At 57.1% G+C, this 56062-nt stretch carries 52 protein-coding genes, 5 tRNA genes and 4 pseudogenes (2 of these 61 running past the window's edge); 30 read left to right on the top strand and 31 right to left on the bottom strand.

Features of this window, described 5'->3' with window-relative positions:
* A protein-coding gene (locus E3Z29_RS21665) for a phage baseplate assembly protein V (RefSeq protein WP_134786904.1) crosses the window boundary here: on the bottom strand, window positions 1-140 show its 5' portion. The gene continues 433 nt to the left of window position 1, outside the view; 140 of the gene's 573 nt are visible here — the first part of the coding sequence; it begins with the start codon at window positions 138-140; its stop codon lies off the left edge, out of view.
* A 93-nt stretch (window positions 141-233) separates the two neighbouring features.
* Here E3Z29_RS21665 and E3Z29_RS21660 point away from each other — a divergent pair, with 93 nt between their 5' ends.
* Window positions 234-1190, top strand: coding sequence for an FRG domain-containing protein (locus E3Z29_RS21660; protein ID WP_134786903.1), 957 nt, complete (start codon window positions 234-236; stop codon window positions 1188-1190).
* Here E3Z29_RS21660 and E3Z29_RS21655 read toward each other — a convergent pair.
* From E3Z29_RS21655 to E3Z29_RS21605, 12 genes and pseudogenes are all read right to left on the bottom strand, one after another.
* Entirely contained in the window at window positions 1152-1625 is a 474-nt protein-coding gene (locus E3Z29_RS21655; protein ID WP_134787609.1) for a phage virion morphogenesis protein, read from the bottom strand. The genes E3Z29_RS21660 and E3Z29_RS21655 overlap by 39 nt on opposite strands.
* Window positions 1622-2098 carry a phage tail protein gene (locus tag E3Z29_RS21650; protein WP_134786902.1) on the bottom strand — a complete coding sequence of 159 codons (477 nt, stop codon included), beginning with the start codon at window positions 2096-2098 and terminating at the stop codon, window positions 1622-1624. The genes E3Z29_RS21655 and E3Z29_RS21650 overlap by 4 nt, the downstream gene beginning before the upstream one ends.
* Window positions 2095-2280, bottom strand: a pseudogene (gene lysC / locus E3Z29_RS29520) (Rz1-like lysis system protein LysC); the annotation flags it as partial. The gene E3Z29_RS21650 and the pseudogene lysC, both read right to left, overlap by 4 nt.
* Window positions 2195-2638: an Rz-like lysis system protein LysB gene (gene lysB / locus E3Z29_RS29730; protein ID WP_134786901.1), complete on the bottom strand. Its 444-nt coding sequence runs from the start codon at window positions 2636-2638 to the stop codon at window positions 2195-2197. The gene lysB and the pseudogene lysC, both read right to left, overlap by 86 nt.
* Entirely contained in the window at window positions 2635-2841 is a 207-nt protein-coding gene (locus tag E3Z29_RS21640) for a hypothetical protein (protein WP_134786900.1), read from the bottom strand. The genes lysB and E3Z29_RS21640 overlap by 4 nt, the downstream gene beginning before the upstream one ends.
* On the bottom strand, window positions 2838-3680 hold the full coding sequence (locus tag E3Z29_RS21635) for an N-acetylmuramidase family protein (protein WP_134786899.1): 843 nt from the start codon (window positions 3678-3680) through the stop codon (window positions 2838-2840). Before E3Z29_RS21635 ends, E3Z29_RS21640 begins: the two co-directional genes overlap by 4 nt.
* Complete coding sequence (locus tag E3Z29_RS21630) at window positions 3677-4000, bottom strand: phage holin, lambda family (RefSeq protein WP_177416199.1); 324 nt, start codon at window positions 3998-4000, stop codon at window positions 3677-3679. The genes E3Z29_RS21635 and E3Z29_RS21630 overlap by 4 nt, the downstream gene beginning before the upstream one ends.
* A gap of 45 nt (window positions 4001-4045) precedes the next feature.
* The gene (locus E3Z29_RS21625) at window positions 4046-4258 is read right to left on the bottom strand and encodes a tail protein X (RefSeq protein WP_134786897.1); all 213 of its coding nucleotides are present in this window, start codon (window positions 4256-4258) and stop codon (window positions 4046-4048) included.
* Window positions 4258-4728: a head completion/stabilization protein gene (locus tag E3Z29_RS21620; RefSeq protein ID WP_134786896.1), complete on the bottom strand. Its 471-nt coding sequence runs from the start codon at window positions 4726-4728 to the stop codon at window positions 4258-4260. The genes E3Z29_RS21625 and E3Z29_RS21620 overlap by 1 nt, the downstream gene beginning before the upstream one ends.
* A gap of 104 nt (window positions 4729-4832) precedes the next feature.
* Window positions 4833-5534, bottom strand: a complete 702-nt coding sequence (locus E3Z29_RS21615; protein WP_134786895.1) for a terminase endonuclease subunit — start codon at window positions 5532-5534, stop codon at window positions 4833-4835.
* Between the two features lie 3 nt (window positions 5535-5537).
* Window positions 5538-6557 (bottom strand): phage major capsid protein, P2 family, encoded by a 1020-nt coding sequence (locus E3Z29_RS21610; protein ID WP_134786894.1) that lies wholly within the window; start codon window positions 6555-6557, stop codon window positions 5538-5540.
* Window positions 6558-6600: 43 nt separating this feature from the next.
* The gene (locus tag E3Z29_RS21605) at window positions 6601-7428 is read right to left on the bottom strand and encodes a GPO family capsid scaffolding protein (RefSeq protein WP_134786893.1); all 828 of its coding nucleotides are present in this window, start codon (window positions 7426-7428) and stop codon (window positions 6601-6603) included.
* A gap of 154 nt (window positions 7429-7582) precedes the next feature.
* On the opposite strand from E3Z29_RS21605, the gene E3Z29_RS21600 reads away from it, so the two are divergent.
* Entirely contained in the window at window positions 7583-9340 is a 1758-nt protein-coding gene (locus tag E3Z29_RS21600) for a terminase ATPase subunit family protein (RefSeq protein ID WP_134786892.1), read from the top strand.
* Window positions 9340-10362 (top strand): phage portal protein, encoded by a 1023-nt coding sequence (locus E3Z29_RS21595; protein ID WP_134786891.1) that lies wholly within the window; start codon window positions 9340-9342, stop codon window positions 10360-10362. The genes E3Z29_RS21600 and E3Z29_RS21595 overlap by 1 nt, the downstream gene beginning before the upstream one ends.
* Window positions 10363-10395: 33 nt before the next feature.
* Here E3Z29_RS21595 and E3Z29_RS21590 read toward each other — a convergent pair whose 3' ends face one another.
* Complete coding sequence (locus E3Z29_RS21590; RefSeq protein ID WP_134786890.1) at window positions 10396-13653, bottom strand: VPA1262 family protein; 3258 nt, start codon at window positions 13651-13653, stop codon at window positions 10396-10398.
* A gap of 1196 nt (window positions 13654-14849) precedes the next feature.
* On the opposite strand from E3Z29_RS21590, the pseudogene E3Z29_RS29725 reads away from it, so the two are divergent.
* Window positions 14850-15087, top strand: a pseudogene (locus E3Z29_RS29725) (tyrosine-type recombinase/integrase); the annotation flags it as partial.
* 181 nt (window positions 15088-15268) lie between these two features.
* On the opposite strand, the gene E3Z29_RS21580 reads toward E3Z29_RS29725, so the two are convergent.
* Entirely contained in the window at window positions 15269-16528 is a 1260-nt protein-coding gene (locus E3Z29_RS21580; RefSeq protein ID WP_134785609.1) for an IS256 family transposase, read from the bottom strand.
* A 198-nt stretch (window positions 16529-16726) separates the two neighbouring features.
* Here E3Z29_RS21580 and E3Z29_RS21575 point away from each other — a divergent pair, with 198 nt between their 5' ends.
* Entirely contained in the window at window positions 16727-17068 is a 342-nt protein-coding gene (locus tag E3Z29_RS21575; protein ID WP_097088609.1) for a hypothetical protein, read from the top strand.
* Between the two features lie 216 nt (window positions 17069-17284).
* Here the strand turns inward: E3Z29_RS21575 and E3Z29_RS21570 are convergent, their stop codons facing one another.
* Window positions 17285-17623 (bottom strand): hypothetical protein, encoded by a 339-nt coding sequence (locus E3Z29_RS21570; protein ID WP_134786889.1) that lies wholly within the window; start codon window positions 17621-17623, stop codon window positions 17285-17287.
* A 455-nt stretch (window positions 17624-18078) separates the two neighbouring features.
* Window positions 18079-18969 carry a hypothetical protein gene (locus E3Z29_RS21565; protein WP_097088610.1) on the bottom strand — a complete coding sequence of 297 codons (891 nt, stop codon included), beginning with the start codon at window positions 18967-18969 and terminating at the stop codon, window positions 18079-18081.
* Between the two features lie 720 nt (window positions 18970-19689).
* Between E3Z29_RS21565 and E3Z29_RS21560 the strand changes: the two genes are divergently transcribed.
* The 4 genes and pseudogenes from E3Z29_RS21560 (at window position 19690) to E3Z29_RS21550 (ending at window position 23350) form a co-directional block, all read left to right on the top strand.
* Entirely contained in the window at window positions 19690-20052 is a 363-nt protein-coding gene (locus E3Z29_RS21560) for a DUF6124 family protein (RefSeq protein WP_134786888.1), read from the top strand.
* 447 nt (window positions 20053-20499) lie between these two features.
* A pseudogene (locus E3Z29_RS29980) lies at window positions 20500-21528 on the top strand (methyl-accepting chemotaxis protein); the annotation flags it as partial.
* A 33-nt stretch (window positions 21529-21561) separates the two neighbouring features.
* Complete coding sequence (locus tag E3Z29_RS29975) at window positions 21562-22434, top strand: methyl-accepting chemotaxis protein (protein ID WP_372241226.1); 873 nt, start codon at window positions 21562-21564, stop codon at window positions 22432-22434.
* A 136-nt stretch (window positions 22435-22570) separates the two neighbouring features.
* Complete coding sequence (locus tag E3Z29_RS21550) at window positions 22571-23350, top strand: EAL domain-containing protein (protein ID WP_134786886.1); 780 nt, start codon at window positions 22571-22573, stop codon at window positions 23348-23350.
* Window positions 23351-23409: 59 nt separating this feature from the next.
* On the opposite strand, the gene E3Z29_RS21545 is transcribed toward E3Z29_RS21550, so the two are convergent.
* From E3Z29_RS21545 to E3Z29_RS21535, 3 genes and pseudogenes are all read right to left on the bottom strand, one after another.
* Window positions 23410-24825, bottom strand: a complete 1416-nt coding sequence (locus E3Z29_RS21545; protein ID WP_027611499.1) for an amino acid permease — start codon at window positions 24823-24825, stop codon at window positions 23410-23412.
* Window positions 24826-24970: 145 nt separating this feature from the next.
* Window positions 24971-26023 carry an ornithine cyclodeaminase gene (locus tag E3Z29_RS21540; protein WP_134786885.1) on the bottom strand — a complete coding sequence of 351 codons (1053 nt, stop codon included), beginning with the start codon at window positions 26021-26023 and terminating at the stop codon, window positions 24971-24973.
* A gap of 49 nt (window positions 26024-26072) precedes the next feature.
* A pseudogene (locus tag E3Z29_RS21535) lies at window positions 26073-27109 on the bottom strand (histone deacetylase family protein).
* A 119-nt stretch (window positions 27110-27228) separates the two neighbouring features.
* On the opposite strand from E3Z29_RS21535, the gene E3Z29_RS21530 reads away from it, so the two are divergent.
* Entirely contained in the window at window positions 27229-27729 is a 501-nt protein-coding gene (locus E3Z29_RS21530) for an Lrp/AsnC family transcriptional regulator (RefSeq protein ID WP_045122550.1), read from the top strand.
* A 180-nt stretch (window positions 27730-27909) separates the two neighbouring features.
* Window positions 27910-28125 carry a hypothetical protein gene (locus E3Z29_RS21525; RefSeq protein WP_098968434.1) on the top strand — a complete coding sequence of 72 codons (216 nt, stop codon included), beginning with the start codon at window positions 27910-27912 and terminating at the stop codon, window positions 28123-28125.
* Window positions 28126-28263: 138 nt separating this feature from the next.
* On the opposite strand, the gene E3Z29_RS21520 is transcribed toward E3Z29_RS21525, so the two are convergent.
* Window positions 28264-29049, bottom strand: a complete 786-nt coding sequence (locus E3Z29_RS21520; RefSeq protein WP_098964678.1) for a transporter substrate-binding domain-containing protein — start codon at window positions 29047-29049, stop codon at window positions 28264-28266.
* 76 nt (window positions 29050-29125) lie between these two features.
* Complete coding sequence (locus tag E3Z29_RS21515; protein WP_098964677.1) at window positions 29126-29596, bottom strand: hypothetical protein; 471 nt, start codon at window positions 29594-29596, stop codon at window positions 29126-29128.
* A 165-nt stretch (window positions 29597-29761) separates the two neighbouring features.
* Here E3Z29_RS21515 and E3Z29_RS21510 point away from each other — a divergent pair, with 165 nt between their 5' ends.
* The 5 genes from E3Z29_RS21510 (at window position 29762) to E3Z29_RS21490 (ending at window position 34118) form a co-directional block, all read left to right on the top strand.
* Window positions 29762-30427: a ribonuclease T2 gene (locus tag E3Z29_RS21510; protein WP_027611510.1), complete on the top strand. Its 666-nt coding sequence runs from the start codon at window positions 29762-29764 to the stop codon at window positions 30425-30427.
* Window positions 30428-30562: 135 nt separating this feature from the next.
* Window positions 30563-31060, top strand: a complete 498-nt coding sequence (locus tag E3Z29_RS21505) for a PAAR domain-containing protein (protein ID WP_098964676.1) — start codon at window positions 30563-30565, stop codon at window positions 31058-31060.
* 3 nt (window positions 31061-31063) lie between these two features.
* The gene (locus tag E3Z29_RS21500) at window positions 31064-31792 is read left to right on the top strand and encodes an alpha/beta hydrolase (RefSeq protein ID WP_134786884.1); all 729 of its coding nucleotides are present in this window, start codon (window positions 31064-31066) and stop codon (window positions 31790-31792) included.
* Window positions 31789-32313, top strand: a complete 525-nt coding sequence (locus E3Z29_RS21495; RefSeq protein WP_097088632.1) for a hypothetical protein — start codon at window positions 31789-31791, stop codon at window positions 32311-32313. Before E3Z29_RS21500 ends, E3Z29_RS21495 begins: the two co-directional genes overlap by 4 nt.
* A 236-nt stretch (window positions 32314-32549) precedes the next feature.
* Window positions 32550-34118, top strand: a complete 1569-nt coding sequence (locus E3Z29_RS21490) for a sensor domain-containing diguanylate cyclase (protein ID WP_134786883.1) — start codon at window positions 32550-32552, stop codon at window positions 34116-34118.
* Between the two features lie 92 nt (window positions 34119-34210).
* Here E3Z29_RS21490 and E3Z29_RS29495 read toward each other — a convergent pair whose 3' ends face one another.
* Together E3Z29_RS29495 and E3Z29_RS21480 are read right to left on the bottom strand one after the other, a co-directional pair.
* Window positions 34211-34510 (bottom strand): hypothetical protein, encoded by a 300-nt coding sequence (locus tag E3Z29_RS29495; RefSeq protein ID WP_096796939.1) that lies wholly within the window; start codon window positions 34508-34510, stop codon window positions 34211-34213.
* 90 nt (window positions 34511-34600) lie between these two features.
* Window positions 34601-35185: a GNAT family N-acetyltransferase gene (locus E3Z29_RS21480; RefSeq protein ID WP_134786882.1), complete on the bottom strand. Its 585-nt coding sequence runs from the start codon at window positions 35183-35185 to the stop codon at window positions 34601-34603.
* Window positions 35186-35312: 127 nt separating this feature from the next.
* On the opposite strand from E3Z29_RS21480, the gene E3Z29_RS21475 reads away from it, so the two are divergent.
* Both E3Z29_RS21475 and E3Z29_RS21470 read left to right on the top strand, forming a co-directional pair.
* Complete coding sequence (locus E3Z29_RS21475; protein ID WP_134786881.1) at window positions 35313-36107, top strand: exodeoxyribonuclease III; 795 nt, start codon at window positions 35313-35315, stop codon at window positions 36105-36107.
* A 100-nt stretch (window positions 36108-36207) separates the two neighbouring features.
* Window positions 36208-37035 carry an arylamine N-acetyltransferase gene (locus E3Z29_RS21470; protein ID WP_098964667.1) on the top strand — a complete coding sequence of 276 codons (828 nt, stop codon included), beginning with the start codon at window positions 36208-36210 and terminating at the stop codon, window positions 37033-37035.
* A gap of 2 nt (window positions 37036-37037) precedes the next feature.
* On the opposite strand, the gene E3Z29_RS21465 is transcribed toward E3Z29_RS21470, so the two are convergent.
* Both E3Z29_RS21465 and E3Z29_RS21460 read right to left on the bottom strand, forming a co-directional pair.
* Window positions 37038-37370: a BrnA antitoxin family protein gene (locus E3Z29_RS21465; RefSeq protein ID WP_098964666.1), complete on the bottom strand. Its 333-nt coding sequence runs from the start codon at window positions 37368-37370 to the stop codon at window positions 37038-37040.
* 3 nt (window positions 37371-37373) lie between these two features.
* Entirely contained in the window at window positions 37374-37658 is a 285-nt protein-coding gene (locus tag E3Z29_RS21460) for a BrnT family toxin (RefSeq protein WP_027611518.1), read from the bottom strand.
* A 253-nt stretch (window positions 37659-37911) separates the two neighbouring features.
* Between E3Z29_RS21460 and E3Z29_RS21455 the strand changes: the two genes are divergently transcribed.
* The 3 genes from E3Z29_RS21455 to E3Z29_RS21445 all read left to right on the top strand — a co-directional run bounded on the left by E3Z29_RS21455 (window position 37912) and on the right by E3Z29_RS21445 (window position 44515).
* A complete protein-coding gene (locus E3Z29_RS21455; RefSeq protein WP_134786880.1) occupies window positions 37912-39435 on the top strand; it encodes a nucleobase:cation symporter-2 family protein in 1524 nt (507 codons plus the stop codon).
* Window positions 39436-39713: 278 nt separating this feature from the next.
* Window positions 39714-40229, top strand: coding sequence for a hypothetical protein (locus E3Z29_RS21450; protein WP_098964661.1), 516 nt, complete (start codon window positions 39714-39716; stop codon window positions 40227-40229).
* 353 nt (window positions 40230-40582) lie between these two features.
* Window positions 40583-44515: a hypothetical protein gene (locus E3Z29_RS21445; protein WP_134786879.1), complete on the top strand. Its 3933-nt coding sequence runs from the start codon at window positions 40583-40585 to the stop codon at window positions 44513-44515.
* A gap of 372 nt (window positions 44516-44887) precedes the next feature.
* Here the strand turns inward: E3Z29_RS21445 and E3Z29_RS21440 are convergent.
* Window positions 44888-44963, bottom strand: a tRNA-Asn gene (locus E3Z29_RS21440).
* A gap of 228 nt (window positions 44964-45191) precedes the next feature.
* Between E3Z29_RS21440 and E3Z29_RS21435 the strand changes: the two genes are divergently transcribed.
* A complete protein-coding gene (locus tag E3Z29_RS21435; protein ID WP_003226459.1) occupies window positions 45192-45422 on the top strand; it encodes a hypothetical protein in 231 nt (76 codons plus the stop codon).
* Here the strand turns inward: E3Z29_RS21435 and E3Z29_RS21430 are convergent.
* Both E3Z29_RS21430 and E3Z29_RS21420 read right to left on the bottom strand, forming a co-directional pair.
* Window positions 45419-45619, bottom strand: coding sequence for a hypothetical protein (locus tag E3Z29_RS21430; protein ID WP_003226457.1), 201 nt, complete (start codon window positions 45617-45619; stop codon window positions 45419-45421). The two genes, E3Z29_RS21435 and E3Z29_RS21430, sit on opposite strands and share 4 nt — an antisense overlap.
* 226 nt (window positions 45620-45845) lie before the next feature.
* On the bottom strand, window positions 45846-47042 hold the full coding sequence (locus E3Z29_RS21420; protein WP_027611521.1) for an amino acid aminotransferase: 1197 nt from the start codon (window positions 47040-47042) through the stop codon (window positions 45846-45848).
* 337 nt (window positions 47043-47379) lie between these two features.
* Here E3Z29_RS21420 and uvrB point away from each other — a divergent pair, with 337 nt between their 5' ends.
* The gene (uvrB, locus tag E3Z29_RS21415; RefSeq protein ID WP_007969222.1) at window positions 47380-49395 is read left to right on the top strand and encodes an excinuclease ABC subunit UvrB; all 2016 of its coding nucleotides are present in this window, start codon (window positions 47380-47382) and stop codon (window positions 49393-49395) included.
* 230 nt (window positions 49396-49625) lie between these two features.
* Here uvrB and E3Z29_RS21410 read toward each other — a convergent pair whose 3' ends face one another.
* A complete protein-coding gene (locus E3Z29_RS21410; protein ID WP_171061914.1) occupies window positions 49626-51116 on the bottom strand; it encodes an MDR family MFS transporter in 1491 nt (496 codons plus the stop codon).
* A 49-nt stretch (window positions 51117-51165) separates the two neighbouring features.
* Complete coding sequence (locus E3Z29_RS21405) at window positions 51166-52215, bottom strand: HlyD family secretion protein (protein ID WP_134786878.1); 1050 nt, start codon at window positions 52213-52215, stop codon at window positions 51166-51168.
* A 229-nt stretch (window positions 52216-52444) separates the two neighbouring features.
* On the opposite strand from E3Z29_RS21405, the gene gltX reads away from it, so the two are divergent.
* The 7 genes from gltX to E3Z29_RS21370 form a co-directional block, all read left to right on the top strand.
* Window positions 52445-53926 carry a glutamate--tRNA ligase gene (gene gltX / locus E3Z29_RS21400; RefSeq protein ID WP_003226448.1) on the top strand — a complete coding sequence of 494 codons (1482 nt, stop codon included), beginning with the start codon at window positions 52445-52447 and terminating at the stop codon, window positions 53924-53926.
* Window positions 53927-54129: 203 nt separating this feature from the next.
* A tRNA-Ala gene (locus E3Z29_RS21395) sits at window positions 54130-54205 on the top strand.
* Window positions 54206-54284: 79 nt separating this feature from the next.
* Window positions 54285-54360, top strand: a tRNA-Glu gene (locus E3Z29_RS21390).
* A gap of 53 nt (window positions 54361-54413) precedes the next feature.
* Window positions 54414-54489 (top strand) — tRNA-Ala (locus E3Z29_RS21385).
* A gap of 81 nt (window positions 54490-54570) precedes the next feature.
* Window positions 54571-54646: transfer RNA gene (locus tag E3Z29_RS21380), tRNA-Glu, on the top strand.
* A 181-nt stretch (window positions 54647-54827) separates the two neighbouring features.
* A complete protein-coding gene (locus tag E3Z29_RS21375) occupies window positions 54828-55367 on the top strand; it encodes a TetR/AcrR family transcriptional regulator (protein WP_007969225.1) in 540 nt (179 codons plus the stop codon).
* Between the two features lie 30 nt (window positions 55368-55397).
* On the top strand, window positions 55398-56062 hold the 5' portion of the coding sequence (locus E3Z29_RS21370) for an alpha/beta fold hydrolase (protein ID WP_096796149.1). 169 nt of this gene lie beyond the right edge of the window; the window shows 665 of its 834 coding nt (coding positions 1-665); the start codon lies at window positions 55398-55400; its stop codon lies off the right edge, out of view.

Here is a 56062-nt window from a genome sequence, read left to right as displayed (position 1 = left end):
GCGGCGATCCATGGGAGCCAGCCGGTGGTAAGCGATCCGGTTTTGACCTGCACGCGCGGGGGCTTCATCTGGACGGCAGCGATGGTGCCGAGGCGGATGAGGTTTTCGATCAGGCGGGCGAGGGTGGCTAAGTCGTTCATGGCGCCGATGGTGTAAAGTCTCGGCATTACTGTAAATTACAGACCAATGTATCGAGCACGTTTACAACTAACCAAATAAAATCGGCGGAAATAATGACGACATTTATAAAAGAGCGAAGATTTGGTAGTGCTCAGGACTTTCTGAACGCGTTTATGCCTTGGGCTGAGGATGCTGGACTTGAGGGTTTTATATTTAGGGGTCATTCTAATTCAAATTATGAGCTAGTTCCGACGTCATTGAGGTGTGGGGGGGCACAGGAACTATGGAAGTCTTCGAATGCTTATTTGAAATATGATGGGAGTATTTCTGATGATGCTTATTCGTTGGCGTATGTGGAATATCAACTTATAAGGGATTTTTATCGCATGGCGGATGCGAGAGGGTTAGATGTGCCTAGTTCGGATCGGCTACGAAAAAGGCTTCATCAAAATACGGATTTACATACAATGGCGGCTTGGCTCGATGGTGATGAGTGGTTACCTTCAGATATGCTAGAGACAGCGGGGTTAGCACAGCATTATGGGATCAGTACTAGGTTGCTAGACTGGACATATAACCCGTTTGTTGCGAGTTTTTTTGCTTCCAAGTCTTGTGTTAATTCTGATGGTGACCTGTGTATATGGGCTATGAATGCTAAGGAGCTTGGGCTGATTGAACATGTTGAAAAAGATTTTCCCTTGAAAATGATTACGCCTCACTATAGTGGTAATCCTAATTTGGCCGCCCAGAATGGCTTGTTTACTCACTGGTCAGTTAAGCTCCCATCGATCGAGACTTTCACGCTGGGCCCTAATAGTGCTCCGCCTGTTGATAGGCGATCTCTTGATGTTTTGATTAATGAGTATGTAGCTGGGCTAGTAGACGGGCGGCATGAAAAACTTTTCGTGAAAATGGTTCTGCCGAGATCTGAAACAGTGTCCCTGGCTCAAAGTATTAGAAAGCTGGGTTATGGCCCGTCGAGGATTTTTCCCGGATACGATGGTGTTGCTGCAGAACTAAAGGAAAGACATCTACTTAAAAGGCATATAAAAAACCATATAATTAAGTAGTTCGTCACGAATGAGATCCAAGTCAGCGTCGGTGAAACCTAATATCTCTCTTTTATCATAACGTATGTCAGGTGCATCTCGTGCGGCCCGGTCGTTCATGCCGTACTGATGCACTCGGGCAATACGGGCTATCCTCCCGGTGAACCCGACACTTATTCCGTTACCGTCGCCTTGTACCCTCAAGAAGCTGGCCGTTCGTAGTTTCTGAAACATTCTTGCTTTCCGTTTCAGTCTGCCTTGCTTGCCCCGCAGATTCCGTTGCTTTCGCGGCGCGTACTTGCTGCCATCTGGGTTCTGCTGCTCAATGATTCGTTGCTGCTGGCTGCGACGTAATGTTTGGCCAACGCTGCGGGCCAGCTTGTTGCGCGATGCAGGCTCCAACTGCCCAAGCAATCCCGCTGCCCAATCTTCCAGCGCTTCCAGTCGGTTTGTCATTTCGGCAGCACCCATTCGCTCCCGGTACCCAGCGCACCAGGTATCCAGTTCGGATCGAGAAAGTCAGCCGCCCGTTGCGGTTCACCGGGATGGCGAATAGTGGTGTTGCCCTGGTCATCCTTGCCCACCACCACACGCTCCGTTAGCGGCAGCGTCAGGCTCATATCCACTTTGCTGTTGTCGAGAATGTCAGCCTCAAACTGAATGCCGTCAGCGGCCTTGCTTAGGTTCTCCAGCAGTTCGGACTGGTGGACGCTCAGCCAGCCGAGCAGCGGCAGCATGACGCTGTCGGGGTGGCCGGCGAAGTCCGTGAGGATGACCTGTAGATCGAAGCTGTACTCGAACGACAGCGTGTGCGCGGCGGTGCAGCGGATCTTGCCGTTGTCGATGAAGATCAGCAGCCGGTCGGGGTTGTGCTTGAGTTCGGACACCGTAGCGAGCAGGTGAGCTTTCAGGCTGTCGGGCTTGTTCATGGCTGAGCCTGTTGGTGTTGGTAAACCATATCGACCTGGCTCGCACAATCTGCCCAGGCGGCTTCGACGCGGTCCTGATCGGTCAACTGATCGCCGTTACTGCGCGGGCTGGTCGCGGGTAGCGTGCAAGGCACCACGGCCGGACAGCCACTGACGATAAGCATCGGCGCCGGTGAGGGCGGGGCGCTCGCGCAGCCGGCGAGCAGCATCAGGTAAAGGCTGGTCAGCCCAATTGCGTAGGTCGGCGTTTTCACGTTTCAGAGCCTCGATGGTGAGTTCGCGCTTTGCCAGGCCTTGGCGCAGTTGATCCTGCTGCGCGCGCAGAGTGGTCTGGGCGTTGCGCTCCTGTTGCAGGTTGGCGCGCAACGCGTTGGCATTCACGAGGTTGCGCTCGGCATCTTTCCGGGCGGTGGCTGCATCCTTCTCAGCCAGTCGGGCGTCCTTGTTCGCTCCGCTGATGCGCAGTTCCTGGCACCAGATCAGCAAGCCCAACGCCGCGAGTAGCACGACGCCCAGCAGGGCCTGGCGCAAAGTACTCACGCCCGGTACCAACCAAGTTTGTTCATGGCTCCGATATCCAGCTGCTGCACCGGGCCGCGAATGATGATGACTTTGCGCTCTGGCATCTGAACGTAGAGCGCGTCGCGCAACAGCTCCATGTCGTGGTAGTCGCTGTCCGGTGGTACCACCAGAAGGTCACCGTCCTGCACGTTCAATCGTTGCACAGCATCGAAGTCGATCATGCCGCCACCACCTGACCGCAACCGCAGTCGTCGTGCCGTTCGTAGGCGCGCTGGAGCTTGATGTCATACAGGTTCCGCTGGTAATCCGGCCCGTTGTAGAGCTTGGCGAACTCGGCCCATTTGCGGCCCTTCAGTGCCTTGTGCAGCGCCGGGTCGGTTTCGATGAAGCGGACGAAGGCGTCGAACTGCTGCGACTCGCCCGCGCTCATGGCGGCGACGAAGTCCTGAACGCTGCTGTAGCCCAGTCGCTGCCAATGAAAGCCCATGATCTGGAAGGCGCCCCAAGAGGCGGACTCAAGCGCGGCCGTGTCATCGATCAGGCGAGCGGTGGCCAGGCGCTGGTGTTCGGCGCCGCCGCCGGCGTAGCCACCGGATTTCGGATTGACGATGGCCGGGTTGCTCGCGGCCAGTTGGTCGGCGTGCTGCTTGAGCGCGGCAGCATCATCGCCCTGGTGGCGAACCTTCGACAGTTGTCGGTACATGACATGCCGCTCGAACAAGATGACCGGCTTGCTGTTTTCGAGGAAACCGGTGCCTTTCGATTCCACTTCGTTGACCGCGTAGACGCTGGCGAGCGGGACGCCGAGGCGTTCGGCTGCGCTGAACAGGTCGGCGTTCTTCAGCAGCAGCTGGCAATCGTTGCCGGCGAGCGCGCCTTGCGTCTTGCTGCCGGCCACACCATCGACGACCAGACCGACTTTGAGCTGATAGGCGCGCACGGCGGCTTCGGTGTGATCGCCGAAGTCACCGTCGATTTCCAGCTTGGCGCCGTGCTGATTGAGGTTCTTTTGCAGCATGCGTACCGCCTGCGAGCGGTCGCCGTGGCGAAGTGTGGTCATAGCTGTTCTACCTTGCGGTTGAAAATCTTCTTGGCGGCAGCGCGGGTGCCCTCGACGCCGAGCAACCCGATGACCCCGCCGAAGAACGGTGCAGTCGTGGCCGGTATCCCCAGCAGCGAGAGCCCGTGACTGGCAGACAGGGCGAGCGCGCCGCAGAGTGGGGCTTCGATCATCATGCGGCGCACGGTGCCGCCGCCGTAGATCACGCGCAGGCTTGCTATGACCAGGGCCAGCAGGCCGGAGTAGATGGCGGGCCAGTTCTGTTCGAGCCAGGCGGCGAGCCAGGCCCAGGTGTCGGGACGGTCAGGCATGCGTTTCATTCCATGATCCAGGGTGGTTGGGTTCAAGGGCTCGGTGCGCGTGGGTCAGTCCCATAGGTGCACCATCTGCCGTTGTGGGGCTGCGGCCTGGGCTTCCGGCATCTGCACCAGAAGCCCTTGCGGCAAGGTCGGGCCGTGGTTGGCCAGTCCCGGGTTGGCTTCGAGTACAGCCTCGGTCACGCCGGCGGTGCGGCCGTAGTGGCGCCAGCAAAGGGCATCGACGGTGTCGTTCTGTTGGGCGCGGATGCTGACGGTCATCAGATCAACTCCACGGTGGTGCGGCCGAGGCCGAGGAAGTCGCGCACGGCCCAGCGTTGATCGCGGCGCAGTTCGTCGATGCTTGGGGTCAGTTCTTCAGCGTTCTGGTTGCCGCTGTTGGTGCTGTCGTAAGAGCGGTAGCGCTCGCAAATCTCAGCGCCGGTCGCGGCGTAGATCGCGCGTTGGTAGAGGTGGACGCGCTCTGAAACACCCTTGATCAGTTCGGCCGGCACTTCGGCGAGGGTGGCGTGGCCGTTGGCCTGTTGAGCGCGGCGCCATTCGGCGAACTCGCGGTTGACGCTGATCGCGGCGGCGATGGTCGCAGTCTCAAGGCGAATCGGGGTGACGCTGGCATCGATGCGCAAGGTGCCGCGCACGTCGTCCAGATCGATCGATGGCCAGAAGGGGTCGGTGTTGATGTGGCCGGCCGGGGATGTGGTGCCGGTTCCGCCCGCTACGAATCCGCTCATGAATCTGCGCTCTGTTGTAGGTCGCCGGTGGTCGGGGCTTCACGTTCAGGAGGAGCGGTCTGGCCGATCCGCCCCGAGCCGGCGGGGTGCGTGGGGACGCTCGGTTAGCTGCCAGTGGCAGCGAGTTTGTTGAGCAGGCGTTCGGCCCGCTCCAGATCTTTCTTGCCACCACAGGCGTCGTGCAGATCGATGGCTTTTTTCAACAGTTCGATACCGGCTTGTACCTGTCCGGGTTGGCCGGGTTTGTCGTCGGTGATGCCCTCCAGCGCCGCGCGGCCCATGGCCAGGAACAGCTTGGCGCGCGCCTGATCCGGCATGTCCTCTGTGTCGGTCAGTTCGGCGGTGCGATGCAGGATGGCCAAGTCGAACGGTTCGCCGACCTTCTGCGCCTTGAACGCGGCGGTCGCTACTTCCTCGGCGACCAGGCAGCCGAGGGTGCGGGCGAAGCGGTCCGGCATGACCATCTTGTGTTGCAGCACGTACTGGGCGATGTCGAGGCCACCAGTGAAGTCGCCGGCGTCGAAGCGCCAGACCATGACGGTGGTCATCACTTCATCCTGCGCACCTTGACCGGCCTCCAGCACGCCCTGCACGTAGGGGATGTATTCGGGCAGCAGCTGACGTTTGAGTTCGGCCTTGCCCTGGTTCGACTGCACCTGTTTCAGGCGCAGGCGGTCTTGCAGCAACTGGTTGAGTTGGTGCTCGTAGGCGGTGGCGCCGGCCATGGTCTGGGTGGGTTCGGTCGCTGCCGCCTCAAGTGCGGCAGTGACACGTTGGAAGTGCTGCTTGGCGAGGCTGCTGGCCATGGCTTACGCCCCCTCAAGCTCGATGTTTTCGATCAGGCAGCCGAGGCCGTAATCCTCGACGACGTAGGCGTCGTTGCTGGATTCGTAGTTCTCGATGCGGTTCTTTTCTGGCGCTTCTTTCACGTAGCGTCGGCGTCCGCCGATCTGCCAGTAGATGGCGAGGTTGGCTAGCGATGTGACCAGCGCCGCACCGTCCGGCACGTACGGAACTTCGACCGGTTGCTTACCGCCCATGCGCTTTTGCGAAAGGATCATGTCGGTGGCCAGTTTCTCGGACGCTGGCTGTTCCTTGTTGATCAGCGGGAAGTACTTATCGTGCACCAGGTTGCTGCCGAGGATGACCACGATGCCCGGATCCTTGCGGTGCCACGGATCGATGAGGTTGGCGACAGCGTCGAACACCAAGGCGTCGAGGTTGTTGTAGTCAGCCTCCGCGCCGGTTCCGATGACGATCTTGCCGGCGGCCTTGCCGTCCTTGAGGACGCGCGCCGAGGCGTTGGTGCGGTACTGCTGGAGCCAGCCGATGTTGACGTCCTGCAACAGCGGATTGGCCTGGCGGTCGGTGGTAGCGGCAACGCTGACGCCATTGAAACCGACCATGATGCGGTCGAGGGCCTGACGCTTGAGGATCGCGTCGCGCAGCCGTGCCTGGAAGTCCGGGAATTTTGCCCAGGCATCGAGCTGTGCGTAGCGGATGGCGGTGTCGAAGTCGGTGTGTTCGGCCTTGTAGCCCTTTTTGTCCAGCGACGACACGTCGCGCGGCTGGCGCACGCCGTTGCCGGTGGTGTCGGTGCGGCCGGCGATGGTGCTGCTGACGCCCAAGCCGACCTTTTCGCCTTGCAGTTCATCGACGCCGATGATGCCGATCTGGCCGAGGAATTCGCTGGATTCCTGCATGCGGGTTTCCAGCGTCTGCTGAACCGTCGGATCGACGGCGAAGGTGTTGGCGGTCGATGACACGCCATTGAGGCGCGCCACCTGGCTCAGGTAGGCGTTGAAGTGTTCGCGGGTATCGTTACGCATGAATGTCGTCCTTCGTGGTTCGGGGCTGTGGGTGGGCCGGCTGTCAGCAGTCGGTCATGACCTTGTCGCCACCGGTTACCGGAGGGCGGGTCTTCTGGTTGTGGTCCTGGGTGGTAGAGAGCTTGTTTTTCAGCTCGGTGAAGTCCTTGCTCAGTTGATCGAGCTTGGTGCTTACGCCCGCGGAGAATTTCTTCTCGGCGGCGAGTTGGTCGGGCAGATCCTTGACGTGATCGGCCACGGCTTCGACGGCATCGCTGATCTGCGAAAACTCGCTATCGTCCTTGACTTGCTTGCCCTTGAGCAGGTTTTGCACCTTGCTGAACAGCTGGGCGCCGATGCTTGGCTTTTCCTCGATCTCTTCGAATGTGAGTTCGGTTTCGACTGCCTCGGTGAACATTGAGGTCGCGGAGTAGTGGCGATCCTTGAAGGGGCTGACGTCAGGTTTCTGGGCTGAGAAAGCCAGGACGTCGGTGCCCAGGCTGGCCGGCGAATCGGTGACCGCCAGACCGACGATGTAGGCCTCGCCGGTGTCGGCGAAGCTGTCGTCGATTTCGATGGACGTATAGATTTTCTGTTTCGCCTTGTTCATGGCGATCAGGTCGGCAGTCGGCTCGACCTGGGCGAACAGCGCCAGTTTCTTTTGGCCGTTCACGTCCACTTCTTCGGTCTTCACGGCCAGTACGTCGCCGTAGGCCCTGAAGGGGCTGTCCGGCAGCAGGCTGCGAAAATGCTCCAGCCAGATGCGGGCGCCGTAGGTGGCCGGATTGAAGTTCTTCGAGGCCTGTTCCAGCCAGCTGCGTTTGATGGTGCGTTTGTCAGAGGTAGCGCCCTCGACGGCGACGCGGAACCAGTTACTGCGAAATTTCTTCATGCCGGGAATCCTCAATGCGTGGGCGCTGAAAGTGTTGCGATGAGGGGCATGGTCGTGACGCGCGCGAGTTGCGGCAACGAGGCGGGACTGTAGGGAAGGGGGCTACAAGGGGCGGCGCTATTGAGTCGCGGGCGCGGGCGGCAGCATCGCGGCCATGACTACGACCGCACTGTTGCCCATCGATCCCCGCCGCCAATCCAAGTTCTTGTACTGGATGGGTTGGCGCATCTGCGAGATTGCCGAGGCTACGGGCGAAAAGGAAAAAACGCTACACAGCTGGAAGGCCCGCGACGAGTGGGACCGGGCCGACAACGTCGAGCGCATCGGCGGGGCGCTGGAAGCGCGGTTGGTGCAGTTGATCCTTAAGGATGTGAAAAGCGGCGGTGACTTCAAAGAGATTGATCTGCTGCACCGCCAGCTCGAACGGCAGGCGCGGATCCAGCGCTTTCAGGGTGGCGGCACCGAAACCGACCTCAACCCGAACCTCGCGAAACGCAACGCCGAGCCGAAGAAAAAGGCCGTCAAAAACGAGATTGATGAAGATCAGATCGAGCTGCTGCGCGAGGCCTTTATCGACGGCTGCTTTGACTACCAGAAAGACTGGTACCGGGCCGGCAATCAGCGCACCCGCGTCATCCTCAAGAGCCGGCAGATCGGCGCGACGTACTACTTCGCCCGCGAAGCGTTCATCGATGCGCTGGACACCGGGCGCAACCAGATTTTCCTGTCGGCCTCGAAGAACCAGGCCTATCTGTTCCGGGGTTACATTCAGGCCTTTTGCCGCGAGGTGATCGGCGTCGAGCTGACAGGTGATCCCATCGTTTTACCCAACGGCGCCGAGCTGTTTTTTCTTGGCACCAACGCACGCACCGCCCAGGGCTATCACGGCAATTTCTACTTCGACGAATTCTTCTGGACGTTCAAGTTCGAGGAACTGAACAAGGTCGCCTCGGGCATGGCGATGCACAAGAAGTGGCGAAAGACCTACTTCTCGACACCGTCGAGCATGGCCCACGAGGCGTACACCTTCTGGACCGGCGAGCGCTTCAACAAGGGTAAGCCCGCAGCGCAGCATACGAAGGTGGACGTGTCCCACGGGGCGCTCCAGCAGGGGCGGTTCTGTGAGGACCGGTTGTGGCGGCAGATCGTCACGATTCTGGATGCGGAGCGGGGCGGTTGTGACCTGTTCGACATCGAGGAACTGCGCCGCGAGTACAGCCCCGAGGCGTTCGCCAACCTGCTGATGTGCGAGTTCGTCGACGACGGCGCGAGCATCTTCCCGCTGACCCTGTTGCAGTCGTGCATGGTGGACAGCTGGGTTGAGTGGGCGGAGGACTACAAGCCCTTCGCCATGCGCCCGTTCGGCGACCGTCAGGTGTGGATCGGCTACGACCCGGCCGAGACGGGTGACTGTTCCGGTCTGGTGGTGGTCGCGCCGCCGCTGGTGCCCGGTGGCAAGTTCCGCATCCTTGAACGTCACCAGTTTCGGGGCATGGACTTCGCCGCGCAGGCCGCGTTCATCAAAAGCGTCTGCGACCGCTACTGGGTAACCTACATCGGCATCGATGTGACTGGACTGGGCAGCGGCGTGGCCCAGCTGGTGCGTCAGTTCTTCCCCGCAGTGACCACCTTCAGCTACTCGCCTGAAGTCAAAACCCGCCTGGTGCTCAAAGCCTACGACGTGATCCACAAGGGCCGGCTCGAATTCGACGCCGGCTGGACCGACATGGCCCAGTCCCTGATGGCCATCCGCAAGACCGTCACCGCCGGCGGGCGCCAGTACACCTACACCGCCGGCCGTAACGACAACACCGGCCATGCCGACCTTGCCTGGGCGCTCTTCCACGCATTGCATAACGAACCGCTTGAGGGGCAGACGACTGCCAACACCGGGCGCATGGAGATTTACTGATGACCGAACAATTGGCCAACCAGACGTTACCCGCGACCACACCCGCCATCGGCGCCGGGACGCAGGTGTTTTCCTTCGGCGAGCCGACGCCGGTGCTGGGTGGCCGGGAGGTGTTCGACTATCTGGAGTGCTGGTTCAACGGGCGTTGGTATGAGCCGCCGTTGTCGCTGGGCGGGCTGGCTCGGTCAGTGGGGGCGAGCGTGCATCTGCACTCAGGGCTGATGTTCAAGCGCAACCTGTTGAGCAAGACGTTTATCCCGCATCCGCTGCTGTCGCGAGCATCGTTTGAGCAGTTCGCCCTGGACTTCCTGTGCCTGGGCAATGGGTACCTGGAGGGGCGACGTTCGCGGTTGGGCGGGGTGTGCAAGCTGGAGACGCCGCTGGCCAAGTACATGCGTGCGGGGCCGGACGGACAGTTTTACCAGGTGCGTGGGTGGAAGGATGAGCATGCGTTTGAGCCGGACAGCATTTTTCATCTGAGGGAGGCGGATCTACATCAGGAAATTTATGGGCTGCCGGAGTGGATCAGCGCGTTGCAGTCGGCGCTGTTAAACGAGTCCGCGACCCTGTTCCGGCGCAAGTACTACGAGAACGGGAGTCATGCCGGGTTCATCCTGTACATGACGGATGCGGCGCAGACAGAGGCTGATATTGATGCGTTGCGCAAGGCGCTGAAGGAATCGAAGGGGCCTGGCAACTTCCGCAACCTGTTCGTCTACTCGCCGACCGGCAAGAAGGACGGAATTCAGCTGATCCCCGTCAGCGAGGTGGCGGCGAAGGATGAATTCAATTCGATCAAGAATCAGACTCGGGATGACGTGTTGGCGAGCCTGCGGATTCCGCCGCAGTTGATGGGGATTGTTCCGCAGAACGCTGGCGGGTTTGGGTCGATTCGGGAGGCGGCGCAGATCTATGCGGCTAATGAGTTAGAACCAATTCAGATGCGAATGATGCAATTAAATGATTGGTTAGGTGGTGACGTTATTCGATTCAGCGAGCTTTCGTTTCCCAATGTGAAATAATAGGGCTGCAAAATATGCAGCCCCGTTTGTGATTTATTCTTCGTACTGGTCTTTGAGTAATATGGAGTAATTTGAAGCTGAAAAATTATATTCTTCCCATTCAGACTGCCTGCGATAAAAACTCAGTTTGCTACTTGCTTCAACCAAATCTACTAGGTGTGATTCGATCTGGTTGGGCCGAGGCAAAAAGCGGTATGTCCAACGGCTCAAGCCGTATATCCATAATGATACTTTTAATGCGGAATCTAAATCGTCCCAATTAGAAGCCTCTATAAGAGGTCTGTGTATCGTTTTGCTAAGTCTTTCGAGGGTCTTTTTAAAGAACTCAAGCATTGGCAGTTGAGCTTCCAAGTTGGTGCGCGAGAAAAGATAGCTGAAAATATTTGTAGTGACTGCTTCTTTCTCTGATGAGAAGACAATCGTTTGACCAGTCAGCATTTTCTGAAAGCTATTTTTTAGCTCCTCTAGCCATATTTCAGTGAGGATATCTATTCTAATAAAATTTTTAATAATTAGAGGGTTTAATATTTTTTGCGTAAGCCAAGGCTCGCACCAAGAAAGCTCTGTTATTCTTCCCCTTAAATTGTCAATAATTTCCGTGGTCTCTGTGCGGTTGAGTGTTCTTGTTATTTTGGATAGGTAAATTTCGGTCATATGTTCAAATATAGCAGGGGGATGAGGCGTAGGTGGAGCGTAATTGTTAATCATCCATCCGATGAACTGCATCTGGTCTTTGCTACGTAGTTGGTATATTAGGCTCGCATTTGCTATATCTTCGACGATGCATTTGTCTAAAGCGTGAAAGCTTATCCATTTTAGGAATGGGTTGTCATTTGATTGAAGTAAGTTGAAGAGGTTGCTTGGAGAGCCTATTTCAGCAGTAAGGCCGATTTCACGTATTATTTGAGCGCGTATGTAGTGGTCTATTGTTATGTCTATATCTTGATCGGGTGTTTTTTTGTGTGGGTTCTCAATGTCGAATAGGAGAAAAGTGACCGCATCGGGAAAGCTATCCCAGAGAATTTTTATTGCATAATAGTCTCCCCAACTTAAAGGTTTGAATTTACCTCCTCTGCATAGATGATGAGTTTGGTCATACCTAAGCAGATGTGCTGTACTGATATTGAGTTTTGAACAGAGATTTAAGGCCTCTTGGGCTTCTGACGTTGAAGTGAGCGGTGTTGATTGTTTGGCTTTTAAGAATGAAACAAGTCTATCTGCTATCGATTCTCCGGCCTTGTTGCCTTTTAAGGTGTAGTGTTCGCCGATAGGGGTATTAGCCAGTAGGTGCCCCATTATCTCCCAGTAGGAGTTGAAGTCTCGTGCGGAGCATTGGGAAAGAAATTTGAGCGCTCCATCGGGTTTGGATAGGATTTTTGGTACGAATGATTCTTCGTTTAGTATTCCAAGCTCTCGTAACTTGTTTCGTAAATCTTCTGAATGTAATCCACTTATGGAGTTTTCACCCGTCCAGGCCGAGAGTATCTCTCCGGAGGCCGGGTTGTTTAAGAAGGTTAAAGGCTCGTATCTACGATGTACAGTATTTGCTTTTTGAATGTGTTGTGTATCCCAAATTAGTAATGGGTCATTTTTGTCGGGAGAGGATTGTGTAATTGTTTTCTGTAAGAGTCTTTGTGCGTACTCAATGACTTTTGGTAACGTGTCTTTCGGTATGGAGGTGATCAGGAGAGGATGTTTGTCTGTCGCAGCTTGCAAGGAATTTGATAAGTGAAATCCTTTAATGTCGTAGCCAATTGAGTCAGATATTAGTATGTATCTGTCGTGGAAAAAATGTTTCGGGAATCCATAGATTTTTATTTTTATTACCGTAGATTCGCGAGCTAACTGTTCGCAGCAACTCAAAAGATTATTAAGTCTTTGCTTTTTCTCGTCTGACTCTAGTGTCGTGAATACAGTGTAGTTTGTGTGTGTGCTCGCATTTGCAATTAGTAGCGTGGCACCCACGTCCTCAAAATACGGGTCGAAAATAAATACTTGCTTGTTAGGGTTTTCTTGAAGTGTAGATTTTATCCACTCCACGAATTCGATCCTGCCATCGCCATCCCCCTCTGAATAGCGTTCGAAAAATCTTGCTTCTGACTTGCTGACTTTTGTATTGCTCAGCAGAGCAATATTTTGCCGGTTGATGGCCTCCCAAGGATCAAGTCCTAGATGCTCATTGTTGTGCTGGAATGCATTGTCTCTATGTATAGTAAGCGCGTTGATTATTCTAGAAGGGTGAGTGTCAGGGTTGGTTGTCTTCGTAAGCCAATCCAGTTGTACCCGCTTTGATGTTGATGTTGGGCTGTGAGTAAAACTTAATCGAAGATTTCTGAAGTAGCTAACGCCATACTTAGCAAGTAGTTCTGCGGGCGAATCATCATTTTGTACGTGTATTTCAATTTGGATGCTGTCTATATGGTCGTGCATTTCGGCGGGAATAGCGAAGCTGTATTCGACAATATTATTGTGTGGCTTTGCAGTTCCCAGTGCATCGTATATTGTTTTTCTGTTGTTTAGAAAAGTCGCTTTTATAAAATAAGTGGCTTCCTTCGGTAGGAGGTAGGTAATAAGGCTGGTAGTTAGAGTGTGTTCTTTTGAGTTCCATGTTACTGAGAGTAGATTGCTTCCGTTGTCATGCAATGTAGGGAATACCAGTAGCTCAAGATCACCAAGCCTTTCAATGTCGTCCCCTAGAAAATTTAGTCCAGTGTCTTTGTTTATTTTTTCTGTAATATAAAATATTAAATCTTTTTGTATGGAGTTTTTTATCGAAAACATGTTGAGCTTGTTTTTTGTCACTATAGAACCGCTAAATGCTCCTGCTGAACTATGTGGGCTTTTCAGGCCATGGCTGTTGTGATCATTCCGCATCGGAAGATAGGATACAGGCCTGAAATAATGTTCGTTTGCTAAAGAGAAACTTCCAAAAAGCCTCCTCTGTTTGATATCCATCTCTAAATTAAGTGTGCTGGATATTTCCCCTAAATTTTTGCCGTCGCTTAGTAATGAAATGAAAGTTTGGAGGATGTTGTTATCGCATAATATTGTTGTGTTTATGAGGGTCGCTTTGCAGTCTTTAAATGTTTTACTGGAAGGGTTTTTCGAACTGGCCCATTTGTTTGTGGCGCTAGAGTGCGGAAGTATTCGTCCATATACTAACCGTATATCTTCAGGTGTGCTGTTCTCGATCTTGACTAACCATAGTTGAATGGCGCATTTTTTATCGCGTTCGCTAAATATACGCTTCAGGTTTTTGTGGTTAATTAATTGTGATAGATACGGATTCATGCCTCTTCCTTAAGCTTGTGAAGTCGTTTAGTAGCCAGGATCTTGCAGAGAATACTTGAAAAATCTATTTGGCTAACACTTTTCAAAAAGGCCCGTATTAGTAGTCTCGTATGAAACTGGCAGATGCGATGGTCGTGTGGAGCTCAAGAGCTTGCGGGACGCATGTCCTGTCTCCTTTGGCGCGCGCTGTCGTCCCCCCACCTCGCCTCCGGGCTAAATGGGTCTTTTTTTCCGCAGTCCTGCACGGTGCTGAACGCCGCTATGGCCGGGAGTCGCCCTGGTAATCATCTGGGACAAAAAGCCTGCGAATCCCTGCGAGGGTTGGGTCAATTAATGTGTCGCGGCAGTCGGTCGCCAGGTATGGGTCAACGCTTGGGGTCGATTTTCAGGAACACATTCGGAAAAAAGTAATGTGGTAATCCGGGCATCGGTACGCTGCTGAAAGCCCCGAATTCATTGACTTTGCTGGATTACATCAGAAGGTAATTTGAAGTAATGAAAAAGGTAATGTTGTCGTAAATGGTTGATTTATATGGAATGCAGGAAAAAGAAAATTACTTCCTTGAAAGGTAATTACCTTACCTATTCATTACTTGAAAATTACCTTGTGCCAATCCTTTGCAGACCACTGAAATCAAGGCTCTCAGTCGAATAAAACGTTTGGCTTACCAAAATTACCTTTCTCCGATGTCTTTCCCGAAAATCTGACATCGCCTGTGCGGCGGTGCTGCGCTTCGCCTCGCTCGTACTCATGCAGATGGCGCAGACACACTCTCGCCCAGGTGCTTCGCGCTCGCGCAGGAAAGCTTGTAGGGAGTGCTGTGGATTGGATCGACAGGCACGCGCGCCAACGAGGAATATTGGCGTGCCGCGTGATGAGCAGAAGAAGGGTGGTACGAAAGTGGTACGAGGATTTCTTGATGGCGCTGAAGGCCTCGTGTGGAGAGGCCTACAGAATCAGCTGATCCAATCCATCATCGGGGCGACGGAGAAGCGGCGGGAGAGTGGGGCGGGTGTGGCGGAGATAGGGGACATTGGCGGTTCTGGATTGGGTGGGGCTGGGAGGTGGGGGAGTTTATCAGGAATGGGGGGAGAGGACGGGGTTTGTGGCTAGTAGAGGTCTGTGCTTGAAAAATTGGCCGGACATTGGGAATGATAGTAAATATTTCTGACCCCTTTTCTCTCTGGAAAAGGAAAAGGAGATATTTCTCTACAGTGGTAAGTCAGTGTCTGCATCCTTAACCTGGGCCTGCTCCCTCTTGGGAATCGAAGATCTGCATTTTCATGATCTGCGGCACGAAGGGGTAAGTCGTCGGTTGTTCGAAGATGGAGTGGGACATCCCGAGGGTGTGGAGCGTATCAGGGGATCGAGATTGGAATTCGCTCCGTCGGTACACGCATTTGCGGAGCCGATTAGATCGATATAACGAGTAGGTTTGATTAAAAACGGTTGTCTAAAAATTATGGGTATGCAAAATAATATGCCCTTTCATTCTTGGATTATTACTTTTCAAGAAGTGCGACCAAAATTTTTTCATCGCAACAGGGCAAACGGAGAGTGTCAGATTTTTTGTGTGCGGGCCGGTAATGGCCTGCCGTCAGGCAGGCCTTCATTTCACCAGTTCGGCCTGATGAATCGGTCTCCATATAAAACCGCAAACTGATTCATGGCGCTTTTCCAGTCATGGGCGGCGCTGCCCCAGTTGGCGGTGATGTTTTTCAGCGCCAGCCAGATCAGTTTTGTCGCCGCCTCATCGGTTGGAAAGTGGCCTCTTGTCTTGATGATCTTGCGTAACTGCGAATTGATGCTTTCGATCGCGTTGGTGGTGTAGATCACTTTGCGTATCGCGGGTGGGAACACGAAAAATGGGATAACCCGCTCCCAGGCGCGTCTCCAAGCCGCCGCTATCGTCGGATACTGCTTGCCCCACGGCCCCGCTTCGAAGGCGTCCAGAGCCTGTTCGGCGACATCGGCATTGAGAGCTTGATAAATCGGCTTAAGGGCCTTGGCCAGTTCACGGCGCTTGTCCCACGCCGCGTAATCAAGGCTGTTGCGGATCAAATGGACGATGCATGTCTGCAGCGTTGTCTCTGGAAACACCGCACTCAAAGCCTCCGGCATACCTTTGAGCCCGTCAGTTACCGCGATCAGCACGTCTTCGACGCCCCGGGTTTTGAGGTCATTGAAGACCTTCATCCAGAACTTGGCACCTTCAGTGTTCTCGATCCAGATCCCCAAAATATCTCGGGTCCCATCCGGCAGCACGCCCAGAGCCAAGTAGATGGCCTTATTGCGAACCACGCCTTCGTCACGGATCTTGACCCGCAGAGCATCGAAGAAAATGACCGGATACATGGGCTCAAGCGGGCGTTGCTGCCAGGTACTGACTTCCTCCAGAACCGCATCGGTGACGGAGCTGATGAAGTCATGAGAGACATCTGTGCCGTACTGTTCCGAGAGGAAAGCACGAATCTCGCGAACGCTCATGCCACGGGCATACATGGCGATGATTTTGTCGTCGAAACCCGTGAAACGGCGCTCGTGCTTGGGGATCAGGATCGGGGCGAAACTGCCGTCGCGGTCTCTGGGAATATCCAGACGCAACGGGCCGTCTTCGGTCAGCACGGTCTTGCTGCTTCTGCCATTACGCTGATTACTCGAATCCTCAGGGCGCTCCGCGCCCTGAGGATAACCAAGGTGGTGCCCCATCTCGGCGCCAAGGGCTCGCTCGATCAGCGCTTTCTTAAACGCCATCGCGGCATCCTGAATAGCGTCGGCACTCATCGGGCCGCTGACGAACTGGTCGATCAGCTCTTGGGGAATGGAAGGAAGGTCACGCTGGGCCTCTCGGGCCGGTCTCTTTTTGGTCGGCATACATGCACCTCTGCGACATGTTATGCCCGAACACAAAATTTATGACACTCCCGGCAAACGTCCTGAAATTTTGGTTAAAAAGCGGCAAATTGACTGAGGAAAATCCCTCAAGTGTCGATAAAAAATGACGCGTTTAATTAGGTGCACCCGCCTGTCAACGGAAGATAGATCAGCGAAAATAGTCAACAGGAGTCGTCAATGTCAGTTCAAACCTACACGTGTGGTCATTGCCACTTTCAATTCAATCGAGGGGTGACCACCTGCCAAGGTTGCCTTGGGACAGTTGTTTGGGGGGCTACCCCGAAAGAGAAACATGAAGCGGGGCTGTTCGGAGCTATCGTCGGCGCTGGTGTAGGTGGCGTGTTGATGTTTGGTCTACCTGCAGCACTCAACAAGTACCTCAGCATGGATGTAGCGATGGGCTTTGGCCTGGGTTTGGGAGCGCTCGCCGTTATCGCGGTGTTAGCGGGCATTGGGTACGTCAAAGGATCCCTCAGTGCCGAGAAACAACATCGTGGCGAGTGCAGAACATTTCGTTAACTCGATAAAATTTGATCAGGGCGCGAAGTAATTCCAAGAAGATCTCTAAGAAACTGTACGCAGATAAACCCCATCGCTCTCACGAGCGTTGGGTTTTTTTGGGGGGGCAATAAACCCGCTCGCGTTGCGGGGTGCTGAAGGACTAGATGCACGCATTAACAGGTCTGCCAAGCGCCTATCCCTTTCGCGCAGCGAGAGTCAAGCCGTAAGATATAGTTAAGAAGCGTAATTGTCGCGCTTTAGCGAAAGTGGAGTGGCGCGGATCAGTTCCAGCCCCTTCTGAGTTAAAACAACGTCCCGGGGGTAGTATTCGTTCAGATGGCCATTGAGATATTGTTCTTTAATCAAAAAACTCACACACTCGGCCGCAAAAACGTGTTGCTCATAATGCGCCGTATGCCCATAACCGTCTAAACCTGTCTCGGACAGGGCTGGCCCGGCGACCAAACCTAAAGCCTCAAAGTCGAGACTTAACGGCGCTGGAAAATGCTCAGCCAAAGCTGAAAAAACTCTAGTTACTACACGATCAAATTCAGTGGCATTTGTCAGTTCCATTGGAAACACCCATTGGACAGTGAAGGGAATCAGAAGTGTAGGCCATGGCTTCGCATAATGTGCCTCATCGTTAACTCCGGCGCCAGCGCTGGGCGATTTTCCGGAACCAACTTGTCTCGCTGGTCGCGAGTACCATAACGTTTTTGGCATCATGCGCAGCGTCACGTGCGAGCTTGAGGGCATGAGGTGATCAAATAGAGACCAAGCACGCTCCTCAAAATTTTCTCAGCACCGTTCTTCTGAATCCTAGCGAACCTAAAAAGGTGATGGATTTATATTAGAAGCTTCTATCCACCAAGCTCAGCATTGGCTCTCGCGCACTACGGAAAAGTGATCGATAAGGTTCTGGCGGTAACTAAATCCATTTCCTTTTTAGTCTGTTTTTATAGCCCCCTCGTTATCAACTGCTGTAACCAATAACGAGGGGGAATAAATGGTCGGAAGTCGACTCAGGGTTACCGAGCTTTCAAATCGTCAATCATCATCATGAGTGGACCTGATGAAGCACCCAAATTGATCATCTTGGCTAAGTTTTCTGGTGTAAAAAAACGATTGCCTGCATGAATGACTTCGCGAGCGCGTTCAAGATGTTTTGGCACCTCGCCTACCCACTTTGCCTCCCGTTGCAGCTGGCGGGGCTTTAGCGATTCCAGTTCCTCGGGCTTGACCTTGCTCAGCTCGCGCATGGGCTGAATAAGATTTGTGACAACCATGTCCTTAATTCGAGCTTTGAAAAAGGAGAGGCCGTCGAGAGTGGTCACGTAGACGGGCTTGGTTGGCCAACCAAGCCCGTCACCTTCGTAGCGATTCGACGTTTCGAAGTGAGCCTCTGCCTCTGCTTTGGTCATTGGGACTTCTTTCTCAATCACGTTCTCATCTCGGTCAGCGCGCAGTCGAAGTTTCTGAAAGACTTCGGTGCCAACTGTGCCCATCAGTCGAGTTTTGAGTGACGAGAGATCCTTGTAGGCCATGTCGAGGGCTTCGATCTCGACGAGCATTTCCGACATGGTTTCCAGCATCGAGCGTATCGCAGTTATTCGTTGCCTTCTCGCAATTGCTTGGTCAACGCGCTTACGTTCCCTGGTGAACGAAACACCAAAATGGGTCTTGCCGCAATTTCCACCGATACCTGTTTCTTTTCCGTCGCTCGTACTGATCAGGTAGCCGGCCATGTGTGGTTGATGGCAGTGGGCGATGCCGCAAATGGTCTTTTCTAAGAAGCGGTAGGGCGCAATCACAGATCCAAACCGGCGTGAAGCATGCGGGTGAAATGCCAGTGACGCCTCGTAGGCGGGACGAGCTCTCAGATCCTGGATTGAGTCGATTACAACAAGTGTGTCGTTCAAATAGCAGTCCCTCGCGTTAATAGTGGCAAATTGGTTTCATTTGACTATAGAACTTGATCGACATGGTGGCACTAGAATTTCGTCACAAGGACAGTATGCCTGTGAACAACAGTGCCTTTGATTGGAGCGGAATTCGGATGCTTAAAATTTGCTTCAGGTCAGGCACAAAATGTGCGCTTAGGAGGAGGGGTTGTACGAATCTGGTACAAAGGAAATAAAAGCCTTTGTTTACGGGAGGTTTTGAGTAAGTGGCTCCAACCCATACTGGAGCGACGTACAGCGCTTGAAAAAGGACCGCATTGCTCTTTGCACTGGTGACTGTATCGAGATCGATTAGCGTGCTCTTAGAGCCTTAGCGAACTGAAAAATCGCGTCTGTTTAAATGAAGCCTATTGTTGCAGTCCCGCTCCTACACCACCTTGCGCCTCCCCCTACACCTAAGACAGAATCCCCCGGCTTGTGCGTCTAGCTCGCGGGTTCTATCGTCCCTTCGTCACTGCAAACCAGTGATCGGGTTTGGTAGCCCGCTTCCGTCAGAAGCACAAGACTACTGTCTTGCGAGGGCGTTTCTCGTCTTCGTTTTATGGTGGTCATGCGCGGGGCGTCTTCGGATGCGCCGGGGTTCCTGACGACCGGTCTACCAACCTGCGTATGGCCTCCACCCTTCGTTTGGTAGCGAGAGTGATGGCTCCTTTTCGTTTATCCGTCAGGAGTTACACCATGTTCAAAGCAACACCGAATCCCCCAGAAACCAACCCCGCATCCCCCTACGAATCCCTCGATTCCCGCAAACTCCACGAAGCCGCCGAGCGCGCCCTCGATCACTACCTCACCCCGGCCAGCCAGATCATGGCCAGCGGTGATCAATCCAGACCGATGTTCCTCGCCAACCCGGCCTACGACACCGAATCCCTGCTCGCCAACGCCAGTGAATCCTTGGGTTCCGCCACGACCATGCTCAACGATTTCGCCGCGTTGCTGGATGTCTCGCACCGCAAGACGCTGCTGGGCATTGCGCAGGTGGTGATGTTGGGGGAGTTGGCGGTGAATCAGGCGTTGGATAACGTCGAGCTCAAGGCGTAGATCGCTGCCCTCCGTGGCGAGCGGCGAGCTTGTGATCGCGGAGGGCGTTCAGTCGATGCGCAAAACAACCGCCCAAAATGGCGGTTTTCAGCCTGTTTTCGCAGCAATAGCGATGTGTCACAAAAAATGATGGCAATGCGTCATCACGCGCTCAAAAAAGTTCAACGATTATACAAAAATATAAAGTTGTACAACTTTTCCCAAAATTTATAGCATCCGTTCCAACACCTTTGCTGAAACGATAAATCCAGCGTCAGTCCTGGATTTGTCCGCTGGTGCGTGGGCCGTTGGTACGGCTTTTCGCGTCAGGTTGTTGCAGCCGGGTCAGTGGAAGCTGCCCGTATTTCGCCCAGGACGACGACCCCGAATATGAGCGGTAACTCCGGTTATCAGAGATCTACTTTTTGTGCCTGACGCTGAATCGCGTCAGGGCGTTAGAGGCTGAACATGGCAGAAGCATCGAATTTCCTGGGTAACATCAAGGTTTCCCGAAAGTTGGGGGCCGGGTTTGGCGTTCTTTTGCTGGCGGTGGGGGCGGTGGCCTTCATTGGCTATAGCAGCAGCAATGTGCTGGTGGATCGCCTGGACACCACGCGTCTGATCGGCACTCTCAACGATGCGACGCAGGACATGCGGCTGTCGGAGAAGCAGTACGAAGCGGCGGCGGATGTCGCTTATGCCGAGGCTTATCAGTCGCAGTTGAATGTGTTGCAAGGGCTGATCGCCAAGGCGTTGCAGACCCTGACGCGGGCGGAAAACCAGCAAGCCTTGAAGCGTTTGCAGGACACCACGCTGGCTTACGATCAGCAGGTCAAGCGTTTGGTCGAGGCGGACAAGGCGACCAGCGATGCGCTGAAACCGTTGGGAGCGATGTCGGACAAGTACGCCGAGACCTTCAACAGCATGTTCGAGAGCACCACGGCCAGCGCGTTGGCGTCTGCCGACAGTGCGCGGGTGGCGGATTTGCGCACGGTGGCGGATCTGCGCAATGGCATGACGATGTTTCGGCTGATGTTGCGGCGTTATATCGCGGTGCCGAGCGAGGCCAACAAGCAGGTGCTGCTGGACACCACCGATGCGTTTCTGGCCGACATGAGCAAGGCGCGCAGCGGGTTGCCGGCGGCCCTGTCGAGTCAACTTGAGGAGGCGCAGGCCGGGATGCGCCGTTATCGCGAGGTGCTGGTGCAGGTCGCCGCGCTGTTCGAGCAGAAGCAGAGCCTGCGTCAGCAGGTGGATCAGCAGAGCCAGGCGATGGACAGCATCATGACCGGCCTGATGGACACTCAGCAGCGTCTGGCGCGGGACGATCAACAGCGTGCGTTTATCCAGATTGCCGTGCTGACGGTGCTGGCGCTGGTGGTCGGTCTGTTTGCTTCGGTGCTGATCTCGCGGCAGATCACCGGGCCGCTGGCGTTGACGGTGGAGCTGGCGCGACGGATTGCCAAGGGCGATCTGACGGTGCAAGCCAAATCCAGCCGCAAGGATGAGTTGGGCGATCTGCAAAACGCGATGCAGGACATGGCGCAAAGTCTGAACACGCTGGTGCAGGGGATCGGTAATGGCGTGACGCATATTTCGACATCGGCGGAGAAGCTCTCGGCGATGAGCGAGCAGACCAGCGCCGGTGTGCGTCAGCAGAAAGTTGAGGTGGATCAGGTCGCCACGGCGATGCACGAAATGGCCTCGACGGTGCAGGAGGTCGCACGCAACACCACGGACGCATCCGCCGCCGCGACACTGGCCGATCAGCAGGCGCGTCACGGCAGTGCGGTGGTCAAGCAGGCGACTGTGCAGATCAGCGAACTGTCGGTGGCGATCGAAGACTTGGGCGCAGCGATGAACGTGCTGTCCCAGGACAGTGAGCAGATCGGCAAGGTCATCGAAGTCATCAAGGCAGTCGCCGAGCAGACCAATTTGCTGGCGCTGAACGCGGCGATTGAAGCGGCGCGTGCGGGTGAGCAGGGGCGTGGTTTTGCCGTGGTTGCCGATGAAGTGCGCTCGCTGGCACAGCGCACCCAAGATTCGACCAAGGAAATCGAAGCGCTGATTGTCACTCTGCAGCAGGGCACGCAAGCGGCATCTACGCTGATGACATCCAGCCGCGAGCGCACGCTGGACACCGTGGTGCTGGCGCAGAAGGCCGAGCAGGCGATCACCGAGATCAACCATTCGATCGGCACGATCCAGCAAATGAGCCTGCAGATTTCCGCCGCCGCCGAGCAGCAAAGTGCGGTGGCCGATGAGATCAATCGCAGCATCGTCAGTGTGCGCGATGTGGCCGATCAGTCGGCCGTCGCCAGCGAAGAAAGCGCTGCCGCGACCATTGAGCTGGCATCGCTGGGGCAGGACCTGCAACGCATGACGGCGCATTTCCGCACCTGATGGCATTTCGCAATGAACTTGGCCGGAATTGACCGGTCAGCCTGTATAAGCGGGGGCCGCCAAGCGGCGCCACCCGGTCCGTGCAGTGATTTTTTTCTGGGCCATGGATGGTTGCAACCCGCTCTCAGGGGGCGTCATGACCAATACACCAATTTTCCCCCAGCCCAGCGGGGGGTGCCAAGGATGCCGGCAAAAAGGCGAGGCCGATATGGCGTTCTCCTTTGCTTTCCAGCCGATTGTGGATGTGCGTGATCAATCGACCTTCGCCCACGAGGCATTGGTCCGGGGCGTGCAGGGCGAGGGTGCGCTGTCGGTGCTGCAGCAGGTCGATGACCAGAACCGCTATCGCTTCGATCAACTGTGCCGCGTGCGGGCAATCTCCACGGCTGCGCAGTTGGGGCTCACCGGGTTTCTCTCGATCAATTTCCTGCCCAACGCGGTGTATCGCCCGGACATGTGCATTCGCAGCACGCTGGAGGCGGCCCGCGCACATGCGTTCCCGCTCGATCGGCTGATCTTCGAAGCGGTCGAGGGCGAGCACGTTGAAAGCAACAAGCACTTGATGAACATCCTGCGCGAGTATCGCGAGTTTGGTTTCAAGACGGCCATTGATGACTTCGGTGCGGGGTATTCCGGGCTGAATCTGCTGGCGGACTTTCAGCCGGATCTGATCAAACTGGACATGGCGCTGATTCGCGATATCCATCGCGACCGCGTACGCCAGGCGATTGTGCGTGGCGTGGTGGGCATGTGTGCCGAGTTGGGCGTCGAGGTGATTGCCGAGGGCATCGAGCACCCCGAGGAGCGGGATTTTCTCGCCGATTGCGGGATTTATCTGATGCAGGGTTTCTGGTTCGCCAAACCGGCGTTTGAGGCGATGGCGCAGATTCCGGTGGAGGCGTGGCAGCCGATTTGACGGCGGCTGGTCTTTGAGCCTGAGCCATCACGTTGAGGTGACGGCTCAGGCGTGCAGATTCAGCCAAACTGGCTCGCCGACTCAACTGCCGATTTCGTCTGCCTTGAGCGGGTCAACTGGTAAGCAATCGCCAACCAAACGAACCAACCCGGCATGACCATCAAGGCGATCCGCGTGTCAGGTCGCAATGCCAGCAGACACAGCACAAAGCCTAGAAATGCCAGGGAAAACCAGGCCATCGGTACGCCGCCGGGCATCTTGTAAGCCGACTTCGCATGCAGGTCCGGGCGTTTTTTGCGATAGGCAATGTAAGACGCGAGGATGGTCGACCAGGTGAAAATCACCAGAATCGCCGACACGGTGGAGACGATGGTGAAGGCGGTCATCACTTCCGGAACGATGAACAGCACCAGCACCCCAATCAGCATCAGCAGTGTGGTGAACGCCAGACTCAGCAGCGGCACGCTGTTACCTGACAGTCGCCGGAAGATGCCCGGAGCGTTTTGCTGGTTGGCCAGGCCGAACAGCATGCGGCTCGATGAAAACACGCCACTGTTGGCCGATGATGCCGCCGATGTCAGGACCACGAAGTTGACGATACCGGCGGCCGCGGGAAACCCAGCCACGAGAAACAGTTCGACAAAGGGGCTCTTGACCGGAGACACCTGCTGCCACGAGGTCACGGCAATAATGCAGGTCAGTGCCAGCACGTAGAACAGGATGATCCGCAGCGGAATCGAGTTGATGGCCTTGGGTAAAGTCCTCTCTGGAGATCGGGTTTCAGCGGCGGCGGTGCCGATCAACTCGGTGCCGGCGAAGGAGAAAATTGCCATCTGAAATCCGGCGAAGAAGCCGAACAAGCCGTTAGGGAAGGCCGCCTGTTTATCCACCAGGTGACTCAGGGATGCGGTGACGCCACTCGGGGACACGAAGGACGTGGCAATCAGCACGGTGCTGACGCCGATCAAGGTCACGACAGCAATGATTTTTATGATCGCGAACCAGAATTCCACCTCACCGAACAGCCTGACCGTCAGCACATTCAGCGCAAACAACGTCGCCAGCATGCCGACGGCGGGTATCCACGCCGGTACCTCGGGGAACCAGTACTGGAAGAATCCACCGACCACGACGGCATCGCCGATCACCGCCACGCTCCAGCTCAACCAATACGACCAGCCGAGAAAAAATGCCGCGCGCGGGCCGAGGTAGGCGCCGGCAAAGTCGGCAAAGGTTTTGAAGTTCAGGTTGGACAGGAGCATTTCGCCCATGGCGCGCATGACGAAAAAAACGAACAGGCCGATGATCATGTAGATGAGGATGATCGACGTCCCGGAGAGGGCGATGATCTTCCCGGAGCCCATGAACAGGCCCGTACCGATGGCACCGCCCATGGCCATTAATTGGATGTGACGATTGCTGAGCGTGCGCTGCAGCGCGGGCTGTTCAAGCAGCCCGGAAGGATTCGATTTCATCGCAAAACCTCTTGATTTTATGTTTTTGAGTTTTGGCAGAAAGTAGGTGTCGAGCGTTCTTGTTAGAGAGACAGCGGCTAATCACAGCGATGCCTGGAGAGTGAATGGCCCCCTCGCAAAATCGCGTGGGGGCGGTCCTTACTGATTAACTGGCGGTGCGCAGACGTGAGGCTGTTGCCGGTTGCGGCTCCAGCAACTGGAAGAGATTTTTGATGTTGGCCGGCGTCGGTACCAGGTGGATGCGCTGGCCGATTTGCTGTTGCTGAGCCAGGTCGTTGAGGTAGCGCAGTGACGAAAAATCTTCCAGAGCAAAGCCCACCGAATCAAAGACCGTCACCTGCGTATCGCTCTCGCGGCCGGGCACTTCGCCCTGCACAATCCGGAAAAACTCGACCACTGGAGAGTCGGCCTCCAATTGCTGAATGTCGCCTTCAATGCGTGTTTGCGGCTCGAATTCGACGATGACCCGGGCGTTGCGCAGGATGTCGGCGTGCAGTTCGGTTTTACCCGGGCAGTCGCCGCCGACCGCATTGATATGCATGCCGGGTTCGATCATTTCGGGCGTGAGAATCGTTGCGTAGGCTTTGTCGGCGGTGACTGTGGTGACGATATGCGCACCCTTGACCGCGTCCTTTACCGAGTCGGCCAGAATCACTTCGATCTGCGGAAACGCCGCCAGGTTGTGCTTCAACTTGAGCGAAGCGTCGCGATCAATATCGAAGATGCGGATTTCGCTGATGCCCAACATTTCATGAAAGGCGAGCGCCTGAAACTCACTCTGCGCACCGTTACCGATGATCGCCATCGAGGTCGCACCCGGGCGAGCCAGCGACTGCGCAACCAGTGCCGAGGTGGCAGCGGTGCGCACGGCGGTGGTCAATGTCAGTTCGCTGAGCAGGGTCGGATAGCCACTCTGCACATCGGCCAGCAGCCCGAAAGCCATGACGGTCAGCAAGTTGCGCTGACCATTGTCCGGATGGCCGTTGACGTATTTGAACGAGTACTGCTGGCCATCGTCGGTGGGCATCAGCTCGATCACGCCGTCTGCCGAGTGGTTGGCCGTGCGCGGCGATTTATCAAATTGTGCCCAGCGTGCGTAGTCCGCTTCGATGTAGCTCGCCATGTCGCGGATGGCCCGGCGGATGCCGACCTGGGTGAACAGGCGTGCAGCATCATCGACATCAATAAAAAGCGTCATGTTGTTGTTCTCCGATTCAGTCATTCAAAGGCCGCAGAGCGGGGATGGTTCAGCTGCGTTTACTCTCGAAACCATGCAGCACGTTCACCGCATTGATGCCGATTTCATCGACCATGTAGCCGCCCTCCATCACGAACAGGGTGTGGGGCTACCGACACTGGCGATCAGCGTTCCGATGCCGATGAAGTCCTCGCTTTCCAGCAGGAAGTGGCTGATGGGGTCGTCCTTGAACGTGTCGACACCGAGGGAAATCACCAGCACCTCAGGTGAGAACTGCTGGAGTTTTTTGCAGGCGTGGAGCAGGGCGTTGCGGTAGCTCTCCCACGTGGTGTTTTTCGGCAGCGGGTAGTTGAGGTTGTAACCCTCGCCGACACCCGCGCCGACTTCGTGGCTGTAACCTGAAAAGTACGGGTAGGACACCGCAGGTTCACCATGCAGCGACACGAACATGACGTCGCTGCGCTGGTAGAAAATGTTCTGGGTGCCGTTGCCGTGGTGGAAGTCGACGTCGAGCACCGCGACACGCTTGGCGCCTTGGGTGATGGCCTGTTGCGCGGCAATCGCGGCGTTATTGAGGTAGCAATAACCGCCCATGTATTCGCGCGCAGCGTGATGGCCGGGCGGGCGGCACAGGGCAAAGGCGCTGTCGTGGCCTTCATCGATCAGTGCGAGTCCGGTGAGGGCGATATCCGCGCTGGTTTTCACCGCTTGCCAGGTCGTGGCGGTGATGGGCGAACCGGCATCCATGGCATAGAAGCCGAGCTTGCCGTCGATGAACGTCGGCACTTGCTCGTTGGCCAGATCGCGTACCGGCCAGATCAGGGGCAAGGCATCGTGCGTGCGTCCGGTTGCGCACCATTCGGTCCAGGCACTTTCCAGAAAGCTGACGTAGCGCTCACTGTGCGCGTTGACGTAGCACGAGCGGTCAAACGCACGCGGTTCGACGATTTGCCCCAGGCCGACCTGTTTGACGCGGTTGTGCACGGTATCGGCCCGACTCGGTTGTTCGAATGACGGCTTGAGCACGCCGTCCTTCAATTCGGTGCCATGGTGCAAACGGTGGGAATCACTGAAAACTGTAAACATTCTGCGCATCCGTTAATGTGAGCCAGTGCAAATATTCTGTTCCGGCTGACCTGCGCTTTCTTTGCTTTGTTTTCTTGATTAAGTAGATTAATCGGGCGTTCTTACTCAGGATTGGCGTCATGCAGAAAAAATCATCCAAACGCATCAGTCTCGACGAGACCGACCTGGCGATTCTTGAGTTGTTGCAGGAAGACGCCAGTATTTCCAACGCTGAACTCAGTGAGCGGCTGTCGTTGAGCCTTACGCCTTGCTGGCGGCGGCGCAAAAGAATGGAGGAGGCCGGGGTGATCAAGGGCTATCAGGCCAACCTTGATCGGCGAATGCTCGGGCTGGACATCATGGCGTTCGTGCACATCCGTTTTTCCACCCACGCCGATCACGCGCCGGACGCCTTCGAGTCGGTGATTGCGCAACTGCCCCAGGTGCTGTCCTGTCACAAGATCACCGGCGATGCCGATTATGTGTTGCAGGTGCTGGCCGAGGATCTGGATAGCTACAGCGATTTCATCGAGCAGGTGCTCAGGCGCCAAGTCGGGATTGCGTCCATCCAGTCCAGCCTGGCGTTGCGTGAGGTCAAGACCAGTAGCCGTATTGCGATACCCAGACCGGGAAGGGATTGAGCGGGCCGGGGGAGTTTTTCCAATGGGGTGACAGAGTCTTTTGCGGCGTTGTCGGCAGACCAGCCGATTGCCGCAGCCCTGGATTCTGAACCCGCGCTGTCGATCAGCAAAATTTCATCTTGCCGGGCGCGACTTAGGCCTACGATGCTTGCACAAGATCATCCCAAGGGGAGCCGTATGATGCGCACCAATGTCGTCAAAGTGCTGTTGATCGCTGCAGCTGTCTCGGTATTGAGTGCCTGTTCGGGCTCCGGTGGGCTGACCACCACCAGTTGTTTCTCCTCGGATTGCCAATCGCCGGAGGGTCGCACAAATGCAACGACCCTCAAATTCGGCGGTAACAGTATTGGTAGCAGCTTGAACCAGTACAGCTCCGGGATGTTGCACAACGATTGATAGAAATAGAACCTGAACCTGTGGCGAGGGGATTTATCCCCGATGGGTTGCGAAGCAACCCCCGCTTTTAAAACAGCGGACTGCTGCGCAGCCCAGCGGGAGCAAGCTCCCTCGCCACAAATGTTTGTGCCTGGAAGATTACTGCGGCAGCGCCAGCCACTCACCAATGACCTTCTGATAACTGCCAGTGACTTTGCTCAGATGCAGCCACTGATCAACGTACAGTTTCCAGCTGATGTCATCGCGCGGCAGCAGATAGGCTTTTTCCCCATACTGCATGTACTGGTGCGGATTCACCGCGCACAAACCCGGTTTGAGTTTCTGCTGATACAGCGCTTCCGAGGCGTCGGTGATCATCACGTCGGCCTTGTTATCGAGCAGTTGCTGGAAGATCGTCACGTTGTCGTGCAGGGCCAGTTGCGCCTTGGGCAGGAAGGCATGGACGAAGGCTTCGTTGGTGCCGCCGGCGGGTTCGACCAGCCGTACGTTGGGCTGGTTGATCTGCTCGACGGTCTGGTACTTGGACTGATCGGCGCAGCGCACCAGCGGGATCTTGCCGTCGCTGTCGAGGGTGTTGCTGAAGTAGGCTTTCTTCTGCCGCTCCAGCGTCACCGAAATGCCACCCATGCCGATGTCGCACTTGCCGGCCTGCATGTCCGGCATCAGGGTTTTCCAGGTGGTTTGCACCCACTCGACTTTCACGCCGAGGCTGTCGGCCAGCGAGCGCGCCATGGCGATGTCGATACCCTCGAAGTCGCCGTCGCTGCGTTTGAAGGTGTAGGGCTTGTAGTCGCCAGTGGTGCAGACGCGCAACTGGCCTTGTTGCTGGATGGTGTCGAGGTGCGAAGGTTGCTCGGCGGCCTGAGCGCTTAAATTCAGCGCGAGCAATGAACCGAGCAAGAGCAGTTTTTTATTGATGGGCATGTCTGTCGGGCTTCAAAGGGATCGGAGCGAGAAGTTAACCACGTTCTAGGCGCTGATCCCTATGGTCAGTTCGCTGTCAGAGGCCGAGCCCTTCCTGCACCACCTGCAACAGATTGTTCTCGGTCAGCGCAATCGCATCCAGTTCTTGCCCGGTTTCCACCGTTTGCAGCCACCAATGGCTTTCGTGATGTTCATCGACGGTGCGCAACAGATAGGTGTTGCGCTCGGGCAGGGTGATCTGCACGCGGCCGGCGCCGTCTTCGGTAAACCGGGCGATGGGATCAAATGTCAGGGTTTGTTGATTGGCTTCGATCACCAGTTGGTCGATCGCGTAATCGTGACTTTCGCCATCCGGTGAGCTTTCGCAAACGTGGGTTGGATTGCGGCGGATTTTCAGGCCCACTTCAGTGACTGGCTGCAGCCAGGCCTCGATGCGGTGGTACAGATCGTAGACCTGCGCCGGCCAGCAATCGATCTCCAGCGCGGCATCCGCATGGGTGTGCCGGGTTTGCTTGAGTTTGGCGGCGAGTTCGTCTGCTTTACTCATTTCGGATCCCTTGGTTTGATGTCTGCCTGTTAATCGTAGACCGTTCAACGGGGTGTGGCGTTGCCTTGCGTCATGCGCTTGCAACACAAGCATGGCGAAATCAGCGCTGGCCAAGTCTGGTCAGCATCAAAAACCACGGACGCAGGCGTCCCAAGGAGCGGGTACATGAAAAAGCTGTTTACAATTCTGGCGCTGATCGCGCTGACGGCCGGTAGCATCGGCCTGAGTTCGGCGCGTCAGTCGAACGCCAGCAAGGTACAAACGGAAGCGGTAGCGGGGCAGTTCGATTACTACCTGCTGACGCTGTCCTGGTCGCCAACGTTCTGCCTCACCCACAAAGATGACGTGCAATGCTCCGGCAAGGGCTACGGCTTCGTGCTGCACGGCTTGTGGCCGCAATACGCCAACGGCGGCTGGCCGGAATCCTGCCCACCGCTGACCACGTTGTCGGCCGCGGAAACCACCAAGGGCCTGACACTGTTCCCGACCAAGAAACTGCTTGACCACGAATGGTCCAAGCACGGCACCTGCAGCGGCCTGGGCGCGATGGGTTATCTGGACGAAGCGGACAAAGCAGTTGGCGCGGTGAAAATCCCGCAGGAGCTGCAACCGTTCAGCAGCTCGTATTACTTCGAAGCCCAGGAAATCGCCGACCTGTTCCGCAAGGCCAACCCGGGGATCCCGGCCAATGGCATCGCGGTGATCTGCAGCGGCCCGGAGCTTTCGGAAGTGCGGGTGTGCATGGGCAAGGATCTGCAGTTCGGCGCGTGCGGCAAGGGCGTGAAGACGCAGTGCCGGGCGGGGGATATTCGGGTGCCGCCGTCGCGTTGATGTGAGTGGTTGCACGAATGAAAAAGGCGCCTCGATCGGGCGCCTTTTTTTGCCTGGAGGTTTGAAGCAACCGGAAAATTCACGCATGCTTGCGCCCCCAAAAAGGATGACCCGCAACACTGCAAGGAGCTGTTCATGAGCGGAAAACCCGCCGCCCGCGTCACCGATCCAACCGCCTGCCCACTCCCGGGACATGGCACCAATCCGATTGCCAGTGGCTCGCCGAATGTGAATTTCGACGGATTGGCGGCTGCCCGAATGACCGATAAATCAGCGTGCGGCAGCCCGATTACTGGCGGCGTTTCCTCGACGGTGTTTATCAATGGCTTAAACGCCGCGACCCTGGACAGCACCGGTGGGCACGGCAATGTGGTCATTGGCGGGTCGGGCACGGTCATCATTGGTGACACGGTAACAGCGGCACCTTTCAGTGGATTGCTGCCGATGCCGGTGCATTTCACGGACAAATTGAAACTGGTCAATGACGTGACCGGTGAGCCCATGACCAATCATCCCTACGTGATCCAGCGCGCAGACGGGCGTCTGGAGCACGGGGTGTCTGACGCTAACGGGTTCACCCACGAAGTTAGCTCGCACCTGCCTGAAACCATCAAGCTGTTTTTGGAGGAGTGAGGCATGGCCGCTGAAACAGTAACGTGCGCGAAAGGCAACAATTACAAGCTGCACAAGGAACATGCGCTGACGGACAAGAAGGATGTCAGTGACAAGCCTGTGCCGGTGGAGAGTACCAAGGCGATTGTTGTTTTCGTCGGAGGCGCTGGGGATAAGGAACGTTATTATTTTTCGGGGCCTTATGGAAACATCCAAGAGGCACGGAAGGACTTTGATGAGCGCACGACAAGCTTGGCAAAGGAGGGTAAATATAAGTCTGAGTGGCTGGGCTATAACGAAGTCAGAGGAAAACAGGATATTCAGCGACATGTCTTGAGTCTGATCCCCTACAAGAGCTGTCCTGTCTATATCGTGGGTCATAGCCTCGGTGGGTGGAACGGTGCGCATCTGACAAAGATCATGTCGGAATGGGGTTACCGGATTCAGATGCTGATTACCCTTGATCCCGTGGGTGAAGGGGCCCTGGTCTGGTTGGGGTCGGATATTTATCGCGAACGCCCCGATCCAATTGCTGCCGACTGGATCAACATCAAAGCGACGCCAACTAAAAGAGATTCGTCAGATGGGGTCGCTGATTTTGGTGAAAAGTGGCTTATCTCCTGTGGCCCTTCATTGAACGTCAATATAGACACTAATCATGCAAATGCATTGGGGTTGTTTACTGCCCGTATCGCGGGGAGCAAATCGGCAGCCGATATGCTTTTTGACTCAATCATGAAGGATTTTCCATGATGTACAGGGTGCTCATTTGTTGCTTGCTCGCTATTTGCTCAGGTTGTGCGAAAGACCACACAAAGCCTCCCGCAAACCTGAACTTCGAATCTGTGGAAAGAGAAAAGTCGCTGCTATACATCATCCGGTATCAGTCGGACGTTGATGTGTTGGATCTTTTTGATCGCGGGGAGCGAGTTGGGATGATTTCGGGCATGCTTCATTGCGCATTGGCGGATGATCATGATTTCTCAGTAGGCAAAGCCATACAGTTCTCCGCATCCGGTTTGATACGATCGGAAAAAAATGAAAACAACAAGGGAAAGTTTTCCTACCTTACTCGCGCATTCCTCAGTGAAACTTCCAGCAACCGAAGTTCTGAGAGAAATCTTTCAGTAACAGAACTGAATCAACTCCTCGCGAACAAACAACAAATCCCCTGCAAAGTCGTCGTCACCGCGTACGGCTATAAACCCTACTACTCAAACACCATGAACCTGCCAGTCGCGGATCTGCTGCGCGAAATCAACAAACCCCGATAGGCGTAATCGGTGCCCCACGCGATCGCCCTGCGCAGATACGCGAGGGCGATCACCCGCAAAACCACCACTGAAAATAAATCGACGTGCGGAGGTCATCCAAATCCCTTGCGCGCCGATACAGCGGGGCAGGCGTGTGTTGGCGGGGCGGGTTTGCTGTGCGCACCCCGCTGGGCTACGCTCATGAAAAGTAAGGGTTTCGGGCTGCGGCCCCTGTCGTACCTGCCCAGGACACGTTTTTGCCAATCCCCATTCACGACCCGCATCAGACTCCCGGCACGCTTAAACGCCTGCCGCTGCGCAAGGCGGCAGCGCTGTTCATCGTTGCGGTGTGCCTGTGCCTGTCCGGCTTGCTCTATCTGCAACTGGAGCAGACACGGCGTCAGGACCTGGCGAACGCGCAGATCGCGTCGACCAACCTGACCCGAGCCATGGCGCAGCAGGCCGAAGACACGTTTCTGGCCGCTGACCTGGTGCTCACCAGTCTCGCTGATTGGGTCGAGGACGATGGTTATGGCGCTGCGCAGCGACCTCGTCTGCAAAAAACCTTCGCGCGTCGGGTGCAGCAACTGGAGCAGTTGCACGGCATGTTCCTCTTCGATCGCGAGGGCCAGTGGGTGATCACCTCGTTCCCGGACCTGCCCCGTGGCAAGGGTGTGGCCGACCGCGAGTACTTCAGGTTTCACCAGCAAAACGCTTCTACCGTGGCGCACATCGGACCGGCGATTCGCAGCCGCGAGAATGGCCAGTGGATCATCCCGATCTCGAAACGCATCAACGACCGCGCCGGCAACTTCCAGGGCGTGCTGATGGCCGGGATCAAGATGGCGTACTTCGACCGGTTCTTCAAAAGCTTCAGCCTCGATGACAACGGCATCATGTTTCTCGGACTCAAGGACGGCACGCTGCTGGCGCGGCGACCGTTCGACGAAGGCCTGATCGGCTCGTCGCTGGCGCAAGGCAGGATCTACCAGAAGCTGCTGCCCGAAGCCCCGGCCGGCACTGCGATGATCAAGTCGGTGGTCGACGGCGTGGTGCGCTTGTACGGCTACCGCCAGTTGGCGGCTTATCCGCTGGTGGTAGCGTCCGCCTCTTCGCGCGACACGATTCTCAAGGGTTGGTATGAGCGGGCCTTTCAGTCCAGCGTGATTGTGGCGCTGGTGATTCTCGGCGTCGGCCTGTTCGGCTGGGTGTTCATTCATCAGGTGCGTGACGGCGAGCGAATCGAGAAAAACCTGCGCAAGGCACAGCGCACACTGGAGCAGATCGCTACCCACGACAGCTTGACGGGGCTGGCGAATCGGCGCCTGTTCGAGCAATCGCTGGAGATCGAATTTGCTCGCGGTGCACGGCAGTCGAGTCCAGTCGGCTTGATCATGCTCGATATCGATTTCTTCAAGCGCTACAACGATGCCTACGGGCACGTGGCAGGGGATCACTGCCTGACTCAGGTGGCGCAGGTGTTGAAGAATTGCTGCCAGCGCAAGGCTGATCTGGCGGTGCGTTACGGTGGCGAGGAGTTTGCGGTGTTGCTGCCGGACACCGACATAAATGGCGTACTGGCGATCGCCGGGCAGATTCGCCGCAGTGTGATGGATAAACGCATTACTCACAGCGGTTCGCCCACCGGATACCTGACGGTCAGTCTGGGTTGCTACTCATTTATTCCGAGCGGCAATGACAGCCTCGAAGTGTTTATCCAGCGTGCTGATGCGGCGCTGTATCAGGCAAAAAATGCCGGGCGCAATCGCGCGGCGGTGTTGTCGCTGGAGGAGGGGGTTGCCGAGTTGATGCGGTCGGATCGCTAAAGCCTCCGCGCTTGATCTGTGGCGCGGAATCAGATTCCAGCGCCACAGATTCATGCCTTCATGCCGGATCACCAGCGGTCACGCTTGTTCGTTCAGCTGCCTGTGCCACCACCGGCACCGCCAGTTCCGCCGCCGGCCGAACCAGTGCCGCCCCCCGCTCCCGATCCAGAACCCATGGTGCCACTGTTGGTGCCGGTACCCTTGCCGGCGCCATCGGTACTGTCACCGTTTTTCGGAGCGCCGGGGGTGCTGTTGGGTGGCATGTTGGTGCCGCTTGTAGCACCGGATTTGGTGCCGGAGGCATCCGCCCCGTCATTGGCGGCAAAGGCGCCGACCGAGGCGGTGGCCAGCAGCCCGGCGAGCAACAGGGAAGTCAGTTTGCGCGTTGTCATGGTACGTCTCCCAAAAAGGTTCGGTTACCTGACTTTGGTCTGACGGCCGCAGCTGTTGGTGCCGATTGGCTGACGGGCGGTTGTCGAGCCTCAGCCTCGATCCTCAGCCAGTTTCTGCTCCAGCACCTGCCGCACCTGCGGCCACTCGTCATCGATGATGCTGAAACGCACCGAGTTACGCTTGCGGCCGTCGGGCATGATCCGCTCGTGGCGCACGATGCCTTCCTGTTGCGCACCGAGGCGCAGAATCGCGTTGCGCGACTTCTGGTTGTTCTCGTCGGTGGTGAACTGCACTCGCACGCAGTCGAGCACCTCGAAAGCGTGACGCAACATCAGGTATTTAGCTTCAGTGTTGACGAAGGATTTCTGCCAGCGTGCCGAGATCCAGCTGCTGCCGATTTCCAGCTTGCGATTGAGCGGGTCGATCTTCCAGAACCGGGTCGAGCCGATCACTTCGCCGCTATCCTTCAACACGATCACAAACGGCATGACCGTGCCGGCATCACGGCCGTCGAGGGCTTTTTTCAGATAGCTGTCGATGGTGCTCGCCGACGGCACCACAGTGACGGTGAGGTTCCACAGTTCGCCGTCGGCGGCAGCGCGGAGCAGGGCGTCGGTGTCGCTGTACTGAAGTGGACGCAGGAGGATGCGCGGGCCTTGCAGCGTGGTGAGCATGGAGGCGAGTCTCGGCAGTTCGGGGCAGTGACGAGCGCCTATTACGCCGCAGCCGGTTGATCCGATGCAACCACCGCCGTTAGCACAGGGTCACAAATTTCACACCTTGTTCGCCGGAGCCTGGACGATGAAAAACCTGCGGATCGCCACATTCAACGTCAACGGCCTGCGCGCACGCTTGCCGAACCTGCTGCAGTGGCTCAAGCGCGAGCAACCGGACATCGCTTGTCTGCAGGAACTCAAGTCGGCCGACAGTGCATTCCCCGCCGCCGAACTGGAAGCCGCCGGCTATGGCGCAATCTGGCACGGGCAGGCGTCGTGGAACGGCGTGGCGATTCTCGCTCGCGATGCGCAGCCGCTGGAGAGTCGCCGCGGTCTGCCGGGCGATCCCGAGGACAAGCACAGCCGTTATCTGGAGGCGGCGGTGCACGGTGTGTTGGTCGGCTGCCTGTACCTGCCCAATGGCAATCCGCAGCCCGGGCCGAAGTTCGACTACAAACTGGCCTGGTTCGAACGCTTGATCCGCTACGCCAAGGATTTGCAAAGCAGTGATCATCCGGTGGTGCTGGCTGGCGATTACAACGTGGTGCCCACTGACATGGACATCTACAACACCCGTTCCTGGCTCAAGGATGCGCTGCTGCAACCCGAAAGCCGCGAGTGTTATCAACGACTGCTCGATCAGGGCTGGACTGATTCGCTGCGCCATCTGTATCCCGACGATCGCCTCTACACCTTCTGGGATTATTTTCGCCAGCATTGGCAAACCAACTCCGGTCTGCGCATCGATCATCTGCTGCTCAACCCGGCACTCAGCCCGTATCTGCACGAGGCCGGCGTCGACGCCTGGGTGCGCAACGAACCGCACGCCAGCGACCATGCGCCGACCTGGATTCGCATCGGTTCGCGCAAGCGTCGGTAGCGCTGATTGGCGAAATCAATTGTCGGAGTCCGGGGGCGATCCCGTATACATGTCGGCCAGCGGCGCAACGATCCGCGGCCACATGCAAAAGGACTGAGCAATGAGCGAGCCACGTCTGGCGAATCCGACGTTGTACCTGCAACACCTGGGGTTCGACATCCCACCGCCCCCCACACTGACAACCCTGCGGCAGTTGCAGTTGCGCCACACCGGCGTCTTTCCCTTCGAGAACCTGTCGACGATCACTGGCGCGCCGGTGCTGATCGATCTGGCCTCGGTCGAACAAAAGGTTCTCCACGGTGGCCGGGGTGGTTACTGCTACGAACTGAACAATCTGTTTCTGGCGTTATTGCTGGAGCTGGGCTTCGACGCCCGTGGCATCTCCGGGCGTGTGGTGCTGGCGCAACCCGAAGGCACGTGGACGGCGCGTACCCACCGCTTGAGCCTGGTAATCATCGATGGCGAGCGCTACATCACCGACGTCGGCTTTGGCGGTATGGTGCCGACCGCGCCGCTGCTGCTCGATACCGAGGCTGAACAGGCGACGCCGCACGAGTCCTATCGCATCGAGAAACAGGCCGATGGTTACATGCTGCGCGCCAATGTCGCCGGCGAATGGCGCGCGATGTACCTGTTTGATCTGCAACGCCAGGAAGACATCGATTACACGCTCGGCAACTGGTACGTCTCGACCCATCCCGAGTCACCGTTTGCTCAGCGGTTGATGGTTGCGCGCACCGGCGATGGTTGGCGGCGGACCCTGAACAACGGCAGCTTCGCGATTCATCACATGGGCGCCGACAGCGAGCGGCGCGAGGTGGCGGATGTCGATGAACTGCTTGAAGTGCTGGAGCAGGAATTCGGCCTGCGCGTGCCTGACCAGCCGCATGTGCGCCAGTCGCTGGCGCGGATGCTTGTACCGGCCTGATCTCAGGGCTTGGCCTCCGGTTCCAGTACCCGGCGGATTTCCCCGACCGCCGCCGACAGCTTTTTTTCCAGACTCTTGAGGTCGGCGGCGGTGATGCCTTTCTTGAATTGCCCGGAGTGGTGCGGCTCGACGTCCTGCGTTTTGCTGCCAGCCTCCAGCAGGGTATGGCGCAGAGTGTTGTTGATCACCGTCTGATAACCGAACCCTTCGTTTTCCGCCACGCTGCGGGCGGCTTCGATGACGGCGTCATCGAGCATGATGGTGATGCGGGTCTTGCCCTTGGCGGGCGCCAAGGCACCGCGCTTGCCGTGCGAGAAATCGTATTCGTCTTTCATTGATCAAGCCTCCAGAAAATATGCGCGACGTTCGCTCGGTGTGGCGACACGTGCAGAAATGATTCGTACGACGTTGGCCTCGCGATAACTGTACGCAACCACCAGCAAGCGCCCTTTGCCGTCGAGGCCGAGGGTGATCCAGCGCTGTTCGTCATGGTCGTTGTCCTCGATCGTCAGCGCGCGTTCGTCATGAAAGACCGGCTCGGTCTCGGCAAGGCTGACGCCCCTGTGCTTGAGTTTGTTGGCTGCGTTCTTGCTTTTGTCGTACTGAATTTCGAATGACTTCATTATGCATACTTTATATGTATAAAAAAGAGCGCCAGTGCACCGCTGGTCGCCATGAACAATTCAGCCTAGTGCGATAAAAACCGGGGGCAGGAGGGGATGTGTTGCCGGATTTGTGGGAGATGGAGGTGGCGAGATAGAAGCTTGGGTGGCTACCTATCCATTATGTGACTGACAAGTTGTATACAACTCTATGGACATTTGTCCCGAGTATTGAATACAGTGTGCGCATAACAAAAACCAGGGAACCCCCCACATGAAAACGCCCCATGTTTCACACCAACGGCCCGAGGACGAAAATCTCGGGGTCGGCGCGAATATGGCTTACGGCCTGCAACATGTTCTGACCATGTACGGCGGTATCGTTGCGGTGCCGCTGATCATCGGCCAGGCGGCCGGGCTGTCGCCGGCGGACATTGGTTTGTTGATTGCTGCTTCATTGTTTGCGGGGGGGCTGGCGACACTGCTGCAAACCCTGGGTCTACCGTTTTTTGGCTGTCAGTTGCCGCTGGTGCAGGGCGTGTCGTTCTCCGGTGTGGCGACCATGGTCGCGATCGTCAGCAGTGGCGGGGAGGGCGGCTTCCAGTCTGTGCTGGGCGCGGTGATTGCCGCGTCGTTGATCGGCTTGCTGATCACCCCGGTGTTCTCGCGAATCACCAAGTTTTTCCCACCGCTGGTAACCGGCATCGTGATCACCACCATCGGCCTGACGCTGATGCCGGTGGCTGCGCGCTGGGCCATGGGGGGCAACAGCCACGCGCCGGACTTCGGCAGCATGCAGAACATCGGTCTGGCGGCGGTGACGCTGGTGCTGGTGTTGCTGCTGAGCAAAGTCGGCAGCTCGACCATCTCGCGTCTGTCGATCCTGTTGGCCATGGTGATCGGCACGGTGCTGGCGGTATTTCTCGGCATGGCGGATTTCTCCGGTGTCACCCAAGGGCCGATGTTCGGCTTCCCGACGCCGTTCCACTTCGGCATGCCGACCTTCCACTTCGCCGCGATCCTGTCGATGTGCATCGTGGTCATGGTGACGCTGGTGGAAACCTCGGCGGACATTCTGGCGGTCGGTGAGATCATCGGCACCAAGGTCGACTCCAAGCGCCTGGGCAACGGTTTGCGTGCGGACATGCTGTCGAGCATGTTTGCGCCGATCTTCGGTTCGTTCACCCAGAGCGCCTTCGCGCAGAACGTCGGGCTGGTGGCGGTGACCGGGATCAAGAGCCGTTATGTGGTGGCTACCGGGGGCATCTTCCTGGTGATTCTCGGGCTGCTACCGTTCATGGGCCGGGTGATCGCGGCGGTGCCGACTTCGGTGCTGGGCGGCGCCGGTATCGTGCTGTTCGGGACGGTGGCGGCGAGCGGGATTCGCACGTTGTCGAAGGTCGATTACCGCAACAACGTCAACCTGATCATCGTCGCAACCTCGATCGGCTTCGGCATGATCCCGATTGCCGCGCCGAACTTCTACGATCATTTCCCGAGCTGGTTCGCGACTATTTTCCATTCGGGCATCAGCTCCTCGGCGATCATGGCGATCGTGCTCAACCTGACCTTCAACCACTTCACCGCCGGCAACTCTGACCAACAGTCGGTTTTCGCCGCAGCGGAAGAGCGCACCCTGCGTTATCGCGACCTGGCGGCGCTGCGTGAAGGCGATTACTTCAGCGACGGCAAGCTGCACGATTGCGATGGCAAGGAAGTGCCGGTGATCGAGCCTGATGAACACGATCATGGGCATGGCGCGCCGAAGGTGCAGGCGAAGAGTGGCGAGCATGTCTGAGCGCTGACGGCATGAAAAAGGCCGATCTGTTGTGAGACAGATCGGCCTTTCGCTTAGGTAACCGATAATGAGCACAACGTTATCTAGCTTTCCATTCTGGTGGCCAAGGGCAGTCGAATTGGCAGATGAGGCTCGATAACAGATGGGTGTCGAGGCGGTTGCGACCTGCGCGACCGTTCATCGGAAACCCACTCCGACCTGATAGTTCTGACAGTAGCCAAAGTCTTCTATTACTCCCTTAATAACTTCGTCGTCCAACCAATCGATGGAGTTCTACCATGTCATCTACATCGCTAAAACCCCGCGTCGAAGACTTCAAGTCTTATCCAGTGGGTGGAAAAATCTCAGAGTCTGTTGAATTGCTCGAGGGGAAACACACTGAAGCGAGGGTTTTTATCACCATGGGATTGTCTGACAATAATTGTACAGTGACCCCTGAGCCGAGTTTGAAGGCCGAACTGTATGGCCAAGGGAGAGAGGACTACTTTGGGTACGGCTTGACACTGAAAGAGGGGAGTGCCACGAGTGCAAAACTCATCGGCCACGTGTCTTTCCCATCCAGAATGATTATCTATAGGGATTTACTATTGGAAGGGAAGCAATTGGAAGGAGAATCTCTAAAACTATTCGAAGGCGAAGGTGATTTCAAATTTAATGAAAGTATCACCCCAAAAAACGGCAAAGACTTTGATGAAGTAAGATTGCAGATGACGACTACGATTGAAGGTGTGAAGACCTACAGTTTCACGTTGCGTACAATCTCCTTCACACTCAAAGACAATCACCCTTCATAAAGCATCACCGACGTGAAAACCGGTAATCCACGCTCTAGTGCCTCCTCTTGACGGGGAGGCGCTGCTCAAGCTGGCGCCTTATTTCTACGCATGGCGCTATCACTGACGCATTTCTCCCGCCGCCAGCAACTGCTCATGCATTCTCCACGGGTTCGAAAAGACAAGTAGCTGGCCTGTCGAGTGATTCGCTGCTTTCAATGGTGGCGACGCAGCATTGAGGCTATGGGATCGTGCGACCGTTCATCGCAAATACGTCCCTACCTGTAATTTCTGACAGTAGCCAGAGCCGTCATCTTCAGCGCTGAATAACTCCACGCCCTTTGTCTCCCGACAGTTCGCTTGGAGTTCCGACCATGCTCGTTCAGCCCAAGAAGAAAATCTCTGCCCCCCATTCATTGCTGGACCCGATAGTGCTCGGGCGCCTCCTGCCTTCCGGTCAGTGGGGGATCAACCGGGCGGCGGTGTTCACTTTTCCCGACCTCGGCCTGCTGGTCGTCATCCCCGTCTGGGCCACCAAGGCTGTCGGCGATACCGTCAAGCTGCTGCTCAATGACCGTGAGGTCGACGGGCGTCCCATCATTGACCAGACCGAGCTCAAACAACCGACCCTCTTGTGGGTGGCTCCTCGTCATCTGCAGACAGGTCCTTACGAACTCACCTACGAAATCAAACAGCCCAATCAAAAAGAAGAGCGTCCGGACAAGCCCCTCAACCTCTTCGTCAAACTGGAACTCCCCGCTGGCCAGGACATCGACCCGGGCCCTGGTCACTCCAACCTGTACATGTACATTCCCCCGGCAATCGTCAACGGCGGCGTGGACAAAGACGTTGCCGAAGCGGGGGTGCCGATTGTCATCAGGTCCGAGTCCGGCAGCGGCTTGCCTTACCCCGACATCGCCGAGGGCGACGTCATTCATCTCAGTTGGGGTGGCTTTTTTGAGTATTCCACACCGGTGACCCTGGAGCAGATCAACGATCCAGCGGCAAACCCGATATTAATCACGGTCTCCAAAGCCACTATTGAACGGGCTGGTGACACCGACCTCTTCGGTCTGGCGGTCACCTTCAAAGTGCGCGACATCGTCGGCAATGAATCGGAAGACTGGTGCAAGGCAACCCGCATCGTCGTCACCACCGGCATCGACCTGCTGGCCGCACCGATTGTTCAGGAGGCTGTCAATAATGAACTCGACGCCGATAAACAGGGCGATAACGACATCACAGTGCATGTCACGGCCGACCGACCAGACTTCGAGATGAATGACATCATTCACTTGACCATGCTCGGCACCACCCTGGAGGGCGAAAAAGTCGAAGTCACCGCCCTGCCCCAGACTGTCGACAATATCCCGCATAACTACGAGTTCAAGCTGTCCATTGCGGCCGTGCGTAAACTGGTCAATACCCAGGTCAGTTTCTTCTATCGGCTGGAACGCAGCGGCAGCAGTGACCCGTTAGGCTCAAAAAGGCAGTTTGTACAAGTCACCGGCGCAGCCCACCGCCTGGCCGCACCGATCATCGAAGAAGCCGAGGGAGAATTCATCGATCCCACGAAGACACCCATCAACGTCCGCATTCCGTTCGATCCGGCCATCGAGTACGGCATGGGCATCGAGCTGTTCCTGTTGGGTAAAAGCCCGGACGGCAGCACCTTCCTGCCTGAGTTGGAGTGGCACATTCCGGAGGAGGATGAAGTCGAGAATCCCGAAGGTTTTGTCATCACCGTCAATGACTACAACCTCAAGCTGCTTGACGGCGGAACCCTGAAGGGGTGGTACGACCTGCTGATAGCCGACGGCGACGAGATCCTCAGACGGGAGTCGCTGCACACGAAATTGCTCAATGTGGGTGAACCGAAATTCGAGCTGGACGCCCCCATTGTCCTCGGGGTGGCGAACGGCTTCCTCGACCCGGCCACACTGCCCGGCGGTACCAGTAAACTGACCATCCCCAGGCCTGTGGTGAAGCCATGGGTAGCCAACGACGAGGCCACCTGGAAGTGGGTGGGCGACATCTCCGGCGAGGAACCCGGGTCCCGCACATTCAATGCCGTAACCGCCCAACAAGACTGGGTCATCAACCTGGACGCCGCCTTCGTCGCCCAACACATCGAACCGAACCGCGACAATAAAATCACCATCCGCTACCAGCTCTGGCGCCATGCCACAAATGAGACCAGCCTCTCGAATCCATTGGTGTTCACCGTGGGCGTCGCGCTGGACCTGCTCGCCCCCTCGATCAAGGAGAACAACGGCGACAGCGCACTCAACCCGCTGCTGGTCAGGGACACCTTGACCATCGTGGTGCCGGACAACAGCGCGTTGCTGCCAACTGATGAAATCATCGCCACCTGGACTGGTGCACAGGGTACGCCCGCAGGCGGTTCGCACACCTCTGTTCCTCGGCCGCTGGGCAGCAACCGGGAGTTTGCGATTCCGAATAGTGTGGTCGCGTTCAACCTGAACAAAGATGTGAAGGTGTCCTACGTCGTCATCCGCGACAGCAAGCCGCTGCCGTCCCTCGTCTTTGATTTGACTGTGTTGAGCATGCCGCAGAATGAACTGCTCAAACCGATCATCAAGGACGCGGACAACGACGGCGAAGGCCCGGAGTTCAACGTAGGGAATCTGACCAGCAATGCCACCTATCGCATGGGCGTCTGGCCGTTGATTGCCACAGGCCAATATGTCTGGCTGCGCCTGAAAGGGACGAACGCTGATGGCAGCAACTACAACCTGCAGATCCATACGGCACCGGGTTCATACGTCACTGATCAATGGATCGCGCAAGGTTACTACGAGCGAAGCATCGCCCTTGAAGGCTTGAAAAACCTCAAGGATGGCAGCCCGTTGACCATGGAGTTCAAAGCCGCGTTCGGCAAGAGCACGGATGAGAGCGAGGCGGTGGACTTCCCTGTGCGTACTTACATGATCAAAGCGCTTGAGGATGTGCGGCCAGAAATTACCGGTGCGAAAGACTCCAAAGGGAATGAGATTCTCCCGGGCGGCACGACCTTTGACACCTCGATCAAGCTTGAAGGGAAAGGGGCTAAAGGTCAGAAAGTCCTGATCAAGGATGGCAATATCGAGATAGGAATTGCCGACATCGATCCACAGAGTGGTGACTGGGAGTTCCCGGTGACGGGGCTGAGCGCCGACACCCATAGTTTCACCGCTACTGCGCGGTATGGTAATGAGGAGGTATCGCTTCCGCGGATCGTAGTCGTGGTGGCTGCCGACACACCGGCCATCACATCAGTAAAAGACGAGAGCAACTGGAACATCCGCGAAAACGGTTACACCGTGCACACCAGCATCACGCTCACTGGCTCCGCACCGACCGGCCAGGAGGTGGAAGTTTTCCTCGGTGCAGTCTCCAAAGGCAAGGCCAAGGCAGGCAGCAACTCTATTTGGACCCGTACCGTGAGCGGGTTGTCGTTGGACGTGTTGCATACCTTCAAGGCCATTGGTCAATACGCAAATAACCCGCCGTCGAATACCTGGCGCCTGACCGTGTTGAATAGGGTCGTGCCGGCCATCACCGCCGCGCAGGATTCCAAAGGGCAGCCAATCCACGATGAAGGCGCCACTGTTGACCGCACTGTTCGGCTGATGGGGATGGCGACTAAGTATCTTGAGGTGGAGATTTTCGACGGCGCCACCTCCACTGGTAAAAAGGCCAGGGCCGATGACAAAGGTTCATGGAAGGTTGAGCTGACTGGGCTGTCGATCATGCGCCATGATTACAAGGCCGAAGCGTTGTATGGCAACGGGGCGGAGTCGAGGGTGTGGACAGTGTTCGTGATACCGTCTTCCTTTTTCCTTGTCGAAGATTTTCAGTCATATTTAAAAGGGGTTGAAATCAAAGACCCAAAGGACTTTCTAGAGGGGGCGCACACCAAAGTAACGGTTATTACAAACACCACCACTCGCTCGAAAATAGCAGTCTATAACCTTGGCGGCCTGGAATGCATGTTATGGAGCGCTAGTCTCGAGGATAAAATCGAGTACTCCGTCGCACTGAAGCAGGGCAGTGCCAAGAGTGCGACAGTCTACGGTGACTTTGACTTCCGACCATCAGTCCACATCGAACTTCAGTTCCTGCGAAACAGTGAAGTGGTGTCCTCGATGCTATTCCTGCAAGGTGACGGCCAAGATAAATATGCGAGAGAAGTTGTCCCAGCCAGCGGTCAAGCGTTCGATGCATTAAGATTCGTGATGACGCAGAAGAAAACAATAAACGGAATATCGCTTCTCAGAATAAGGATGATCGGTTTCAACGCATAAAAACTCTGTTGCCTTAAACGCACAGAAAAGAGAGTGGCAGGGGAGGGATTCATTAATCCACTCCCCTGACAGTTATTCCTTTGATACAGATTATCCAGCGCCTGATTCACCGCAAATCCCCTAGGGAGTGAGGGACGGATATATATGCTCTCGCCAGAGACGGACCCAAGATACCGTTCGAATTAACTATATAAGTGAGTGTGGAGGGCTGGAGCACGATCTACATCACGGGCAAAAAGCCTAATGAGCTCACGACTCGAGTCCCTCCCTCGAAAGTCGAGATACAAAGAGCTGCAGCAGGTTGCGATCTTTTGACTTTTCGAGCGTCCACAAAAAAGCCCCTGAATCTTGCGATTCAGGGGCTTTGCTATTTGGCTCCACAACCTGGACTCGAACCAGGGACCCAATGATTAACAGTCATTTGCTCTACCAACTGAGCTATTGCGGAATTGGTGCGTATGTTACTGATTCAAAAAGAGAAGTCAAGCCTCGGGTGTAAATTTTCTGCGTTCGGCAGGACGGACGGTGTTTTGTCAGCGATTGGCGGTTACCAGAACCGCCTCACAGGTCTACCATGGTTGCCCGGAAGTGGTGACACGCGCTGCCGGCCATTCGCCGAAAAGGTACGCGCCATGACTCGAACCGTTGTTGTTTCCCTTTCACGCGAGGTGCTCGTATGAGCGTCACGCAAATCAGTCTGCCCAAGGGCGTTGGCCCTCACGCCGAGAAACTCTTCGACGCGATTACCCAGGCCAGCACCGCTGAGGAGTTGAACCGCGCCGGCGGCAAGGCCGAAGGTTTCGTGCTCGGTCTGGAAAGCACCAAGGCGATCAAAAGCCAGATCGCCGAATCGCTCTACGTCGCGTATGACGATGCGGCCAGTCAGCGTGCGACGGAACTGGCTTAACCGCCGAAAGTGATCGTGCCGAGCATCAGTTTGGCGTAAGCGGCGGTGGCGGCCAGTTGCACCAGCCACAGGGCCAGGCCGCCGAGGAAGACGCCCGCTGCGACTTGCAGCACCAGGCTTTTGTCGCGTTTGGCCGTGGTGCGGGGGATGAAGTCATCCAGGTCGTCTCGGTCGGCGCGCAGGTTGTCGTTTTTCATGTTGTCTCTCTTCAGAAATCTCGGGTGTACACAAAACCTGTAGGAGTGAGCCTGCTCGCGATAGCGGTGCGTCAGGCAGTGCAGCCTCAACTGATCAGACGCTATCGCGAGCAGGCTCACTCCTACAGTTTCGATTTGTGTGCAGTTTAGAGGGAATGTTGGATTCCTTCGGACAAATAAAAAACGGGAAGCCCCAAGGCTTCCCGTTTTTCATGGCAAAGCGAAATCAGATGACCTGAACGATCGCATCCGTTACCGCTTTGATGTTGCTCTGGTTCAGTGCCGCGACGCAGATCCGGCCGGTGTCCAGGGCGTAGATGCCGAACTCGTTGCGCAGGCGATGCACTTGCTCAGTGGTCAGGCCGGAGTAGGAGAACATGCCGCGCTGACGGCCGACGAAGCTGAAGTCACGCTGCGGGGCTTTTTCGGCCAGCAGGGCGACCATCTGCTCGCGCATGCCGCGAATGCGCAGGCGCATTTCTGCCAGTTCCGCTTCCCACTGGGCGCGCAGTTCCGGGCTGTTCAACACAGCGGCGACGATGCTTGCACCGTGGGTCGGCGGGTTGGAGTAGTTGGTGCGGATCACACGCTTGACCTGCGACAGCACGCGCGCGCTTTCTTCTTTCGATTCGCTGACGATCGACAGGGCGCCAACGCGCTCGCCGTACAGCGAGAACGACTTGGAGAACGAGCTCGAAACGAAGAAGGTCAGGCCCGATTCAGCGAACAGACGCACAGCCGCGGCGTCTTCGTCGATGCCGTCGCCGAAACCCTGGTAAGCCATGTCGAGGAACGGTACGTGACCTTTGGCCTTGACCACGTCCAGCACGTTTTTCCAGTCGGCCGGGGTCAGATCGACGCCGGTCGGGTTGTGGCAGCAGGCGTGCAACACAACGATCGAGCCGTTCGGCAGGGCGTTGAGGTCGTCGAGCATGCCGGCACGGTTCACGTCGTGGGTGGCGGCGTCGTAGTAGCGGTAGTTCTGCACCGGGAAGCCAGCGGTTTCGAACAGCGCGCGGTGGTTTTCCCAGCTCGGGTCGCTGATCGCCACGACGGCGTTCGGCAGCAGTTGCTTGAGGAAGTCGGCACCGATTTTCAGCGCGCCGGTACCGCCGACCGCCTGAGTGGTGACGATGCGACCGGCAGCGATCAGCGGCGAGTCGTTACCGAACAGCAGCTTTTGCACGGCCTGGTCATAGGCGGCGATGCCGTCGATCGGCAGGTAGCCACGGGAGGCGTGCTGGGCAGCGCGAATGGTTTCGGCTTCGATCACCGCGCGCAGCAGGGGAATTCGCCCCTCTTCGTTGCAGTAAACACCTACACCCAGGTTGACCTTGGTGGTCCGGGTATCGGCGTTGAATGCTTCGTTGAGGCCCAGGATTGGATCGCGGGGTGCCATTTCGACAGCGGAGAACAGGCTCATTATTACGGCGGCTCTGAATGGAGAGTGGAGGGACGTGTCGCGCTCCAGCCGAATGCACTAGAGCGGTGCACAAACGGGGAGCTAGTATAGAGGCCATCACTGAGCAATGGCGACAGGCGATTCAGCTTTTCCGGCAAGTTTTTCCGATTATTTCTTGACCGTTAGTCGATTGACTCTGTCAGAGACTTTACCGGATGTAGGACGTTTGCCTTGAAAGGCGAGGCAATCGGCTCCACATTGAGCACAATCTTCGTTTTTCCTTGGGCGACAACGGTCGTTTGCGGTCATCCCCGCGGCTCGGCTGTTTTCTGCGCGAGCCGCGATCCCAGAGGTGTGTATGTCCGAATTCCAGCTAGTCACCCGCTTCGAGCCCGCCGGCGATCAGCCTGAAGCCATCCGCCAATTGGTCGAGGGCATCGAGGCTGGGCTGGCGCACCAGACGCTGCTCGGTGTGACCGGCTCGGGCAAGACCTTCAGCATCGCCAATGTCATCTCGCAGGTACAGCGCCCGACGCTGGTGCTGGCGCCGAACAAGACCCTCGCCGCGCAGCTGTATGGCGAGTTCAAGGCGTTCTTCCCGAACAACGCGGTCGAGTATTTCGTTTCCTACTACGACTACTACCAGCCCGAAGCCTATGTGCCGTCGTCCGACACCTTCATCGAGAAGGACGCGTCGATCAACGACCACATCGAGCAGATGCGTTTGTCCGCAACCAAGGCGTTGCTCGAACGCAAGGACGCGATCATCGTCACCACGGTGTCGTGCATCTACGGTCTCGGTAGCCCGGAAACCTATCTGAAGATGGTGCTGCACGTCGATCGCGGCGACAAACTCGATCAGCGTGCCTTGCTGCGGCGTCTGGCTGACCTGCAATACACCCGCAACGACATGGATTTTGCCCGGGCGACTTTCCGCGTGCGCGGCGACGTGATCGACATCTATCCGGCGGAGTCCGATCTGGAAGCGATCCGCATCGAACTGTTCGATGACGAGGTCGAGAGCATTTCCGCGTTCGACCCGCTGACCGGCGAAGTCATCCGCAAGATGCCGCGCTTCACCTTCTACCCGAAGAGTCACTACGTGACGCCGCGCGAGACCCTGCTCGACGCCATCGAACACATCAAAGTCGAGTTGCAGGAACGCCTCGAATACCTGCGCAGCAACAACAAACTGGTCGAGGCCCAGCGCCTCGAACAGCGCACCCGTTTCGACCTGGAAATGATCCTCGAACTGGGTTACTGCAACGGCATCGAAAACTACTCGCGCTACCTGTCCGGACGTCCGGCCGGTGCCGCGCCGCCGACGCTGTATGACTATCTGCCGGCCGACGCCTTGCTGGTGATCGACGAGTCTCACGTCAGCGTGCCGCAAGTCGGCGCGATGTATAAGGGCGACCGTTCGCGTAAAGAAACCCTGGTGGAATACGGCTTCCGCTTGCCGTCGGCGCTGGACAACCGGCCGATGCGTTTTGACGAGTGGGAAGGGGTGAGCCCGCAGACCATTTTCGTCTCGGCGACGCCGGGCAACTACGAGGCCGAGCATGCCGGGCGCGTGGTCGAGCAAGTGGTGCGTCCGACCGGTCTGGTCGACCCGCAGGTTGAAGTGCGTCCGGCGCTGACTCAGGTTGATGACTTGCTCTCGGAAATCACCAAACGCGTGGCGGTCGAGGAGCGGGTGCTGGTCACCACGCTGACCAAACGCATGGCCGAAGACCTCACCGATTACCTCGCCGACCACGGCGTGCGCGTGCGTTATCTGCACTCGGACATCGACACCGTCGAGCGGGTCGAGATTATCCGCGACCTGCGTCTGGGCACCTTCGACGTACTGGTGGGGATCAACCTGCTGCGCGAGGGTCTGGACATGCCGGAGGTGTCGCTGGTGGCGATTCTCGACGCGGACAAGGAAGGCTTCCTGCGTTCCGAGCGCTCGCTGATCCAGACCATCGGCCGGGCCGCGCGTAACCTCAATGGCCGGGCGATTCTCTACGCTGATCGCATCACTGGCTCGATGGAGCGGGCGATTGGCGAGACCGAGCGTCGTCGCGACAAGCAGATCGCCTTCAACCTGGAAAACGGCATCACCCCGAAGGGTGTGTTCAAGGACGTCGCCGACATCATGGAAGGCGCCACCGTGCCCGGCTCGCGCAGCAAGAAGCGCAAGGGCATGGCCAAGGCTGCCGAAGAAAACGCCAAGTACGAAGCCGAACTGCGCTCACCGAGCGAAATCACCAAACGTATTCGCGCGCTGGAAGAGAAGATGTACCAGTTGGCGCGGGATCTGGAGTTCGAAGCGGCGGCGCAGATGCGCGATGAGATTGCCAAACTGCGTGAGCGGCTTTTGGCTGTCTGAAGATTTGCAGTGTTTGGTCGGGCCTCTTCGCGAGCAAGCTCGCTCCCACAGGGATTGATGGTGTACACAAAATGTGTGATCACCAAAGAAGCCTGTGATAGCTGACTTGGCCCCATCGCTGGCAAGCCAGCTCCCACAAGGATTGATGGTGTACACAAAATGTGTGATCACCAAAGAAACTTGTGGGAGCGGGCTTGCTCGCGAAGAGGCCAGTGCAGACACCACAAAAATCAGTGAGCTTCCCCAGCCTTCAACCCCGCCGGCAATTTCCTGGTCAGCAAAATCGCCAGCATGCTGATCCCCAACGCAATCCCGACAAAGTGAAACGCATCGTTGTAGGCCATGATCAGCGCCTGCTGATGCACGATCTCACTCAACTTGCCGAGCGCCGCCGTGTCACTGCCAAACCGGTCGGTCATCGACGCCAACCGCTCGGCCACTTGCGGATTGGTCGGCACCACCGCTTCACGCAAATAATCGAAGTAGGTTTTGGTGCGTGCATCCAATAGCGTGGCGAGCAGGGCGATGCCGATCGCACCGCCCAGGTTGCGCAGAATATTGAAAAGGCTCGACGCCGACCCCGCGTCCTGCGGCAGGATGTACGCCGTAGCGATCAGCGAAATGGTCACCATGATCAGCGGCTGACCCAGCGCGCGGATGATCTGGATCTGATTGAACTGCGGCCCGGCGAAGTCCGGGTTGAGCACCCCCGACGAAAAACTCGCCAGCCCGAACAACCCGAAGCCCAGGGTGCACAGCCACTTCGGCGAAACGAACTTCATCAGCTTCGGCACCAGCGGAATCAGGAACAGCTGCGGCACGCCCATCCACATGATCACTTCGCCGATCTGCAGAGCGTTGTAGTTCTGGATCTGCGCCAGGTACAGCGGCAGCAGATAAATCGAGCCATACAAGCCGACGCCCATGCCGAGGCTGGAAATGCTCGACAGGCCGAAGTTGCGATTGCGCAGAATGCCGAGGTTGATCAGCGGATTGGGTTTGGAAATCTGCACGATGACGAAGGTGATCAGGCTGAGCAGGGCAATGCTGCCCAGGGTCACGATCAGGTTCGATTCGAGCCAGTCCTTGCGGTGGCCTTCTTCGAGAAAGACTTGCAGGCAGCCGAGGCCGACACCCAGCGTGAGAATCCCGGTGTAGTCAGTGCTTTTCAGCAGTTCCCAGTGCGCTTCCTTTTTTTCCAGCCCGTACATCAGCCCGGCGATCATGATCAGCCCCGGCGGGATGTTGATGTAGAAGATGTATTCCCAGCCCCAGTTCTCCGTGAGCCAGCCGCCGAGGGTCGGGCCGATGGACGGGGCGAAGGTCGCGGTCATGGCGAACATCGCCATGCCCTTGGCGCGATGGTGTTCGGGGAGTTTGATCAGGGTCAGGGTGAACGCCAGCGGGATAAGCGCGCCGCCGGTGAAACCCTGCATGGCGCGAAAGACGATCATGCTCTCCAGGCTCCAGGCCATCGAGCACAGCAGCGATGACACCAGAAAGCCCAGCGACACCCACACCGCCAGGCGTCGCGCGGAGAGCAACTGCACCAGCCACGCGGTCAGCGGGATCATGATGATTTCCGCGACCAGGTACGAGGTAGAAATCCACGAGCCTTCTTCCAGCGTCGCCGACAGCGCGCCCTGAATGTCCTTGAGCGAAGAGTTGGTGATCTGGATGTCGAGCACTGCCATGAACGCGCCGAGCATCACGCTCATCACCGCGATCCAGTCCCGCCGGGTCGGTTCGCCGACCGGGCGGATCAGCGAATCACCGGCCATTGTCTGGGGCGTCTTTGATGTTCACGGTGGCGGTGACCGACATGCCCGGGCGGATCTTGCCATGCAAAGGGTTATCGGCCTTGAAGGTCAGCTTTACCGGAATCCGCTGCACGACTTTGGTGAAGTTGCCGGTGGCGTTGTCTGGAGGCAACAGGCTGAACTGCGCACCCGAGGCGGCGAACAGGCTGTCGACTCGCGCTTCGATCGGCGTGTCGCTGTAAGCGTCGAAGGTCAGCTCGGCTTTTTGTCCGGGGAGCATGCGGCCGATCTGGGTTTCCTTGAAGTTGGCCTGCACCCAGATGTCTTCGTCCGGGACGATCGACAGCAGATAGGCGCCTGCCTGTACTACTTGGCCATTGCGTGCGGCGCGCTGGCCGACCATGCCGCTGATCGGCGCGTGGATTTCGCTGCGGGTCAGGTTGAGTTCGGCTTGCGCCAGATCGGCGCGGGCGTTGGCAATCTGTGCGTCGAGGCGTTTGATCTCGGCGGTGAGTGCGTTGACCTGTTGGCGCTGGCTCTGTGCATCGGCCTGGGCCTTGGCCACTTGCGAGCGGGCGATATGGGCGTCGGCGGAAAGGGTGGTCACGCGTTCTTCGGAAACGAAACCGGGTTTGCGCAGGGTTTCGGCGCGCGACAAGTCCATCTGCGAGCGGCCAAGCGTGGCCTGGGTGGTCGCCACTTGCGCGTCGCTGGCGGCGATCAGGCTCGATTGCTGAGTCAATTTGCTCTGCGCCTGCAAACGCTCGGCTTCGCGGGTGGCGAGGGCGGCATTGGCGCGGTCGACCGCGAGGCGGAAATCATTGGGTTCAAGGCGCACCAGCAACTGGCCTTTTTCCACGTGCTGGTTGTCCTGCACCAGCACTTCGTCGATGCGCGCACTCAACTGGCTGGAGACGCGGGTGATCTCGCCCTGGACATAGGCGTTATCGGTGCTTTCATAAAAGCGCCCCTTGAAAAACCAATGGGCGAAGAAGCCCCCGGCAATCAACAGCACCAGGAGCAGGAAAATAAACAGACGACGCTTGAGTTGGGCAGGCATGAGGCAAACTGTAGTCGAGGAATTGTAAGGAAAGTTATCTGCGGCTGAATCTGGCATACCGCCGATAAACGGTAAATGCCAATGGCTGATATTCGGCCCGTCTCCACGGTCTATGGGCGTTCCAGCCGCAAACTTGGCTTAAATGCCCTGCCCGCTGGAGCGGGGCGGGTGTCGCCTGTTACCATTCGCCGCTTGATTGTTTTGCTTTTCATTCTTTTCGAGACATGCCATGACCACCGTCCGCACTCGCATCGCGCCATCGCCTACCGGGGACCCCCACGTAGGTACCGCTTACATCGCATTGTTCAACTACTGCTTTGCCAAGCAGCATGGCGGTGAGTTCATCCTGCGCATCGAAGACACCGACCAGTTGCGTTCGACCCGCGAGTCCGAACAGCAGATCTTCGACGCCCTGCGCTGGCTGGGGATCGACTGGAGCGAAGGCCCGGACGTTGGCGGCCCGCACGGCCCGTACCGGCAGAGCGAGCGTGGCGATATCTATCAGAAGTATTGCCAGCAACTGGTCGACATGGGCCACGCGTTCCCGTGCTTCTGCACCGCTGAAGAGCTGGACCAGATGCGCGCCGAACAAATGGCGCGCGGCGAGACCCCGCGCTACGACGGCCGCGCGCTGCTGCTGTCGAAGGAAGAAGTCGCGGCCCGTCTGGCGGCTGGCGAACCACACGTGATCCGCATGAAGGTGCCGACCGAAGGTGTCTGCGTGGTGCCGGATATGCTGCGTGGCGATGTCGAGATCCCGTGGGATCGCATGGACATGCAAGTGCTGATGAAGACCGACGGCCTGCCGACGTACTTCCTCGCCAACGTGGTCGACGACCACCTGATGGGCATCACCCACGTGCTGCGCGGCGAAGAATGGCTGCCATCGGCGCCGAAACTGATTCTGCTTTACGAATATTTCGGCTGGGAACAACCGGAGCTGTGCTACATGCCGCTGCTGCGTAACCCGGACAAGAGCAAGCTGTCCAAGCGCAAGAACCCGACCTCGGTGACTTTCTACGAGCGCATGGGCTTCATGCCGGAGGCGATGCTCAACTACCTCGGTCGCATGGGCTGGTCGATGCCCGACGAGCGCGAGAAGTTCTCGCTGCAGGAAATGGTCGACAACTTCGACCTCAAGCGTGTGTCCCTCGGCGGGCCGATCTTCGACATCGAGAAACTGTCGTGGCTCAACGGCCAGTGGCTGCGTGACCTGCCGGTGGAAGAGTTCGCCGCACGCGTGCAGAAGTGGGCGTTCAATTCCGAGTACATGATGAAGATCGCACCGCTGGTTCAGGGGCGCGTGGAAACCTTCAGCCAGGTTGCACCGCTGGGCGGCTTCTTCTTTGCCGGTGGTGTCAATCCGGATGCCAAGCTGTTCGAATCGAAAAAGCTTTCCGGTGATCAGGTGCGTCAGTTGATGCAATTGATCTTGTGGAAGCTGGAAAGCCTGCGTCAGTGGGAGAAGGACAGCATCACTGCGACGATTCAGGCGGTGGTCGAGTCCCTTGAACTGAAGCTGCGCGATGCGATGCCATTGATGTTTGCCGCGATTACCGGGCAGGCCAGTTCGGTGTCGGTGCTCGATGCGATGGAAATCCTCGGCCCGGATCTGACCCGTTTCCGTCTGCGCCAGGCGATTGACCTGCTGGGTGGCGTGTCGAAGAAAGAAAACAAAGAGTGGGAAAAGCTACTGGGCGCGATTGCTTAAGCACGTCTGACTCTGCGGTAACCGCCGAAGGCCGGGATCGTTTGATTCCGGCCTTCGGCGTTTTTCCCCCGGATTTTCGGGGGGAGGGCGGTAAGTGATTGTTATGCCGACAAAAAATTTTGAAATTTTTCAAAAATAAGTTTGACAGGCTTTCGATACGCCCTTAAGATTCGCCCCGTCCTCAGCGATGACATCAACGATGAGGGGCTATAGCTCAGCTGGGAGAGCGCTTGCATGGCATGCAAGAGGTCGACGGTTCGATCCCGTCTAGCTCCACCAATTTACACTTCGAAGCCTGGCCACACCGGCTCCGAAGCGATCAACACTCAGCGTTGATCAGTTGTATAGAAGGGTTTGCGTCCCCTTCGTCTAGTGGCCTAGGACACCGCCCTTTCACGGCGGTAACAGGGGTTCGAGTCCCCTAGGGGACGCCAGTTTTACAGAAGCGATGTTGCAAGATGTCGCTCCGCCGCGAGGCGAAAAATCCGGGGCTATAGCTCAGCTGGGAGAGCGCCTGCATGGCATGCAGGAGGTCAGCGGTTCGATCCCGCTTAGCTCCACCAATTTTACAGTTCAAGGTCTGGCCACACCGGCCTTGAATCAGATCAGATCTCAGCACTGATCAGCTGTATAGAAGGGTTTGTGTCCCCTTCGTCTAGTGGCCTAGGACACCGCCCTTTCACGGCGGTAACAGGGGTTCGAGTCCCCTAGGGGACGCCACGATTACCCGCTCTGCGGGATTTATAAGGGTCATTCAATTATTGAATGGCCCTTTTGTTTGTCTGGCGTTTGGCCAACTCTCCTTTTTCCTTACACTGTGCTTCAGACCAGCGGTCATATCCTCGACTTGCGGAATATTATTATGCGAATAATATTCTATTCGTAATATTCGGAGGCAACGATGAACGATAAAAAAGCTCAAACCCGCGAACGCATCCTCAAGGCGGCCAGCGCCGCACTGATGCAGCGTGGCCCGGCGGATCCCAGCGTGGGCGAAGTGATGGGCGCCGCCGGCCTGACCGTCGGTGGTTTCTACGCGCACTTCGAAAGCAAGGACGCGATGATGCTCGAGGCGTTCAAGCAACTGCTCAGCCGTCGACGCGACCTGATTGCCGACATGGATTCCGAGCTGACCGGCGAAGAGCGTCGCGCCTTGGTCGCTGCGTTCTACCTGTCGCGCAAGCATCGCGATTCCAGCGATGCCGCGTGCCCGATTCCGGCTTCCATCGGCGAACTGGGGCGTCTGCCGGAATCCTTCCGCATCGCACTGAACGAGCACCTGGAACTGATGATTGCGCAGTTGGCGTCCAGCCCCGAGGACACCGACAAGGCGTTGGCTGATGTGGCGTTGATGGTGGGTGGTCTGGCGCTGGCACGTGCGCTGGGCCCGGGCGATTTATCCGATCGATTGCTGCGCGCTGCCAAGTCGGCGGTGCGTTGACCTGAAGGCAACACGCCTGAGGAGAAAGCGATGAACACGTTGAAGTGGGTTCGTGGCGTTAATGGCACCTTGGGCTGGATTGCACCGCAACGAGTAGCAAGCAAAATGCGTCAGGCGTTCATGACGCCGCGCACGTTGCCACTGCGCGATTGGGAGCTGCCGCTGCTGGCGAGTGCCGAACGCATCACGCTGCGCTTCGGCCTGTCGGCGCTGCGTTGGGGGCAGGGGCCGGCGGTGCTGTTGATGCACGGTTGGGAAGGGCGGCCCACCCAGTTTGCGGCATTGATCACGGCGCTGGTTGAGGCCGGTTACACCGTCGTTGCCCTCGATGGCCCGGCCCATGGTCGCTCACCGGGGCGTGAAGCCAACGTCGTACTGTTCGCCCGCGCCATGCTCGAAGCGGCCGCCGAACTGCCACCGTTGCAAGCCGTCATCGGCCACTCCATGGGCGGCGCCAGTGCCATGCTCGCGGTGCAACTGGGCCTGCGCACCGAAACCCTGGTCAGCATCGCAGCCCCCGCACGGATCCTCGGCGTGCTGCGCGGTTTTGCCCGCTATGTCGGCATGCCACCGCGGGCCCGATCGGCGTTCATCCGCCAGGTCGAGCAGGACGTTGGCATGCGCGCCGCGACCCTTGATGTCGCGCACTATCAACTGGATATGCCGGGCCTGATCGTGCATGCCGAGGACGACAC

The sequence above is a fragment of the Pseudomonas sp. S150 genome (genome assembly GCF_004526365.1).
GTDB lineage: Bacteria > Pseudomonadota > Gammaproteobacteria > Pseudomonadales > Pseudomonadaceae > Aquipseudomonas > Aquipseudomonas putida_A.
Note: the sequence above shows the minus strand (reverse complement) of the source record. Positions and strands in the feature narration are given on the sequence as shown.

Bases quoted from the DNA above. Each gene is read 5' to 3' on its own strand.
- E3Z29_RS21655 (WP_134787609.1), bottom strand. From the start codon at position 1,625: ATGACAAACCGACTGGAAGCGCTGGAAGATTGGGCAGCGGGATTGCTT.
- E3Z29_RS21575 (WP_097088609.1), top strand. From the start codon at position 16,727: ATGTCAGTTCAAACCTACACGTGTGGTCATTGCCACTTTCAATTCAAT.
- E3Z29_RS21475 (WP_134786881.1), top strand. From the start codon at position 35,313: ATGAAAAACCTGCGGATCGCCACATTCAACGTCAACGGCCTGCGCGCA.
- E3Z29_RS21500 (WP_134786884.1), top strand. From the start codon at position 31,064: ATGGCCGCTGAAACAGTAACGTGCGCGAAAGGCAACAATTACAAGCTG.
- E3Z29_RS21375 (WP_007969225.1), top strand. From the start codon at position 54,828: ATGAACGATAAAAAAGCTCAAACCCGCGAACGCATCCTCAAGGCGGCC.
- E3Z29_RS21660 (WP_134786903.1), top strand. From the start codon at position 234: ATGACGACATTTATAAAAGAGCGAAGATTTGGTAGTGCTCAGGACTTT.
- E3Z29_RS21600 (WP_134786892.1), top strand. From the start codon at position 7,583: ATGACTACGACCGCACTGTTGCCCATCGATCCCCGCCGCCAATCCAAG.
- E3Z29_RS21560 (WP_134786888.1), top strand. From the start codon at position 19,690: ATGTTCAAAGCAACACCGAATCCCCCAGAAACCAACCCCGCATCCCCC.
- E3Z29_RS29495 (WP_096796939.1), bottom strand. From the start codon at position 34,510: ATGACAACGCGCAAACTGACTTCCCTGTTGCTCGCCGGGCTGCTGGCC.
- E3Z29_RS21520 (WP_098964678.1), bottom strand. From the start codon at position 29,049: ATGCCCATCAATAAAAAACTGCTCTTGCTCGGTTCATTGCTCGCGCTG.
- E3Z29_RS21540 (WP_134786885.1), bottom strand. From the start codon at position 26,023: ATGACGCTTTTTATTGATGTCGATGATGCTGCACGCCTGTTCACCCAG.
- E3Z29_RS21455 (WP_134786880.1), top strand. From the start codon at position 37,912: ATGAAAACGCCCCATGTTTCACACCAACGGCCCGAGGACGAAAATCTC.
- E3Z29_RS21640 (WP_134786900.1), bottom strand. From the start codon at position 2,841: ATGATCGACTTCGATGCTGTGCAACGATTGAACGTGCAGGACGGTGAC.
- E3Z29_RS21420 (WP_027611521.1), bottom strand. From the start codon at position 47,042: ATGAGCCTGTTCTCCGCTGTCGAAATGGCACCCCGCGATCCAATCCTG.
- E3Z29_RS21405 (WP_134786878.1), bottom strand. From the start codon at position 52,215: ATGCCTGCCCAACTCAAGCGTCGTCTGTTTATTTTCCTGCTCCTGGTG.
- E3Z29_RS21605 (WP_134786893.1), bottom strand. From the start codon at position 7,428: ATGAAGAAATTTCGCAGTAACTGGTTCCGCGTCGCCGTCGAGGGCGCT.
- E3Z29_RS21630 (WP_177416199.1), bottom strand. From the start codon at position 4,000: ATGAAACGCATGCCTGACCGTCCCGACACCTGGGCCTGGCTCGCCGCC.
- E3Z29_RS21590 (WP_134786890.1), bottom strand. From the start codon at position 13,653: ATGAATCCGTATCTATCACAATTAATTAACCACAAAAACCTGAAGCGT.
- E3Z29_RS21470 (WP_098964667.1), top strand. From the start codon at position 36,208: ATGAGCGAGCCACGTCTGGCGAATCCGACGTTGTACCTGCAACACCTG.
- E3Z29_RS21465 (WP_098964666.1), bottom strand. From the start codon at position 37,370: ATGAAAGACGAATACGATTTCTCGCACGGCAAGCGCGGTGCCTTGGCG.
- E3Z29_RS21460 (WP_027611518.1), bottom strand. From the start codon at position 37,658: ATGAAGTCATTCGAAATTCAGTACGACAAAAGCAAGAACGCAGCCAAC.
- E3Z29_RS21445 (WP_134786879.1), top strand. From the start codon at position 40,583: ATGCTCGTTCAGCCCAAGAAGAAAATCTCTGCCCCCCATTCATTGCTG.
- E3Z29_RS21505 (WP_098964676.1), top strand. From the start codon at position 30,563: ATGAGCGGAAAACCCGCCGCCCGCGTCACCGATCCAACCGCCTGCCCA.
- E3Z29_RS21620 (WP_134786896.1), bottom strand. From the start codon at position 4,728: ATGAGCGGATTCGTAGCGGGCGGAACCGGCACCACATCCCCGGCCGGC.
- E3Z29_RS21610 (WP_134786894.1), bottom strand. From the start codon at position 6,557: ATGCGTAACGATACCCGCGAACACTTCAACGCCTACCTGAGCCAGGTG.
- uvrB (WP_007969222.1), top strand. From the start codon at position 47,380: ATGTCCGAATTCCAGCTAGTCACCCGCTTCGAGCCCGCCGGCGATCAG.
- E3Z29_RS29975 (WP_372241226.1), top strand. From the start codon at position 21,562: ATGCAGGACATGGCGCAAAGTCTGAACACGCTGGTGCAGGGGATCGGT.
- E3Z29_RS21570 (WP_134786889.1), bottom strand. From the start codon at position 17,623: ATGGAACTGACAAATGCCACTGAATTTGATCGTGTAGTAACTAGAGTT.
- E3Z29_RS21525 (WP_098968434.1), top strand. From the start codon at position 27,910: ATGCGCACCAATGTCGTCAAAGTGCTGTTGATCGCTGCAGCTGTCTCG.
- E3Z29_RS21595 (WP_134786891.1), top strand. From the start codon at position 9,340: ATGACCGAACAATTGGCCAACCAGACGTTACCCGCGACCACACCCGCC.
- E3Z29_RS21545 (WP_027611499.1), bottom strand. From the start codon at position 24,825: ATGAAATCGAATCCTTCCGGGCTGCTTGAACAGCCCGCGCTGCAGCGC.
- E3Z29_RS21495 (WP_097088632.1), top strand. From the start codon at position 31,789: ATGATGTACAGGGTGCTCATTTGTTGCTTGCTCGCTATTTGCTCAGGT.
- E3Z29_RS21435 (WP_003226459.1), top strand. From the start codon at position 45,192: ATGAGCGTCACGCAAATCAGTCTGCCCAAGGGCGTTGGCCCTCACGCC.
- E3Z29_RS21515 (WP_098964677.1), bottom strand. From the start codon at position 29,596: ATGAGTAAAGCAGACGAACTCGCCGCCAAACTCAAGCAAACCCGGCAC.
- gltX (WP_003226448.1), top strand. From the start codon at position 52,445: ATGACCACCGTCCGCACTCGCATCGCGCCATCGCCTACCGGGGACCCC.
- E3Z29_RS21580 (WP_134785609.1), bottom strand. From the start codon at position 16,528: ATGCCGACCAAAAAGAGACCGGCCCGAGAGGCCCAGCGTGACCTTCCT.
- E3Z29_RS21430 (WP_003226457.1), bottom strand. From the start codon at position 45,619: ATGAAAAACGACAACCTGCGCGCCGACCGAGACGACCTGGATGACTTC.
- E3Z29_RS21550 (WP_134786886.1), top strand. From the start codon at position 22,571: ATGACCAATACACCAATTTTCCCCCAGCCCAGCGGGGGGTGCCAAGGA.
- E3Z29_RS21635 (WP_134786899.1), bottom strand. From the start codon at position 3,680: ATGACCACACTTCGCCACGGCGACCGCTCGCAGGCGGTACGCATGCTG.
- E3Z29_RS21530 (WP_045122550.1), top strand. From the start codon at position 27,229: ATGCAGAAAAAATCATCCAAACGCATCAGTCTCGACGAGACCGACCTG.
- E3Z29_RS21510 (WP_027611510.1), top strand. From the start codon at position 29,762: ATGAAAAAGCTGTTTACAATTCTGGCGCTGATCGCGCTGACGGCCGGT.
- E3Z29_RS21450 (WP_098964661.1), top strand. From the start codon at position 39,714: ATGTCATCTACATCGCTAAAACCCCGCGTCGAAGACTTCAAGTCTTAT.
- E3Z29_RS21480 (WP_134786882.1), bottom strand. From the start codon at position 35,185: ATGCTCACCACGCTGCAAGGCCCGCGCATCCTCCTGCGTCCACTTCAG.
- E3Z29_RS21650 (WP_134786902.1), bottom strand. From the start codon at position 2,098: ATGAACAAGCCCGACAGCCTGAAAGCTCACCTGCTCGCTACGGTGTCC.
- E3Z29_RS21615 (WP_134786895.1), bottom strand. From the start codon at position 5,534: ATGGCCAGCAGCCTCGCCAAGCAGCACTTCCAACGTGTCACTGCCGCA.
- E3Z29_RS21625 (WP_134786897.1), bottom strand. From the start codon at position 4,258: ATGACCGTCAGCATCCGCGCCCAACAGAACGACACCGTCGATGCCCTT.